This window comes from Sediminibacillus albus (genome assembly GCF_900101125.1).
Lineage (GTDB): Bacteria > Bacillota > Bacilli > Bacillales > Amphibacillaceae > Sediminibacillus > Sediminibacillus albus.
In genome coordinates this window covers 1-57,671 of record NZ_FNFL01000010.1, presented here as the reverse complement: position 1 = coordinate 57,671, position 57,671 = coordinate 1, and the positions used below count along the sequence as shown (strand labels likewise).

The window sequence follows — 57,671 nt, the reverse complement described above, 5'->3', positions numbered from 1 at the left end:
TGTTGCCCAAGTGTCATGCCGTCTTCTAGCTTCCTCCACGGTTTCTGTAGACTGGACAGCATATGCTCTCACTGTCCCATTAAATGCAGTCGCTTTAATTAAATAGTCACTCATGATATATCATTCTCCTTTTAAAACGGTTTGTTCTCGTTCTTTTTGTAAATGAAATGAAGCCCTCTTAAGGTAAGATAAGGGTCTACATAATCAATAGTCGCTGATTCGGGACCTATTAATGAGGCTAGCCCGCCCGTTGCCACCACCTTTGCTGTTGCAGAGGATTGCTGCTGAAGACGCCTGACCACCTCGTCGACTTGCCCGATATATCCAAAATAAACCCCAGACTGCATTGCTTCGACTGTAGAAGAGCCGACAATGCTCTCTGGCCTTTTAATTTCTATTTTGGGCAGTTTGGCTGCATTGGCGTACAATGCTTCGAGAGAAATATTAATACCCGGAGCAATTGCTCCTCCTACATATTCTTTGTTTTCATTTATATAGCAATACGTCGTGGCTGTACCAAAATCAATAATGATTAACGGAGCTCCATAATATTCAATGGCACCCGCGGCATTCACCACTCTATCGGCTCCAATCTCTGCCGGGTTCGGATATTTCATTTGCACTAATGTGTCTACCTTGGCGTCGCCAATGATCATTGGGCGCTTCCCGAAATAACGGCGACACATCCGATCGAGCGCATCCATGATCGGCGGGACCACCGAAGAAATGATAACTCCCTCTATATTGGAAAGTATCAGTCCTTCGTGGTCAAATAAAGCCTTTATCACTACGGCAAACTCGTCCTCTGTTTTATATCTGTCTGTTTTAATTCGCCACTGGAACTTTAATTGATCTTCATGAAAAACACCTAATACGGTATTTGTATTCCCTACATCAAGTACAAAAATCATATTTTTAATTTCCTTTCGAGAACTTTTCCTGCGTTTAATACTATAATCGATTTTACACGGTTATACACGTGAATTGAATTTTTCGGCTTGTCTCCTTCACTATTATGTATTGCCAGGACCGTACATACGTAAAAAACGCCTCCCTTGAAACTCATCCAAGGAAGGCGTTTGTTCTTCACTAACTATTGTTTTTGTCTTGATCAGAATCGCTAGCATTATCTGCATCTGTTGGTTCAGCCGCAGTATTTTCCTCATCTGATTTGGATTGTATATTCACTTTGACATCATTATTGTCAGAAGTCTCCTCTTGCTTGCCTTCTTGCTCTGAAACGACTGGTTCAGGCATTTCACCCTTCTCGAATAGAGATTTTATCTGGCTGGCATCCAGCGTTTCAACCTCTAGCAATGTTTTAGCAACAAGTTCCAATCTCTCTTTATTCTCAGTTAATATCTCCTTAGCTCGGTTATAGCACTGATTAATAAAGTTTTGGATTTCCTGGTCAATTTCATATGCAATAGCGTCACTGTAAGTCGGCTCATTTTGCATATCTCTACCGAGGAACACTTGGCCGCCCGAGCTGCCAAACTGTAACGGACCTATTTTTTCGCTCATTCCGTATTCAGTTACCATTTTACGGGCAATACTCGTCGCTCTTTGGAAGTCATTATGGGCTCCGGTACTAACCTCGCCAAAAATGATTTCTTCGGAAACGCGGCCGCCGAGAAGACCGGTGATTTTGTCCAATAATTCGGGTTTCGTCATAAAGTAACGATCTTCTCTAGGCAGCATAACTGCATAGCCTCCAGCTTGCCCGCGGGGAACGATTGTAACTTTATGAACCATATCTGCATCATCCAGCACCATACCAATAATGGTATGACCACTTTCGTGATATGCGACAATATTTCTTTCCTTCTCGGAAATAACTCTGCTCTTCTTCGCAGGTCCGGCAATTACCCTATCAATAGCTTCATCAACAGAAAGCATATCGATTTTCTGTTTGTCGGTCCTAGCCGCAACAAGCGCTGCTTCATTTAGCAAGTTTTCCAAATCAGCTCCAGAGAAACCAGGTGTCCGCATTGCAATAGTTTTTAACTCTACGGAATCATCCAACGGCTTGTTTCTGGCATGGACTTTAAGCACTTCTTCTCTTCCTTTAAGGTCTGGGCGATCGACAGTGATCTGTCGGTCGAAACGTCCCGGACGTAATAAGGCTGGATCCAAAATGTCAGGACGGTTCGTTGCGGCGATAATGATAATTCCTTCATTTTCACCGAAACCATCCATTTCGACTAATAACTGGTTAAGCGTCTGCTCGCGTTCATCATGTCCGCCGCCGACACCAGCTCCACGCTGTCTTCCGACTGCGTCAATTTCATCAATAAATATAATACAAGGTGCATTCTTTTTGGCATTTTCGAACAAATCACGCACACGTGATGCACCCACACCAACAAACATCTCTACGAAGTCAGAACCACTAATGGAGAAAAACGGCACGCCCGCTTCTCCTGCCACTGCTTGTGCAAGCAATGTTTTACCTGTACCAGGAGGTCCCACTAAAAGGACACCTTTAGGAATCCTTGCTCCGATTACGGAGAACTTGCGTGGATCTTTTAGGAAGTCTACTACCTCTACAAGCTCCTGCTTTTCTTCGTCGGCACCTGCCACATCCTTAAATCTAACCTTCTTCTTCTCTTCACTATAAAGTTTTGCTTTGCTTTTACCAAAGTTCATCACTCGGCTTCCGCCGCCTTGTGCTTGGTTAAGCAAGAAGAAGAATAAAATAAATATGATAACAAACGGAATCATTGTAGTAAGGAATGTTACCCATCCGCTTGGCTGTTCCTCTTCTTCAACATATAAAACATCCTGTTCTGTTGCCTGGTTTGTAATACTGGAAACAATCTCAGGATTATCAGGCACATTAGTTATGAATGTTTCGTTATCACCGCCTGTTAATTCACCGGTAATACGATAAACACCATTGGATGGCTGCATTGTCATCTCAGAAATTTCACCATTATTTAATGCCTGCATAAACTCGTTTACATTATATTCTGTTTCTTGATTATTCTGTCCATTAAATACTCCGACAATCCCGATAACTACAAGGAATATCAGGAAATAAAAAATGACATTACGAAAAATTCGGTTCATTGCCTACCTCCTCCCAAGCGAGAAAACTATAGTAAATAGTACCATATTAAAAAGGACCAATACAACTAATTACCCTTTTAAGATATGTCAAAATTTTGACAGTCATACCTGCAAATCCAGCTGGGTTATTCACCGCCATATATTTTCGGTTTCAAAACACCTACATACGGAAGGTTACGATACTTCTCTTGATAATCCAATCCATAACCTACAACAAACTCGTTTGGCACCTTAAATCCAACGACATCTGCCTTAATATCTACCTTACGCCCTTCAGGCTTATCGAGCAGTGTGACGATCTTAATAGAATTTGCCTTTCTGTATTTAAACAAATCGACAAGATAGCTCAAGGTTAAGCCGCTGTCTATGATGTCTTCTATTATCAAAAGGTCTCTTCCCTCTACCTTTGTATCCAAATCCTTGACGATCTTAACTTCCCCGGATGATCTAGTTTCACCGCCGTAACTTGAAATATCCATAAAATCCATTTCTAAGTACGTTTCCGTAGCGCGCAGGATATCAGACATAAACGGCATGGCGCCCTTTAATACTCCGACTGCTAATGGGAATTTCCCCTCATATTCCTTTGTTAAACGTGAGCCTAACTCTTTACACTTTTCTTTGATTTCTTCTTCGGAAATTAGTATCTTCTCAATGTCATTATGCATCCTTGATCCTCCTAGATGGTACTCTTCTTGTCGTAATGCAATCTCAAAAACTTGACGGCTTTTTCACTATCATTGCCGACCCCTTTTTTCAAACCTGCCAGCCACAGGATGTTTCCTTCACCATCTTCAACAACCGGCCAACTCTCCCTTTGGCTAAGAGGTACTTTTTCATCAATAAATATATCTTTGATCTTTTTTGTCCCGTTCATTCCTCTGACACGCATCTTATCACCGTTTTTTCTGGAACGAACAGACAACGGCCAGCTTATCCGGGCCAAATCATATGTAATATCATAGCGGGAGTCTTCCGTTGGATCATTGGTAATAGAAGCAATCAACTCTGATCCGCCAGGCAATAAAACCCGGTCTGGACCGTCTAAAGTTATGTAAAAGCTTTTCTCCCTATCCTTTTCAAAGTAGAAATTGATGAAATGGTATGCTTTTACCATTTTCAATCCTCCAGGAAGATCGACAGCAGCATTAGCTTTGCTGTTCGAAAGAAGGTTAAAGAACTGTTCCTCGTGGACGTAAGAAAGGTCAGGCGGCATCGAACAATATAGATAATTTAATATTAGATGAAAGGCCCGTCTTTGTAAAGCAATGGGGAACTTGGCAAAGCTTTCTATTTTGAAATTTGCGCTTCTGCTGTGCTCCGGCAGTTCGACTTCCTTTTCAAATAACTTCTGTGCCTCTTGCCCTAAAAACAGCTCATCCTCTACAACAGATTCACTAAGCCGTTGAATATTATTTAAAAAATTCGGGTTTTTCTTCTTCAGCAAGGGGATGATGTGCAGCCTAAAGTAGTTCCGCGTATATGTGTCCTCCATGTTGGAGGGGTCTATTCTCGGCATGATATTATATTTTTGGCAGTAAGCTTCGATTTGTTTTTTTGTAGCGGCCAAAAACGGGCGGACAATCCAGCCGCCTGCGAAGGGGCGCTTTGCCGGGATCCCTTTTAACGCCGATAAGCTTGTTCCTCTCGTTACTCCCATTAACACTGTTTCTGCCTGGTCATCCCCGTGATGGCCCAATGCCAGATAATCTGCTCCAAACCTTTGCATTTGCTCCTCATAAAACTGGTAGCGCAGCTTACGAGCAGACACCTGCGTTCCTAAACCCCGATCCTTCTTATACGAGGGAACGTCCAAGAATGTTTCAACGAACTCAATATTCCATGATTCACAAATCGAACGTACATAATCTACATCCTGTCTCGACTCTTTTCCCCTTAAACCATGGTCTGCCGTCACTGCAATTAATCGAAGGTCCCACTCTTCTTGTAAAGATTGAAAAAAATGAAGCAGCGCCATTGAATCAGGGCCTCCAGAAACTCCGACCAAAATAACGGCATGCTTGTGCAGCAGTTTCTGTTTTTCAATAAATTTATTTACTTCCGTTTCCAACATCATTCGCCCACTCCATTTATAAATCCAGCTTTAGCGCCAGCCGATTCAGGCAGTCTGTTAACCATCCGTGAGTCCGTATTATTGAAAGGCACAGGCAGCATATCATTTTGATGATAATTCAAACACCTTTATCCTATCACTTCCATCTATCCTCTGCAAAAAACAATAATATAAACCATAACTGTTTTTGCATCCTATATGAAAACCATGTGAAACAGATAGAATACTACTGCTGTAACAAGAATTACTATGCTTTCCATAAAGGAATGCTGTGGTTTGACAGCAGCAGCCTTTCGTTGGCCAATCCTGGTAGGTTTTTGCGCTTTGGGAGAATGTTGCATAATCAAAGAGGCTATATCTCTTCTCATTTGCTCACTGGAAGTGTAAGTGCCATATAGTGCTTTTTTTATCGGAGTGTAATATTTCTTTAGCTGGGGCGTGGCAGATAACTTGGTCATCAACATCTTTTCTGGATGGTTACCTTTGTCAAAACGGGCCGGATAGTATATTTGCAGCATAACCATAGCCAGGGCAAACAAATCGTATGAAGGCTCTGCCTTGCGGGTCCCCATTTTCCAGTAGCCTCGATCATAAAATTCCGTGTATTCTTTGATTGATCTTCCAATTTGAGTAGTACCCCCCACATCAATCCAGCGGATTCTTGGTGGTGATGAAGCAACCAATAAGTTTTCCGTCTTTAAATCACCAAACACCCAGCCAGCTTGGTGAAGTTTTTGCAGATCCCCCAATAACTGCATCATGAGGATACCCAGCCACTCGTCGCCATGGCTTTGAATAAATCCACCTAAGTCTTTCCCATTGACATATTCCATCACATAAAAGGAACACCGAGTACCGCCAGGATGCTGCCAATCATCCACATCCAGCAAAGAAGGCCCAAGGCTGCCGTTTCCCTGGACCTTCTGTAAGGTTTTCAACACATTCACTTCCATTGTAATCGAAGAACCGCTGGTACTTATTTTTAATGCAGCTTGTTTCCCATTAAAGTTACAAAGGTAGACAGCCCCTATAGCGCCATAGCCGAGCCGCCGGGTAATGCGATAATTATTTTTATGCCATTTACCAATTATGGATGTGCCTGGCTGCAAGCTTAGTTCAAGCTTCTTCGACGTCTGATTCATGTTCATTTCTAAAGCTCCTTAACAAGCTTTTTTTGCCGAATTGATACATTGCTTCCTTCAAAGCAGGACCAGTTGGTGTGATACCTCCGCTAGTCAACTTAGGAAATACAGATGCTATCGAATCCAAACGCGGTGACCAATCTAGTATTTTATTGATGTTGGATTTCCTTCCCGGAAAAGCAAAAATGGAAAAACGGTTGCGCCCGATTCTTGCATTCAAGCTCACCGATAAGTCAAACAGTGCTTCCTGGACAGTAGGCAGCTTGTCATTCATGCTAGCACTAGTATCAACTAATACGAGCACTTCCAAGTCGCATGTTTCCCCTAAATCCTCTACTACTTCCATTACTTCTCCTCTTTGTTCAGGAGGCAGGTCTTCCAGGCTTTGGTTCGGACCTAATATTTGTTTTAATTCCTGGTTCACCACTCCCTGCAATGTCTGAGTCATCGCCTGCTTGGTAACCGCCTGTACTGTTTGAGATAATACTTGCTGGTAAACAAGCTGACTAACACCTCCGCCGGACAATGCAATATCTTCTACTTCCCGGAGTCCCCCATCACTTTCCCGTTGATTGTCTTCCATGATGCCGATAACATTTACGGTTATTCCTTGTTCAAAAGCTAACGCCGCTACTGCCGAGGGATTTTCTCCCCGATTAGAACACCCATCTGTGATTAACAAAATCTGCTTTAAAGTTCCTTTTTTCATTTATATATTCCTCCTCCGTTCTTCTCAATATTGCTGCATCGCTTTATTAGGTTGAATAGTTCAATAATTATCATCATCATCGACGTTTTGAAGGAACTTTATACCTGTTGGAGGAAGGATCCTGTCAAGCGTGCTGCTGATAAGCAGGAAAAGCAGCCCATTTAGGTTTGTTTATATCAATTCTTGCCACTAGCACCGTCATATCATCTTCAATCTCCCCAGCACGATTCCTTACTACCTCTTCCAAAATCAAATCGGCGATTTCTTGTGGATCATCCGTTTCCATTTCTGCGATTTTTCTTTTCAGCCACATATCGACGTTTTCAATATGTTTTGGCCCTTCAAATATGCCGTCACTCATCATGATTAACAAGTCCCCTGGTTTTAACTGATCACTGACAACGTCTACATCAAATTCCCGGATAATACCGATCGGCAAATTACTGGCTTCCACTTTATGCATATGCCTTCCACTTTTTATAAAGCTTGGTGTTGATCCTATTTTCAAAAAGCGGATAGCAGCATTATGTAAATCGATTACCGCTAAATCTAATGTAGAAAAGATTTCTTCGCTGGTCCTTAATGAAAGAATGGAGTTAATCGACTTGATGGCTATCTGTTCCTGAATCCCCGACTGCAGGATTTGCTGCAGCAGACGCAAGGTTTCTTTGCTTTCTTCATGGGCCCGTTCACCATTTCCCATTCCGTCACTTATCGCCATGGCATACTTCCCGGCTCCTAACTCTATCGTCGAAAAGCTGTCCCCCGATATTAAGCCACCTCCCTTAGCGGCATGGGATACACCAGTTTCTATTGCATACTTTTTGGCAGATCCAAAGGACAAAAAGCATTCTCCATTCGGAAATGGAGAGATGTCTTCCTCCTTAACAATCACTGTTTCTTCCAGAATATCGGAAAGCATGGGAGCTATCAGCTTGGCGCCTTCCCCATGATATTGCGGGAATGTAATATGCATTTCGATATCAATATTGCCTTTTTCCACACTATAAATATCCAACTTTTCTACTTCCATCCCAATTTGCTTTAAAGAAGCAGCTATTTCCTGTTCTTGCTGTTCATGATTCTGTCGTTCTTTCAAGATTTCTTTCGCAAAGTCATCCATAACTTCCGAAACGCCCAATAACTGATCCGCTACAAACCGCCTGCTCTCGCTTACCTGTTTTTTTAGCTTTTGATTTGCTTCATAAAAAGACAGTTCATGCTGCATCGTTTCCACAACCTTTTTAGACTTCACACAATGCCCTTCCAGGTTTTTTTGTAATACTCTATCAGGGCCATTGCCTGTTTCCAGACTACTCTTCAAATCTGTCAAAAGGCCGTAAGTCTTATCAAAGTTTTGAGCCCAGCATCGATCCTTTTTAAAACAGGATTGACAGGTTTTTTCGGTAACATTGCTCAAAAAATAGTCTGTTTCTTTTAGATATTCCTCTTCAACAGGGCTTTGCTGCTGCTGTACAAAGCTTCTTGATAAAGCTTCAAACACATGGGAAAACTGCTCGACGCGGTTGGCAGTCACATCCCGGACCTTCTGCAAGTACTGTTCCTGTTCCATCGAATGCTCCATCGTTCCCGGAATGTATCTTGAGAGTTTTTTCACCCAACTCTGGGGTGTACAAATAAATAAAATTACCGCCATGAAGGTTTCCAGTAAAGAAGGCAAGAGCGACTCGATTCCTTTTCCATAGACGCCAATCATCAGTGTCCCCACAATTAAGCCGATACTCACCCCGACCTTTTTTCCATCTTTCAATAGACCTCCGAGCAAACCAGAGAAAGCCAGTAAACTCATCTGATAAAGACTTGCTACATTGGCAAGGCTCAGAATCAACCCTGCCACTACACCGACAGTGGATCCAATATCTGCTCCTCCGACATACGCGAGCAGCAATACCAGGTATCTGGAGGTTATTTGCTCAATCGATGCCCCTTGGATTTCCCAGCCAATCGTACCTGTCAAAATCGAAGCCAATAGAATGATCATACAAACAATTTCTTCATTTTTAAGTGCTGGTTTGTATCTTTTTGGTGATAATAGCGGTACACTTTGCATAAATATAAGAACAAGCACAGCTCCCAAAATCCCCTCGACTGCAGCAAGCATCCACTCATATGCTGTTAGTTGATTCAGTAAGGAATAGCTGAACAACCGCGGCAATATGCTTGAGACTAGGACAAGGATGGGTAAAAGCTTCTGTTGCTGTTGGACCTTTTTTAATAATGCTGCACTAAAAATAAATATGGACATTGCTGCTAATACATATAGACCGTGCTGCCAATGATAACTAAAAGCACCTACTAGAATCGCAATCATCACCGGAAAAGACTTTTCCTTCCTTACCAACCATACGGAAGCGAGAAAAGAAAGGGCAAAAGGCGACATAGAGGAAAGAACGATAGCCCGTCCCAGTAAAAAGCCGACAAATAGCAGCAGCCAGCCTTTTTCTATGAAAAGCATTTTCACCTTTTCCCCCAACTTCCGCTTCGACTTCTCCAGGGCTTTCTTATTGAATACTGTTTTTGTTTGCTGTCCTGCAACTGTATCCATCATTAAACACCACTCCTTCATTTTTCTATTTAAGCACATCCTCCTTCTATTTTTTGTCAAAACAACAGAAGAGAAATAAAAAATTGTTCGACGGTATTCAAGAGATGCAATCCATTTTCAACATAAAAACCAGACAAGCTGATGATTCGTCTGTCGTTTCGTCCAAACATCACGGCAATTGTTGTCAAAAACCAAAGAACCGCTCTCTATTTAATTGTGATAAAGCGTTTTTTGTTTTTTTTATTGCATTTTTTGAGCAAATGTCTATAATGGTTCTTGTGCTAATTGTTCGCATAAGAACTATTGTTGGTTATATTCTCCTTACTCACTGGTTTGGAGGCAATCAATCTTTAAATAAAGGAGATATAAAAATTTGCAGGATATCGAGAAAATAGAAAAAATCATCTCTTCTTTTCGAGAAGTAAATAAAGTGTTCTACAAACAGGCGTGGCAGAATGCAAACGACCTTGGAGTCACCACTTTGCAGCTGCAAATCCTTAAACTGCTGGAAGAAAGACCTAGTCTAGGCCTGGTGGAAGTGGCAAGCAAACTAAATAATAGCAAAAGCACTATTAGTGGAACCGTGGAACGGCTAGTGAAGGCAGGTTATGTCCAGCGAAAAAGATCAGACCAGGACCGCCGGGCGCTTGTACTAACCCTTACTGATCTGGGATTAAGAAAGAAGCAAGAGGCGTACAGGCATTACTTGGAAAGGCTGGACGGATTGAAAACTATAGATGAACAGGATGCAGAAAAACTGATCGAGCTTCACGGCTTGGTGCTTAGTAAAATCAAATTAGATGGAGATGAATGAAATTGCGCGATAGAACAGCATATATAGATGCATCCCAGGTGGCAAAAGGACCAATAATTTTTATTTTGGTGCTCGGAGCATTTGTTGCTATTTTAAATCAGACATTAATGAATATTGCCCTTCCGGTAATGATGGTAGATTTAGACATAACAGAAAACACAGCCCAATGGCTGACAACTGTCTTCATGTTAGTGAACGGTATTCTTATACCAATTACTGCTTTTCTGATGGAACGATTCAGCACTCGTAAGTTGTTTCTGACAGCGATAAGTTTATTTGCAATCGGTACTTTTATTTGCGGCATATCGCCATCATTCTTTTTAATTATTATCGGCCGCATCGTCCAGGCAGCAGGTGCCGGTATTATGATGCCGCTGCTTACCAATGTTATTTTAAGCCTTTTCCCTCTGGAAAAACGGGGAGGAGCCATGGGGCTCATCGGTCTTGCAATGATGTTTGCCCCAGCGATCGGACCAACTCTTTCTGGTTGGATCGTCCAGAACTATTCATGGCGGCTGCTATTTTTTATTGTTTTACCAATAGCAGTTATTGATCTTATTTTGGCGTATTTCTTATTAAGAAATGTGACGAAGCTTAGCAATCCAAAAGTAGATATTCCTTCCATCATTCTTTCTACCTTCGCCTTTGGAGGACTGTTGTATGGCTTCAGTACAGCAGGAAACAGTGGATGGAGTGATACGGGAGTATTAATTTCCCTGGCGACAGGTACGATGGCTATGGCAATATTTATATTCCGTCAGCTTAAGCTTAGTAACCCAATGCTGGAGTTCCGGGTATTTAAATATAACATGTTCACTTTAACTACTATTATCAATGTAGTTGTTACGATGGCTATGTTTGCTTCCATGATTTTAGTTCCTTTGTACCTGCAAATCGTCCGTGGCTTCACACCGTTGGAATCAGGGCTTCTGCTGCTGCCAGGTGCGATTATTTCTGGAATCATGTCCCCGATTACCGGTAAATTATTCGATAAGATTGGCGCCCGTCCCCTTGCTTTAGTAGGTTTGGGGATTACAGCAGTTACTACTTTCTTTTTCACGGATTTGACCGACTCCACCACTTACATGCATATGATGGTTATTTACAGCGCACGAATGGTCGGTATTTCGATGATTATGATGCCAATAATGACAGCAGGTTTAAATCAGCTGCCAAGGCGTTTGTATTCCCATGGGACTGCCATGGCCAATACACTTCGACAAGTTTCCGGAGCAATTGGCACAGCATTTCTTGTCACCGTTATGAGCAATCGGCGAACCACCCATTTAAGCGAATTTATTCCAAATGAAGCCGCTAATCCCGAATTATATGCCTTTCAGCATGCAACCATAGAAGGAATCAATGACTCTTTCATGGTTGCTACTGCCTTTGCAGTACTGGGCTTTGCTCTTTCCTTCTTTTTGAAGAAGGTGACCCCCGCTGATGAAAATGAAACAGAACAAAAAGCTAGGCAGGAAACAGTACAACCAAACTTGGCTGCGAATCAGTCTGCTTCTCCACAAAAGTAAAAAGGAGGCATCTTTGATTAGATGCCTCTTTTTAATACATTTGTCTTACTACCTGCTGTATTTAGATAAGTGTTCTACTTGATTATAATTATGTATTTTCCACCCTTCTTTTACGAACTGGATATTACTAATACACGCATTGATTAACCTTGTTTTACCTGTGCCGATCTCGCCATTTGAGACAGTAGACAAGATAACATTGATGACTCCTCCATGAGCCACCAATAAAAGCTCTTCATCCAAGTATTTACTTGTAATTTCTTCAATTCCCTGCATTACTCTGTCCCGGAAAGAATCGATTGGCTCCTGTCCCGGGTAATTTCTGTCAGGGTACAATCTATTTCTTTCTTCCATAGACATTCCCTCTGCCAAACCAAATGACCTTTCACGGAAGGCTTCCATCACTTCCATTGGTTTATTCCAATTTTCATTAATAATTTCCGCCGTCTTTCGGGCTCTAACCAGAGGAGTGGTAATAATCCGATCAACTTCTACTTCTTTAAAATAGTCTCGACATTCTTCTGCCTGTTGAATACCCGTATCATTCAGAGGAATATCTGTTTCTCCTTGCAGTTTCCCCTGTAAGTTCCAATCTGTTTCCCCATGACGCACAAGACAAATCATAGTTGCCCCTCCGTTTCACAATAATCTACTGCAATTGCAGAACATACCCTCTCCACTAAGAAGGAAAAAATTAAACCGATACCTCATTTGCCAATTTCTCTTTTTCTATTGACAGTCTTTTCATGCTATTGTATTATATCACTTGTGCCTCAACAACTAAGGCACTATTTTTCACACCATATATTGGTTACTTGGCGGTGTAGCTCAGCTGGCTAGAGCGTACGGTTCATACCCGTGAGGTCGGGGGTTCGATCCCCTCCGCCGCTATCAAGTGTAAGGGTGGTCTCATAAGAGACCATCCTTTTTAATTAGTATCTATGCTTTCCGATAAAAAACTGGTGCCATACCTCGGAGTATGGCACCAGTTTTATTTATATATTAACAGAGTTCATCTCTTACAGCTCTCTCTTAATAGACAGCAAGTTTATCCTTTCTTAGCACCTCGACCTCCGCGTTTAGATTCTGTATTTTTTCTAATAGAAGCCAAGCGGTCCTCTGAATCTTTAAGGAAACGGTTCATTTTAGATTCAAAAGTTTCCGTGCGGTCGCGGTTATTACTTTTGGTAGTAGTATTGCTTTTGCGGCGCCCGGCATTAGGATTGTCTTTAGCTTTTTTAATCGACAAACCAATTTTGCCATCCTTCTCAACATTAATGACCTTAACGGTTACTTCATCTCCGACTGTTAAATGTTCATTAATGTCTTTAACATAGTTATCGGCAACTTCACTAATATGGACCAAACCAGTTGAACCCCCAGGCAGTTCAACAAAAGCTCCAAAATTAGTGATTCCTGTTACCTTACCCTGCAACTTGCTGCCTACTTCGATTGACATAAAAAAAATGCTCCTCCTTAGAATTTTAAAAGTATCCTACTTATATATTATATATAAGCGATAAAATGCGTGTCAATAAGATGGCTTTTCCTCAGGAAGTTTAAAAATTATCTCTCCCTTGTTGGAAAAAAAGTAATTGGTTCTTGCTATTTCCATTACGTATTCTTCATCTTGCAATAATTGCACTTCCTGTTTTAGATCTTTTTCTTCTTCCTTTAGAGAAGTCATTTTCTCTTCCAATTGCTGATACTGCTCTTGCTTTTCAGCATGGAGTGTCCGCTGATTAATGTGGTAAACAGTCAAACCTCCCAGCATTAAAACGACAATCAAAGAGAATAGCATTAATCGGCGGTAAAGTCGCTTCTTCTTTTTCTTCTGCCTTTCCATATGAGCATCATATTGCTTCATATAGCTGGAATCAATTCGTGCTACAGCTTTTTCTTTTCTTGCCACCGGCCGGCTACCTCCTTTTATTATGAATAGAACGCCACCATTTCCTTAATGTATTCTTTATTTTACTATAAAATCCTGCAACTTTGTAAAAGTATTTTTTAAGATATTGCGGCATGAGTGCCCAAACCATCTTAATTAATAGCTGAAATGGAAATATCAGCACTTTTACTATAACCGCTAGCAGCCACAATAAAACTATCCAGAACCCGGTTAAAGCAAGAAAAATCAGCCGAAACAACCCTGTAATCGGCTTAATCACGAGCAGTTTAAACAACCTGGAAAAAAACCGATAAATTAATCTTGTTAAGTCAATCAGCTTTTCCAGCAGTTTTCTGTACATTTGCTCAAACAACGCCTTATATGCAGCGAAGCCACACAAAATAGCTAGGAAAATGTATAAGCGTAATTCACCCTGATTGACGCGGTAGAGGAGGTAAAACAAGATTAGCGTTTGCAAAAGCCAGAAACAGATCTCTAAACTATAGGAAAAAAACAAACGGTGCTTCCAGCCTTTTTCAAATCTGCGGAATGTATCGATAGCTGCTCCCACATACACTCCGCCCGCTATCATGGTTAAAATGGCGGCAAATTGAACCGTGAGTGTCATTTGAACAGCTTGCTAAAGAATCCTTTAGCTTTCTCTCCGTGATGTTCGTCTAAATAAGAAAGCTCCAAAATTTTTCCTTTGATTGATACATTCCCTTCACCGACATCCAGGTTTTTCATCTGTAAATTTTCTCCCCGGACAATCAGGTAGCCCATCACTGTTTGCAAAAGAAATTCCTCATTATCAAAACTATCGACTTCTTTAACACCGGAAATTTCTAAGTTTCTTCTATTATTCATCTTAATATGATGCTCTGCCTGGGCACGAACAGAAGGATCCTTTTCATAATAATTCATTGTACAGCCCTCCCTTTATCGTTATATATGTATGAAGGAAGGGACAGGCTTAGAACATTAGGGACACAATTAATTTATTGAACAAAGCAAGCATCCCACTGGATGCTTGCTTTGTTTGCGCCTACCATGTCCCTTTATATAATTCCTCTACCTGGATCCTTGTCGCGCGGTGGGCTCCATATTTTTCTTTAAGGTCTAGGAACTTTGCTTCCCGTTGTAACTTACGATAGCTTTTATATCTCTCCGATGAAAGTTCGCCGCCATCGATTGCTTCTTTGATTGCACAGCCCGGCTCCTGGTCATGCCGACAATCACGAAACTTGCACCTTTCTGCCAGTGCTTCGATATCACGGAACGTTTGATTGGCAGCATCTTCTCCGGTCCACAGCTGTAATTCCCGCATTCCCGGTGTATCGATAATCACTCCTCCATCAGGAAGCAGGAACAGCTCCCGGTGTGTAGTTGTATGCCGGCCTTTTGCATCATCTTCCCGTATATCCTGCGTTTTTTGGACTTCTTTGCCCAGCAATCGATTAATCAATGTGGATTTCCCCACACCTGATGAACCCAGCAGGGAGATTGTTTTTCCGAGATCAAGAAATCGTTTGATCTGTTCCATTTCATCATTGTTAACGTGAAGTGCATCAACGGTGATAATCGGCACACCAAATGCTATCTCTTCCACTGCTTGGATTTTGTCCGCTACCTCCTGCTCTTCGCATAAATCTTTCTTGGTTAGGATAAATACAGGAGCTGCCCCGCTTTCATATACCTGTGTGAGATAGCGTTCCATTCTTCTAACGTTAAAGTCCTGATTCAAAGCATTTACCAGGAATACCGTATCTACATTCGCAGCCATCAGCTGCTCTTCTTGTTTTTCTCCTGCAGCATGGCGGGAGATCAGGCTTTTTCTGTTTAAAACTTTATGAATCACGCCTTTTAGTTCGTTACTTATCGGCTGGTACAAGACCCAGTCACCGACACAAGGGTAATCCCGCGCCTCTATGGCCATATGGTGAAATTTTCCTGACACTTGTGCCTGCAATTCTCCTTGGGGCGAAAAGATCTTATAAATCCCATTTGCAGCGGTCGCTATTCTTCCAGGCTGATAATCGGCAGATTCTACCTGATTTTCAAAAAACGATTGATATCCTAAAGTATTCAGTTCGTACAATTTTTTTCCTCCTATTCAGGAGAACATTGCTACTAGACAGCTACATCCTCCTTGTCTGTTTGGCTGCTATTCTGGACATTTCGAATGAATACTACGCTCATAAACATCACGCTCCTTTACATGTTGAGGAAAGTTTACCATAAAACGGGAGAAACAACATCCGGTTTTTTACCTGGACAGCCCTGTTTAAATAAAAAATTCATCTAAAATTCAACATCCCGCCTACCGCCGCACACGATAAAAAAGGGCAGACCCGATGTAAAGTCGAGGCCGCCCTTTTGCTATTCGAACATTTAATTAACGGCTTCTTCTTTTTTTACTGTATATAAAGATGCCGCTTCGTCCTTTTTCACTATTTCCCGTAGTGACTCAATTTGTATAGTTAATAACTTCTGTCCAAATTGAATCGTCAATTCATCTCCGACAGCTACATTAGATGAAGCCTTTGCCTGGTTACCGTTAATCGTGATTCGACCCTGGTCGGCAACCTCCTTTGCCAATGTTCTACGTTTGATCAATCTGGAAATTTTCAAGAATTTATCTAACCTCATATGGAAAATGTCACTTCCTTTTTATATTGTTATTCCATTCGTTTTGCTTCATTCCAATATTTATCTAATTCCTCCAATGGCATATCTGTCAGCTGCCTGTCCTGGGCATCGGCTTGTTGTTCAATGTATTGGAATCTCCTTTTAAACTTGCAATTCGTTCTGTGTAATGAAATTTCGGGGTTGATTTTATAATATCTGGCAAGGTTTACAATAGCAAATAAGACATCTCCAAATTCTTTTTCTGCTTCTTCGCTATTTGCCTGCCCGACAGCTTCTTGCCATTCCTTCAATTCCTCGTGCAGCTTTTCCCAGATTGGCTCTTCCTGTTCCCAATCAAAACCAGCTTTCGCCGCTTTTTTCTGCAGCGCTTCAGCTATCAAAAGCTGCGGAAGATCTGCGGGAATACCACTCAGTAAGGATGGGGGCACGTTTTCTTTCTCCCCGGCTTTGATTTGCTGCCAGCTTTCTGCCACCTGTTCTGCCGTTTCAGCAGTTGCTTCTGCAAATACATGAGGATGGCGGCGGATCATTTTAGCCGTTAATGTATTAATTACGTCATCAATACTAAAAAATCCTGCATCTTCTCCAATTTGGCTGTGAAGCATTACTTGTAAAAGGACATCGCCTATTTCCTCCACCATTCCTTCATCGTCCTGATTATTTACAGCTTCAATGAATTCAAACGCTTCTTCGATCAGGTACTGCCTTAATGACTCGTGGGTTTGTTCCTTGTCCCAAGGACAGCCTTCAGGTCCTCTTAATTGCGCAATTACCTCGCGCAATCGGTAAAATTGGTGGTTTAATTGTGTTTCCGCAACTGGTGGAATATAAACACTCGTCAGATTGCTAAGTTTCGCTGTCTGGTCAAGCTCTACCAGCGGAATTGTTTGAATCGTTTCTCCTGTACTGCCCACTGCCTCTACAATTTTTACAGGATGCTCAGGCGGCAGGTCTTCTAACAACGTTAACTTAACTTCGGAGGCAATAAACGCATCGTACACCTGGCAAAATACTAAATGTTGGCGATATTCCAGTTGATTTCGTTTGAATGAGGTGGCATCGACAAATTGAAATCCTTCGATTGGGTCTATTCTCAATGCTGAAAACAATGCATCTAAATAGCTTTGACCGCCAGTTATTTTTACATTAATTCTACTATCCTGCAGCAGTAGCTGCACCGTTTTTTCGGCAAGCATTGGATGACCTGGCACAGCATATACGACATCCTCCCCAGAAGCTGCTTCCACAAGCAAGTCGGTTATCTCCCGATATACAGCATCAAAGGCTTCATTCTTTTCATAAACAGTATCAAACGACGTAAAGGAAACCCCTTCCTTTTGCAAACTATCTATTACTGGATGATCAACTGTTCTTACATAAATGGATTGCTGATGGCTGATCAGCTTACGATAAATCCCTAATGGCAGCTGGTCGATATCACCAGCGCCCAGCCCGATAATTTCTATTGAATTCACCATACTAACTTCCTCCTTTGTTAAAGCGGACCAAAAGTTCTCCCAGCGGAAAAGACCTCAGTTCTTCATTAGTAAATCCATTTAATCTGACAAACAAAGCTGTATAAACTACTCCTCCGGCTAGACAAGCGAGCACGGTATAAGCCGCGTAGTCAGTTCTGGCATTCACCCTTAGTGTGCTTCCTAAGGTATTGTCCATAACCCCCAGCAATATTAGCATGCCGGCTAAAGAAAAAATCAATGATCGCCAATTAAATAACATCAACTTTAATTCGGGCAGCAGCCGTTTTAGCTGCCAAACATTTATTAATAAAATGATCAGTACACTAAAAACAGTAGCAGCGGCGCTGCCTGATATTCCCCATATAGGAACAAGCCATTCATTTAACAGCCACTTACACGCTAAGCCTAAAAGGACAATAACAGCTGTTACTCGAATATATCCCAACCCCTGTAAGATTGAGGCAACCGTCATAGCCAAGGATGCAAACAGGATGGTCAGGGCCAGGATTTGCAGACTAGCGGTTCCTGAACTGTTTTCAAATAATAAAACATTCGCATAAGGGAGAATCGCTATCAGCCCGGCAGCTGCACCTGATGAAAAAAACAAACTAAACTTCCAGGCGCTCTTGACATGTACTTTTAATTGATCACGGTTTTTATCCATTCTTTGTCTGGTAACCGTCGGAACTAAAGCTAGTGCCACGGACGAGCCGAGAACTGTTCCAAGTTGAACCAAGGGCTGTCCTCTATCGAAAACTCCCTTCCAAATTATTGCGTCCTGTTTAGTTACCCCAAACTCGACTAAATTTGGCATTAGTGTAAAAGCATCCGCAAATTGAACCAATAATAGCATCATGTAATTTAAACAAATAATAAACCCATAAAGGAAAATTGTTTCGAAGTAATACTTCCAACTGATAACGTACTTGTTTTGGTGCCAGGGTTTGCGTTTCACCCAGATAATTAACAAAATCAAAGAGGAAGCACTAATCCCAAGCAAAGATGCTAGTCCAGCTCCGGTTCCTATTTCATAAATATTACCGCCTTGCTCCACCAGGATAAATGCTGAAGCCAAAATGATACTTACTCTGACTAATTGTTCCACTATTTGCGAAACGGCAGTCGGCTTCATATCATTTAACCCTTGAAACAACCCGCGGAAAGCTGAGCTGAATGGTACTACTAAGAAGGTAAATGAGGCAGCATGCAGTGAGGCAGCCAGCCTTGCATCGCCCATCCACTCGGCAATTGTCCCTGCACTTAAATAAAGAATCAAAAACAAGATGACATTAATTATGATTAGCAAAATAAACACTGGTAAGTAAAAAGAGCCAATAGATAGTTTCTTTCCTTGTTTGCGTTCCTCTGCGACAAGCTTGGAAATCGCTGCTGGAAATCCATAGAGAGACAGCATTAGCGCTATACCCAGGAAGGGATAAATCTGCTGGTATATGTAAAAACCCGCATCGCCTGTTATATTTTGTAACGGAATACGATACCCTGCACTTAAGACTTTACTAATCAAGCCTGCCATCGTCAGCAGAAGAGCACCTTTAAACAATTGCTTTGTTTGTTGTTCTTCTTCCATTCTTAACGCCTTTCTATATCAATATCATCATTCGATTTTAAACGGAAATTCCTTGTTATTATAGCATAGTGCTTATAAAAAAAGCCCCGCCTGTTCTCAGGGAACAAAACGGAGCTTACAGTTATTCTCTTTATTGAATAGTAATGATATCTTTCTCGTTCGATTGGACTGTTCCAGAAGCTTTAACAGATACCTCCTGGCCTTCCTCCAGGTTGGTGAATACTATTGGGGTTACAGTTGAAGCAGCATTTTCAGCAATGTAATCAAAATCTGCTTCCATTAAGATCTGCCCTTGCTCCACAAGGTCACCCTCTTGTACTTTGGCATCAAAGCCTTCACCTTTTAATTTCACTGTATCAATGCCGATGTGGAGCAAAATTTCTGTCCCATTGTCTGCCTGCAGGCCGATTGCATGCTTTGTAGGAAAGACATTCAATACTTTACCATTGATAGGTGAAACGATTTTTCCGTCAGTTGGTTTAATCGCAAAGCCATCGCCCATCATCTTTTCGGAAAATACTTGATCAGGAACTTCCGTAATCGGTAGAATTTCACCGGATAACGGACTAGTGAATTCCAAATTGCCCAAATCCACTGGAGCTTCTTCCCCGTCTTTTGCCTTGTCGATAATTTGAGAAACGTCTTCCTTAGATCTAGGAGTTTTTCCGTCGATAATATCCTGCATTTGGCCGCGAAGACTGTCTGACACTGGTCCAAATATTGCTTGAATATTATTTCCTACCTCCATCACCCCAGAAGCGCCTAATTTTTTCAGGCGGTTTTTATCTACTTCATTTTTATCATCGACACTTACTCGTAATCGGGTGATACAAGCATCTAAATGAGTAATGTTTTCTTTTCCGCCCATCGCAGACAGGATTTCATAAGGAAGGTCGCCAATTTCTTCACCATTATCTTCGTCAGCGGCCTCATCTTCCCGTCCTGGAGTCGCCAGGTTGAACTTAAGAATCGCCCAGCGGAATCCAAAGTAATAAATGACTGCAAGAACTAGACCGACGATGATGACCCACCACCAGGCTGTCCGGTTCTGCATAACACCAAACAGCAGGAAGTCAATCAGCCCGCCTGAAAATGTCATACCAATCTTTACATCCAAAAGGTGCATGGTCATAAAGGACAAACCAGCAAAGATAGTATGGATACCGAATAACACGGGAGCTACGAATAAAAATGAGAACTCTAAAGGCTCTGTAATACCCGTCAGGAATGAAGTAAGTGCTGCCGATCCCATAATGCCGGCCACGACTTTTTTCCGTCCAGGCTTGGCTGTATGGTAAATTGCCAAAGCAGCTGCCGGAAGCCCGAACATCATGAACGGAAATTTACCTACCATGAACGTTCCTGCTGTAAACTCAACGCCATCCTTCAATTGGGCAAAGAAGATAGTCTGGTCACCACGGACAATTTCCCCCGCTGCATTTGTATACGAACCAAATTCAAACCAAAACGGAGAATAGAAAATATGGTGCAAACCGAATGGGATTAAGGCACGCTCAATCACTCCGAACACAAAAGTAGAAAGCGTTCGGTTTGTTTCCAACATAAAATGGGATAAAGCATTTAAACCATTTTGCGCATACGGCCAGATAAACAACATGATAATACCTAAAATTAACGCAGAAAATGCAGTGATAATCGGCACAAACCGCTTACCAGCGAAGAAACCTAAAAATTGCGGAAGCTGAATATCGAAAAATTTCCTATACATATAAGATGCTAGTAAGCCAACGATAATCCCGCCGAACACACCTGTTTGCAGCGTTGGATTTCCCAGCACCATGGCATATCCTGGATTATCCTCCGCCATCTGTGGCGTAACATTTCCAAATACACCCATCGTCACATTCATAATTAAGTAGCCAATAATTGCAGCTAGTCCAGCTACCCCATCCCCACCGGCTAGCCCGATGGCAACACCGACAGCAAAGAGCAATGGCAGGTTATCAAAAATAACCCCGCCCGCTTCGGCCATGACAGCTAAAATCTGTTGTACCCACGGAGTCCCGAAGAAAGGGAACTTTTGTACAAACGTATCCTGGGCAAAACTAGTACCGAATGCAAGTAATATACCAGCCGCCGGCAATAAGGCGACCGGAAGCATTAAAGCTTTACCGACTTTTTGTAAAGTACCAAAAGCATTTTTAAACATGTTCTTCCTCCTAAAATTAGTGATATGAAAGTTTGCTAATCTCCTTACACCATAAAACGTTTTCATCTTAACAATAAAAAAAGCATGAGCATTCAAGACTCAGGTCATAAAGGATACACTTATCCTTTATAGTAACCCGAATATCTTTTCATACTCATGCCTGATCGTATCAGTAACACGTATTAGTTAAGATGTGGTTAAACGTTGTAAATGAATCGTCAGATAGAGCACTTCCGACTCATCCACCGATTGATGTAATTGTTGTTGCATGACTTTGACTAACTTCCAAGCAAGATTATAGCACACCGGATATTCTTTTTTCAACATTTCAGCAAGTCTTTTTTCTTTGCCGAGCGTTTCCCCTTTATGGGCACGGTCGATAGCTCTGTGCAAGTGCTGAATGAGCCGGAAATAATTGACGTCCTGCTTGTGCAAACGAATCTTTAAATTTTCTTCGATCAATTCGATCATGGTAGCAATCAATTGATGGTATTGGTTAATATCACGAAGCGTTTTATCAGTGACTGCACTGTGAATATGCAATGCGACAAAACCTACTTCACCCGGAGGAAATGCTACACCCATTCTTTCCTCTACCTTGGTGATTACTTCTACGGCGACTTGGTATTCCTTTGGATAAAGAGCCTCTATTTCAAACAGGAACGGGTTGGAAAAATGCATATCTTTTTTAGCCCGGTTAATCGCAAAGGCTATATGGTCGGTCAATGCCACATGAATATGCTCGTTTAATTGTTTCCCCATTCTCTCCTCGATAAACAGAAGAATGTCATTTATAAATTCAAGGAGCTCCTTGTCAATATAAGGGAGCAGATTGACATACTGTTCCTTCTCCTTTTCATCCTTGAGCAAGAACGTCTTATCTGCTTTGTCGATTGATATTTTATCCCCTTGCTTTCTGTTAAAACCAATCCCTTTTCCGATTAAAACAACTTCTTTGTAGGTCTCGTGTTCTCCGATCACTACATTATTATTCAACACTTTATCAATGATAAGCTGTTCCATATATTCCTCTCCCTGGTATTCCCGCAATACGCTTCTCTTTTACCCATCGTAAAGCCCTGCCTGAGTTTTTACAAGCGAATGTTCCTGAACATGAGATAATCGATGGCTAAACAAAAGGACGACAAATAAAAAGGACTGGCGTTAAGAAGCATTTAAATGCTCTTTGGCCAAGTCCTTTTTCGATAAATTACCACCAAATCATCAATTACTCCATTTGCCTGGCAAGGAAGCTGGCGGCGGTCTCAACAGCTTTTTGCTCTACTGGACCCAATTCGTCATTGGTCTTAGATATAATCATTACACATCCAATAGGATCTCCATTAGCAATAATTGGGCTGAGTGCAAAGGAAGCAATTTTTTCTTCTCTTCCCTCTACTAATTCAATTGTGGCATCCTTATCTGTTACAAGAGTTCGTTCATCCATAGCTTTTTCCATTTGGGAACCGATGTTTTTTCCTAAATATTCCTTTTTCGACTCTCCAGAAATAGCTATGAATTCGTCACGATCACATATAAGTACAGGGGACCCCAGAGAATCAAACAAGGCATCTGCATATTCCTTAGCAAAGTCACCTAACTCACTTATCGGGGAGTATTTTTTCAAAATGACTTCTCCATCTCTATCCACAAAAATTTCTAGTGGATCCCCTTCTCTAATCCTTAATGTTCTTCTAATTTCTTTAGGAATCACCACTCTGCCTAAATCATCAATTCGACGCACAATTCCTGTTGCTTTCATTCTGTGTAGCCTCACTTTCTTTGATGATCATTCTGGCTGTATTTCCACCATCCTTATCTTTAAGCAGAAATAACCAGTTGTGGCTTTAGTATGATTCACGTTGGTAGAACTATACATAAATAAGCTAAATTTAGCTGAATAAAAGGAATCAAAAGACAAGTAAACAAGTAAGCATAAATGTGGTGGAGACGCCGCTACCGCTCTCGCCTTTCCAAAGAACGCAGCGAAATTAGGGTGCCTTTCTTTACTCGGCCGTACCGCTTTTCTTAGTCCCTTTTTGTGTGTTTTAGTCCTTGAATTAGTTCTTCCACGATTTCGTAGCGGCGCAGTTTATTTTGTTTATCCCATTGCAGTACCATTTTCAGGTTCCGGTTTTCTGTACCGAGCTGTACCATCCGGCCGTAACTGGACGCAAACTCAAACAGCTTGGCGCCATCAATGTGCTGACTGGTATCTTCTTCTACTAAAATTTCAATTTTATTTCTTTTTTCACTGACTGCTTCGACACGTTGTTGCCTGGCATTAATTTTTATGCCGGCTACATGGAAGAGATTTTCAACCTCAATCGGATAATCACCGAAACGATCGATTATTTCTTCTTTCAAGTCATAGATATCCTCTTGGGAGCTAATTGCCTGAAACCGTTTATACATATCAATTTTTTGTTTTTCATCGTTGATATAACTGTCAGGGATGTACGCGTCCAAATCTAAATCAAGCTCTACTTCAAATGGTTTCGCTTCTTCGATCGTTTTTCCTGCTTTTTTGGCATCTATCGCCTCTTTAAGCATTTGGGAATACATATCAAAACCGACGGAATCAATGAAGCCGTGCTGCTGGGACCCGAGCAGGTTGCCTGCTCCCCGGATCGATAGGTCACGCATTGCTATTTTAAAGCCAGAACCAAGTTCCGTAAATTCCTTAATTGCCTGTAGTCGTTTTTCAGCTACTTCTGTCAACACTTTATCCGGCTGGTAAGTGAAATAGGAATAAGCGACACGATTGGATCTTCCTACTCGTCCGCGCAGCTGGTATAGCTGGCTTAAGCCCATCTTATCTGCATCATAGACAATTAACGTGTTGACATTCGGAATATCTACCCCTGTTTCGATAATGGTCGTACTTACTAATACGTCAAACTCTCCTTCGAGAAAAGAAAACATAACATTTTCAAGCTCCGACTCATTCATCTGGCCATGGGCGAATGCAACCCGGGCATCATCTACTAAGGCCGAAATTTCTTCTGCCATCCGCTCGATATTTTCCACCCGGTTATACAAGAAAAACACTTGTCCGCCACGGGACATTTCCCGCTCGATGGCTTCTCTTAAAAAGACTGGATTATATTCCAATACATAGGTTTGAATGGGGAATCTATTTTCAGGCGGTGTTTCTATTACAGATAAATCCCGCACTCCGAGCATCGACATATGCAGTGTTCGAGGTATTGGGGTCGCCGTCAACGTCAAAACATCCACATTCGTCTTCAATTGTTTTATCTTCTCCTTATGCTTGACTCCAAACCTTTGTTCTTCGTCTACAATAAGCAGGCCAATACTTTTATACTCTACATCCTTGGATAACAGACGATGCGTTCCAATCACTATATCAACCAAGCCTTTTTTCAATCCATCGAGTGTTTCCTTTTGCTGTTTTCTGGTGCGGAATCGGCTAAGCAGTCCAATATTGACTGCATGGCCTTGGAACCGTTCCATAATTGTTTCATAATGCTGCTGCGCGAGGATGGTAGTCGGCACTAAAATGGCTACTTGCTTCCCTTCTGCAATCGCCTTAAATGCGGCTCTTATCGCTACTTCTGTCTTGCCGTAGCCAACATCGCCGCAAAGCAGCCGATCCATCGGCTGTGGCCTCTCCATATCCTTTTTAATTTCATCAATGCACCGTAATTGATCCTCTGTCTCCTGATAGGGAAACGCGTCTTCAAACTCCCGCTGCATCAATGTATCTTCTGAAAAAGCATGTCCCTTAGTCGCTTCTCTTTCTGCATACAATTTAATCAAATCATCAGCAATATCCTCCACAGAAGATTGAACCTTGCTCTTCACTTTCTTCCATTCACTTCCGCCGAGCTTATAGAGCTTTGGTTCTTTCCCTTCAGACCCAACATATTTCTGTACCAAATCTATCTGATCGATGGGAACAAAGAGCTTGTCATCCCCCATATATTTAAGCAGCATAAAATCTTTATGCAAGCCGTTTACTTCAAGTGTTTCAATACCTAAGTATCTGCCAATCCCGTGGTTGGCATGAACAACATAGTCGCCCACTTTCAACTCTTGATAGTTTTTAATTCTTTCTGCATTCGAGATTTTTTGTTTTCTTTTAGGTCTGCTTGTTCGTTTTTTAAATAGTTCACTTTCTGTTAAGATGGCAACTTTATGGATCGGCAATTCAAACCCGCCGCTAATATTATCGATAATGATTGTCGGTTTTGCTACCGGGAGTTCTATGTTGCTAGGACCCCTGTTAGCTTCCATATCATAATCTGCGAGCACCGCTTGAATTTTTTCAGCCCGCTGTTCATTGGGGGCAAAAATGATAATTGAAAAATCATTTTTTTGCCAACGGGTGATTTCATTTTTTAACAAGTTCATTTGTCCATGAAATTGCTGCATGGCACGACAGGACATATTAACAAGATTTTGCGGATTCGTGTTTGGTATATGCCGAAGGAATACGGACATATATAAGCGTGGCTGTTTCATTTTCGCCCATATCTGATGCCAATCAAAGGAAATAGAAATGTTCCTGACTATTTGGCTGCCTTCAAGCAGGCTATGATGCCAGTCAGCTTCCTCTTCATCCAAGCGATTGGCTGTCTCCTGGATACGACTCATCTCATCTAAAATAACCAATCCATGCTCCGGAAGATAATCTAACAAACTACCAGGCTCCTGGTAAAAGTAGCCGATATATTTATTCATTTCCTGAAAGCGTTCTTGCTGCCTTAACCGGTCTAAATCATGATTGACAACAGCAGCCAGCTTCTCTTTATCTTCTGTTTTTTTTAATTTTTGCAAGGAATTCGCAAGTTCCTCTTCCAATATCCGGGCGCCTGATGTTATATCTGACGGTGTTAATAACAGCTCTGTCGCAGGACCAATCGTCACGTTATCAATTTTTTCCAGAGAACGCTGGGATTCTGCATCAAAATAGCGGATAGAATCTACTTCATCATCAAATAATTCTACCCGTATTGGGTTTGCTTCTGTTAAAGGATATAAATCGATAATTCCGCCACGAAGGCTGATCTCACCCGGTGTTGAGACCATATCCACCCGTTCATAACCCATTTCAATCAAAGCAGATAAATACTTGTCTATATCAATTTCTTTTTCTAATCGAAATTCGAGCTGGTATTTTGTCCAATAAGATGCTGGCGGCAAAATCCGCTTTAATGCGGCTACTGGCGCTATCAGAATTCCTGAATCTTTCGCCATCCACTTATTCAGCGCATCTATACGCTGACTCTTTAACTCTGGGCTGGCAATTGCAATTTCAGAAGCAATTAATTCATTTACCGGGTATAAATGAACGTTATCTTTGTCCGATATTTCCATAAGATCTTCATACAGCTGCTGTGCCTGCATTAGTTGGTGAGTCACCAATAGAATTGGTTTGTTTACAGACTCGCTAATCAATGAAGCGAGTAAGCTTCTTGCCGAACCTGTCAACCCGGAAACCAACTGTTCTTTCAATCCTGCTTCTACCCCGGAAAGAATTGATTTTATATCATCCTGTGATTTTAAATAATGTTTTATTCCTTGCATGGTGCCTCCCCCTAGGATTCTTTCCTTTAAAGCTATACTTTTATAAATTATTGGTATAAGTACAAAAATGCCTTGGCTGCCAACCAAAGCTTTTCCTTCTTTACTATTTCCTTAAAGAGAATAAAGGTCTATTCTATTGAATGAAAAAATCGAGTTCATGGTAATGCGGATGCTGTTCTAAAGAATCCTGACAGTTTTCACAAATCGTCTTCACATGGACATCCCCATTGGCTTGGTGTTGGATCATTTCCGATTTTTCTTCATTATTAAGCGTGTCAAAACCTAATTTTTCTGCTTCAATCATCTGTTGGTCAAGCTCGCCTACGATATTTCTACAATGCTTGCAATGATAAACAATAGACATACGAAAAACCTCCTTAGAAAAACATAAAGATATGTGTTGCCCACACACTTTAAGTTTGTCCTTATGGAAGGTTTCTATACATATGTACCTTCAGTCTATGACCTAACGGTTGAATTCATTCATCACTTCTAAAAAAGGCTTTTGCATCCAAGCCTCGCAGGCATCAGCAGCTTTTTGGATAACTGCATTTGCTTCTTGTTGTTCCTCTTTATTAAAAGTCCCTAACACATAGTCTGGTACTGGTTGAGGAATAGAGGGACGTCCAATCCCTACACGAATCCGTTTAAATTCTTTTGTCCCTAAATGATCGATGATCGATCGAATCCCATTATGGCCTCCATGGCCGCCCTTCTCACGCAAGCGGATTTTTCCAAGCGGAAGATCCAGCTCATCATAGATGACGACTGTATCGCTAATATCTATCCCATAATAGTCAATGAGCGGGCGCAACGACTCACCGGAAAGATTCATATACGTCTGTGGCTCTAAAAGCAGAACCTTTTCCCCATAAATAGTTTCCATCGCATAAAGCCCGTTGAATTTTTTCTTTTTCAGCTTTAATTGATACCGAGCGGCCAACTCATCAATAATCATAAACCCTATATTATGGCGTGTTTGCTCAAATTTTTTCCCTGGGTTGCCCAGACCGACAATACATTTCATAGCATTCACGTCTTTCTTTATATATAGATTGTAACTAATACTTCTCTTATTGTACTTAGTTTCTTCCTAAAAATAAAGCAATACAAAAAACGGTACCAAAAAGACTATTATCAGCTTTCCGGTACCATAATGATTGCCGCTTTTCGTTAAACTCTGGCGAGCATCCTATCCAATGCCAACTTGGCCTTCTCAGCAGTTGCCTGATCAACTGTAATTTGATTCTTTACTGCTCCATGCTCCAAAGACTCTAATGCCCATAAGAGATGCGGCAAATCAATTCGATTCATCGTCAAACATGGGCACATCTGAGGATTAAGTGAAACAATTTCCTTATCTGGATGCTGGCGGATCAACCGTTTCACCAAATTCATCTCTGTCCCTATTGCCCACTTACTTCCAGCTGGCGCTTGATTAATCGTATCAATTATATACTTGGTTGATCCGGCAAAATCAGATAGAGCAACAACCTCTCTACTGCATTCTGGATGGACAATCACATTCATTTGCGAATCGTTCTTGCGAATTTCTTCTACATTATTAATGTGAAAATTTTCATGGACGGAGCAATGGCCTTTCCATAAGATTACTTTTACATCCTCCAGATCACCTTGATATTCAAAGGTGTTCAGGATTGGATTCCACACAGCCATTTGGTCTAATGGAATTCCCAGGTCATATGCCGTATTTCTGCCCAAATGCTGATCGGGGAGAAACAATATTCTTTCCTTTTCGGTAAATGCCCACTCCAGCATTTGTTTTGCATTAGAGGAGGTAACTGTCGCCCCTCCATTTTCGCCGACAAAAGCTTTGATGGCTGCTGTGGAATTCACATATGTCAATGGAAGTATGGTATCTCCGAGGGCTTCCTGCATCCTCTTCCAGCCGCGTTCCGTTTGATGTATATCTGCCATATCTGCCATCGAACATCCAGCCCGTAAATCCGGCAGTATCACTTTTTGATGGGGTTCCGTTAATATATCTGCTGTTTCGGCCATAAAATGAACACCACAAAACACAATAAACTCCGCCGGATTTTCCGCAGATAATTGCGCCAGTTGAAGGGAATCCCCTGCCGCATCAGCGAATTGGACGACTTCATCCTTTTGATAGTGATGTCCAGGGATAAACAGTCTATCACCGAAATGTTCCTTTATTTCCCTTACTCTTTTTTCCATCTCCCTGTCTGTCAAGTTCTTATAGCTTTCCGGCAGTATATTATTGTTTGGCTGTTGAAGCATATCCAGCATCTTCAATGAAATTTCCCCCTATCGATTGGTTATCTACCACCAGACTGATATCTAACGCAGCAGCAGAATGCGTTAGATAACCAAGTGAAATATAATCGACCCCTGTATTTTTGTAATTGGCTAATTGATGGATTGTTATCCCTCCAGAGGCCTCTGTTACGATACCAGCAGGTACATACTTAACAAATTCAGCAACTTCCTCTGAGGAGCGGTTATCAAACATAATGATATCGGCATTCGCGCGAACTGCTTCTAACACTTGCTCTTTTGTTTCTGTTTCTACTTCTATCTTCACCATATGGCCTGCATTGTTTCTGACAGCCTCAATCGCTTTAGTAATTGTGCCGCAAAATTCTATATGATTATCCTTAATCATTACTCCATCATATAAACCAAAACGGTGATTTCTGCCGCCGCCGCAAGTTACTGCATACTTTTCCAGCATACGCAGACCTGGGGTTGTTTTTCTTGTATCGCATATCCTTGTATGATTACTGTCTAATGCACGAACACTGTCGTAAGTTCTGGTGGCAATTCCACTCAGTCGCTGTATTAAATTTAAAATAACCCGCTCTCCTGAAAGTAAGTATGGAACAGGCCCTTCTACTTCTGCTATTTTTTCACCACTATATACTCGTTGGCCATCTTGCTTAAACAGCCTTACCTTAAAGGAGTGATCAAAAAGCCGATAGGCCTCTTCAATTATTTGCAGTCCAGCAATCACACCATCCTGTTTAGCAATGAATATACCGCTTCCCCTGTGAGTTACAGGGAAAATTGCCGTGCTGGTGATGTCTTGTTCTCCTAAGTCTTCTAAAAGAAAGTGTTCAAGCAGTTTGCGCAATTTTATCTTGTTCAATTTTTCTCCCCCTAAATGGTTACTGCAGCCTGTTCTTCCCACTGACGGATGATTCGTTTGCTGTTCCAGCTTTTGCGGGAAACTGGATAATCACTCCGATAATGAGCTCCCCGGCTTTCCTGCCTTGCCAGCGCTGAAGTGGCTATCAGCCAGGAGACTGTCATCATATTGATGATTTCTGCTTGGTTACGATCGGCAGCTTGGACGCTGGTATGTGGATGATAATAGTTTTCCAGCCACTCCTTCAAACCCAGTAAATCTCTTTCATTACGTTCTACACCTGCTAAAAGAGTCATGTTATTGCATATTTGCTGTTTATTTGGCAATGACAATAGCAATTTTTTGGGGATATAAGAAGAATCCGCCAGATGATCCGGCAAGTCAATCGTTTGTTTGGATAAGATTTTTTTTGCTGTTCGATTGCCAAAGACAATTCCTTCTAAAAGGGAGTTGCTGGCAATCCGATTTGCCCCATGTACTCCAGTGCCTGCCGCTTCTCCTACTGCGTATAAACCAGGAATTGAAGTTTCTCCTGAAGTGTTAGTCTTTATTCCGCCCATTAGAAAGTGAGATCCCGGCACGACTGGAAGCAGACCGCTGCCGATATCCAGCTGCTGGTCGCTACACAGCTTGTAAATGGTTGGAAAACGATGTTCGAAGCGATTGACCGGAGTGATATTCAGGTAAACTTGTCTATTTGCCATTATTTCTTTATAAATCTGCCTTGTTACCACATCACGGGGAGCCAGATCCTTAAGCGGATGGATGTCCGACATAATCCTTACTCCGAGATCATTAACCAAGAAAGCTCCCTCCCCGCGAACCGCTTCAGAAACAAGACCGAGAATCTTCCCTTGTTGATATAACATCGTCGGATGGAACTGGATAAATTCCATGTCAACCAGCTCAGCACCTGCCCGGTAAGCCATCGCGATTCCATCGCCAGTAATCGTAGGGTCGTTGGAAGTTAAAGAGTATACTGCTCCGCAGCCGCCAGAAGCTATAATTGTTGCTGATGCCTTATACTGACGGATATGATTGTCTTCATCTAAAGTCAGGACACCGGTACATATGCCATTTTCTATCATAAGGTCAATAACCATTTCCTGTTCGATTAACGTGATATTATCTATTACTTGTTCTAACATAAAGGAAGTCAATGCTTTGCCCGTTGAATCCCCTCCTGCATGGAGGATGCGCCGCCGCAGGTGAGCCCCTTCTTTTCCCAATTGAAAGCTTCCATCTCTGTTGCGGTCAAACTCCATTCCCTGCTCAATTATTTTTTTAAGATAATCAGGCCCTTCCCGGACGAGCGTCTTCACATGTTGAGCATCATTATAAAAACAACCTGCTGCCATTGTATCTTGATAATGATCAGCCCAATGATCCTGACTGCTTAAGGATGCTGCCACTCCCCCTTGCGCTAAAAAGGAATTGCTTGCGGTTCTGCTTCCTTTTGTGAAAATAATCACATTTTTTTCTTTGCTTAATCGATTGGCAGCAGTTAATGCAGCCAACCCACCGCCAATAATTATTACGTCATGTAAAGGCATCTGTACGCCTCCTATGCTTATCACCTGTGCCCGCACTGTTAGCTAAACAAGTATGGTCGGGCAATTGTGTATATCTATCTGTCTTGACACCTATATTTACATATTATTTAATGAATGACAAGAGCTTTGTTTGAATTATTTCACAGGAACTCAAAAAGGAGTGTTTGCATGATTTATTTAGACTATGCTGCCACGACACCAATGTCCGAGGAAGCAATAGAGGTATATACCCGTGTATCCAGGTCCGTCTTTGGCAATCCGAGCAGCTTGCATGATGCAGGTTCACACGCTTTTCATCTCTTAGAGCATTGCCGCGAGGAACTTGCCGAATTACTCCACGCGCATAAAACAGGGATTTATTTTACTGGAGGAGGCAGTGAGTCTAATATTCTAGCACTCCAATCATTAATTGAAGCAAGCACTATAGATAAGGGACATCTCATAACAACAAAGGTGGAGCATCCTTCGATACTGAATTTCTTTGCCCGTTTAGAAGGCCATGGGTATGATGTTACTTACCTATCCGTCGACAAGGAAGGACTTATCGATTTGCAGGAACTGTCTGCAGCCATTCAGGATAACACCATTTTAGCTTCCATACACCATGGCAATGGAGAAATTGGCACTCTCCAGAAAATGGAGGAAATTGGTGATATCCTGCATTCCCGCAATATCTTGTTTCATAGCGACTGTGTCCAGACATTTTGCAAAGTACCGATGAATGTAAATCTGCTCCCGGTTGATTCTCTCTCTTTTTCCAGCCACAAGGTTTACGGTCCGAAAGGAGTAGGAGCTGTCTATATAAGCCCGGAAACACCCTGGCAGCCATACCTGCCGAACACCACACACGAGAAAGGATTCCGCTCCGGGACTGTTAATGTACCAGGGATTGCAGCATTTGTAACCGCAGCCCAAAATCTCCATCAGGAAATGACCGAAGAACAAACACGCCTATCTGCCATCAGACATTTATTTATAAAAGAATTAGCCAGTCTTCCTTACCAAATAAAAATTGAGGGTGCTGTCCATCAGAAGTTGGCTCATATTCTCGGTATGCGCGCGGAAGGTGTACAGGGCCAATATCTCATGCTTGGATGTAACAGGCATGGAATAGCAATTTCTACAGGGTCAGCATGCAGTACTGGACAACAATCCCCGTCTAAGACTATGACGGCAATCGGCAGATCTGAGACAGAGGCACGCCAATTTGTCCGTCTCTCATTCGGTAAATCAACCACCGCCGATCATGTCTATCAAACAGTTAAGACACTTAATGCTTTACTAGAAGAATTCTTTGATACAAAATGATTAGAGAAGAAATTCTCTGCTCATGATGGAAGAAGTGAAGGAGCGAAACATATGAATAACGATCAGAAACTACCAGGAAACAAAAGAAGAGAGTTAATTCTCCAATGGCTAAAGGAGGCAGAGACACCGATAACTGGCAGCGATCTTGCTGAAAAGACAGATGTGAGCAGACAAGTTATCGTCCAGGATGTCTCCTTGTTGAAAGCGAAAAATGAACCAATCATGGCTACCAGCCAAGGATACCTGCTAGTTCGGGAGCATTCTGGCCAAGCTCTTCATCAACAAGTAGTTGCATGTTCACATTCCCCCCAGCAAACCCGAGAGGAACTTTATTTAATAGTCGATCATGGAGTAACAGTCAAAGACGTCCGGATCGAGCATCCTGTTTATGGTGATTTAACTGCATCTATTATGGTCAGCAACAGAAACGAAGTCGACCAGTTTGTTGCTAAAATTCAGCAGACAAACGCTGCCTACTTATCTCAATTAACCGACGGAACCCACCTGCACACATTAGAAGCAGACACCGAAGACAAGCTAACCGCTGCCTGCTCTGCACTCGGTAGAGCAGGAATCCTCATTGATATGTAACGATGGATAAAATAGGAGTAAACGTAAAAAAGTACAGCTTAAAAGCTGTACTTTTTTTATTACTCATATATTCATCTTACTCTTCGTTTGCTTCACCATTAACTAATTCTGGCTCTTTTTGCTCTTCATCAGTGTCTTCTTCCACAGTACCTGAATCTGGGGCAAGGATGGAAACGATAGTTGTTGATTCATCTTCAGTAATTTCATAATCTTTGCTTTCCGGTAAGTCGGAAACTGTAATACTGTCGCCTACTTCAAGCTTAGAAACATCTACTACAATCTCTTCTGGAATATTGCCCGGTTTTGCCCGGATAGCCAAATTATAAAGCGGCTGCTGAAGCACCCCTCCATCTTTAGATCCTTGAGCATCGCCATCTAAATGAATAGGTACCTCTACATCAATAACCTGGGACATATTGACTGCATAAAAATCAGCATGCAATAGCTCGTCCTTGATCGGTTCCACTTGATAATCATGTAGCATTACATCGACTGATTCGCCTGCGACGTTCAGGGAAATTATAGCATTTCGCCCTTCATCGCGCACAGTCTTAAGCAAGTCGATACTATTCACGGCTACAGTCTTTGGTTCTTTTCCTTTACCATATACAACTGCAGGAATTAGTCCTTGTTGTCTAATCGTTCTTGTATGTGATTTTTTTAAATCCTCGCGTTTTTCTGCATTAAGTTTTACTGCCAAGTTAATCACCCTCCATTGAAATTAAAAACAAGTTAATTGTAATTATTTCCCGCTAACCGGCACGCTTAAACATTTTACACGTTGTTAGAACAATTTGATCACTTTCTGGACACCTAATAATTGTCATTAGTTTTCCCTTACCTTAAGTATAACTTCCTTTTATGAAGTTGTGGTGAAGTCCCGGGATCCTCAATAATTTGTTTAGAGCTTTTTTTGCAGGATCTTTCAGTAAACCATCAATCGAACAGGATACTTACAGATTGCAACTCATGTACACGGATTATCGCTTCGCTGATTAACGGAGCTACCGATAATGGTGTGATTTTTTCAATTTGCTTTTCTTCTTTTAACGGAATCGTGTTAGTGACGATTAATTCTTTAATCTTCGATTGATCAATTCTTTCTATAGCGGGGCCAGAAAGAACTGGGTGTGTACAACAAGCATACACTTCTTTTGCTCCATTTTCAATTAATGCATTGGCGGCCAATGTAATTGTCCCTGCTGTATCGATGATATCATCGATCAATATGGCTGTTTTCCCTTCAATATTCCCTACAATATTCATTACTTCAGATACATTAGGACGAGGCCTTCTCTTATCGATGATGGCAATCGGCGCTTTCAAACGGTCAGCCATTTGGCGGGCTCTGGTCACACCGCCATGATCTGGAGATACAATAACCAAGTCTTCCAAGTTCTTTTCCTGAAAGTAATCAGATAGAATTGGCACTCCTACTAACTGATCAACTGGAATGTTGAAAAATCCTTGGATTTGCGGTGCGTGTAAATCCAAAGTTATTACACGAGAAGCACCAGCGGTTTGCAGTAGATCTGCAACTAACTTTGCTGTAATAGGTTCTCTTGCACGTGCCTTTCTATCTTGTCTGGCATAACCATAATAAGGCATTACGATATTAATCGTTTTTGCAGAAGCGCGTTTTAATGCATCAATCATAATCAGCAATTCCATCAGGTGCTGATTGACAGGTTCGCTTGTCGATTGAACGACATAAACATCACAGCCGCGAATGCTTTCCTCAATATTAATTTGCACCTCGCCATCACTAAATGTGGAGACCGAGCATTGGCCTAACTCTGTACCTATATTGGCCGCTATTGCTTCTGCCAGTTCCGGATTGGAATTCAGGGTGAACACCTTCAGTGATGAATCTTTATAACCAGTTGCCATCTGATAAGCCCTCCATTAATCTTTTTTCGGTTTTTTAAAGTTTTTTGCATAGTCATCTTTGTTCGTCTGTCTCGCCCTGGCGATGGAGAGTGCTTCCGCCGGTACATCTTTGTTAATCGTAGAGCCAGCAGCTACATATGCTCCTTTTCCTACAGTAACAGGGGCAATCAAGTTAGAATTACATCCGATAAAGGCGTCATCCTCGATTTTGGTCAAATGTTTCTTCTCACCATCATAATTAACGGTAATGGTGCCACATCCTATATTTACACCTTTGCCTACTTCAGCATCTCCTATATAACTTAAATGAGAAATTTTGCTGTTATCTGCAAGGGAAGCCTTCTTGACTTCAACAAAGTTGCCGACCTTTACTTGATCACCAATCTCGCTTTCCGGCCTTATATGTGCAAACGGGCCGATTTGTACTCGTTGACCTATGTCACTATCCTTAGCAACACTTTGGCGGATTACCGTTTCCTCACCTACCACACAGTTAGCAATTTCTGTATTGGGGCCGATCACTGCATCCTCTTTAATAACAGAATTACCGCTGATTATGCTGCCAGGATATATTACGACATCTTGTTCTATGATGACGTCTCGTTCTATATAAGTGTTTTCTGGATCCGTAATAGTTACTCCATTTTTCATATGCTTCTCATTGATACGCTTTTTCATTAACTTTTCTGCCTGAGAAAGCGCTACACGGTCATTTACCCCAATTGTTTCCTCAAAGGAGCCTGTTTGGAAGGCGCTGACTTTCTCTTCGCTTTGCTTGAGAATCTCTAGAACGTCCGGAAGATAATATTCACCTTGCGCATTATTATTAGAAACCTTTTTCAATGTTTTAAATAAGGCTTGATTATCAAAACAGTAAGTACCAGTATTGATTTCGCTGATGCCTAACTCATCAGGAGAAGCATCCTTATGTTCAACAACTTTTTCTACATCGCTTTGCTGATTGCGGACTACTCTTCCATAACCTGTAGGGTCGGGAGCATTCGCAGTCAGGATTGTCGCCGCCGCACCTTCTTTGTCATGATGGTTCATCAACGCCTCTAATGATTGCTGAGTCAATAAAGGGGTATCACCGCTGACCACAATGGTCGTCCCCTCTTTATCCTTTAGCAGGTCTTCAGCCTGGAGTACAGCATGCCCAGTACCCAGTTGTTCTTCCTGAATAACAAAGCTGGAAGTGCCGCCAATTTGATCTTGTACCTTTTCCGCCCCAAAACCTACCACTGTTATTAGCTTTTCCAACTCTAATTTATTTAACTGATCTACGACATGCTGTACCATCGGCCGGCCCATCACAGGGTGCAATACTTTATACAATTTTGATTTCATCCTAGTGCCCTGGCCTGCTGCCAATACAACTGCATACCTTTTGGTCATGTGGTTACCTCCATTTTTTATTGCTGAGTAAGCTGCGAAAAAAAACGGGCTTATCTTTATTAATTAACACTTTCTAATCACCGATTTACTTCGCTTAAAATATAAATTATCCAGTTATGAATATATCTTAAAATATGCGGTATTTCAACAATGAACCACTAGAGACAAAAGTCATTAAATTCCATCACATAACTGGGAAAGGAGGATAATGGCATATACGTTATTCGCCTTCGATCCCCGCCTCGTTTTCTAAACAATAAAAAGAAGCCTAATCTTAGAAGATTAGACCCCTGCTGCCTCTACGTCTTAAGAAGCGCCCGCTTCTTCATATTCAACTTCCACTTCACCTGCACGATGATACTCTTCTAATACAGCGTCTTGAATCTTTCCTCTGGTATTAGAATTAATCGGGTGTGCGATATCGCGAAATTCCCCATCAGGAGTACGTTTAGAAGGCATTGCAACAAATAACCCGTTGTTTCCATCAATTACTCGAATATCATGGACAACAAACTCCTGATCCAACGTAATAGAAGCAATTGCTCGCATTCTTCCCTCGGTATTAACGCGGCGTAATCTAACGTCTGTTACTTCCATTATGTCTCACCACCTTTTCCCTATTAGAACTTATTACCATACATTCAACAAAATAAGGATAAATCCTGCTTAATTTTAAAAAAAATTTTTAAAAACAGGATATTTTTTGCAGGCAGTCTGTTTGATGCTTCATTAAGCAGGGAGAACAGTTTTATATAGTGAGCAATCTACCTTCTAATTCAGCTCTCGGCGGAAGTAATTCCCTCTTCTCACTTCAATCTGTTTGTTCTTTACATCGACATTGTTTATTTGAATAAGAGAAGTATAGTCGGTTATGACCCTCTCTTCATCCTCATCCTCCGCTTCGGCCAATACTCCAATTGCTACAACTTCAGCCCTGAATTCTTCCATTAAGTTTTTCATACCGTTGACTGTTCCGCCAGCCTTCATGAAATCATCTATAATACATACTCTGGAGCCTTCCTGTAAGCTTCTTTTTGAAAGGACCATCGTCTGGATTTTTTTTGAAGAGCCTGATACATAATTTATACTCACCGTGGATCCTTCGGTTACTTTTGGATCCCTTCGGACGATTACTACCGGAACATTCAAAAAGGAAGCGACAGCATAAGCTAGAGGAATACCCTTCGTAGCGACTGTTACAACTACATCCACTTCCGACGTAGAGAAATAACTTGCAAACAGTCTGCCGATATTTCTGACCTTAGACGGCTCGCCAAGGATATCGCTCATGTATAAATAACCGCCAGGAAGCAGCCGGTCAGGATCCTCGAGTTGTTCACAAAGCTGGTCAATAAATTTTTCGCTATTCGTTCGCGAATAGCTTGGAATATATTTAACTCCGCCGGCAGCCCCCGAGATTGATTCTAAATAGCCAATTCCTTGCTGCTGAAGAATATTATTTACAATAGCCAAATCCTCGCTTATAGAAGATTTGGCCGAGTCAAATTCAGCGGAGAAAAAGGGTAAAGAAACAAGCTGGGAGGGATGTTCTATTAAATGGTTAGTCATTGCCACCAATCGGTCACTTCTTTTCATTTCTGCACCTCAAAAACCGAATATTTTCATCAAATATAACACTTATGTACGTGTTTAATCAAGTGGCTTATGGTATCCAAGCATTCTTACCACGTACACTTCATCACAAAAACCGCGCAAGCTGTTGTAAATCCGGTACGCACGACTTTCCTGGCGCACCAGAGAAAACACTGTCGGCCCGCTCCCGCTCATTAATACAGCGTCTGCACCTGCTAGTTCCATCTGGTTCTTTATCTGCCTGACTTCCGGATACATGGAGAGTGTAACAGATTCCAGCACATTGCCTACTTTATTGCACATGGAGCCAAAGTCTCCTTCTTCAAGGGCAGCTATCATTCCTTCGGTATCCGGATGTTCCACACCTTCTATTTTGAATTCTTGGTAAATCGACTGGGTTGATACGCCGATAGACGGTTTTGCCAATACTACCCAACATGACGGAGGTGCCGGAAGCTCTTTTATCTGTTCTCCTCTGCCTCTTGCCAGGGCAGTGGTATTATATACACAAAAGGATACATCAGATCCTATTTCCGCTCCTAAACCAGCCATTTCCTCCACAGACATGCCCAGATTCCAAAGCCGGTTCAACCCGCGGATTACGGCAGCAGCGTCACTGCTCCCCCCTGCGAGGCCAGCCGCAACCGGGATGTTTTTTTCGATGAATATCTTAACACCCTTATGTACCTTATATGTATCTTTCATCAATTTAGCTGCACGATATGCCAGGTTACGCTCATCGCTCGGCACAAATTGACTTTCAGATTCTATTTTTATAATATTGGACTTTAATCCAGTCAACTCAATGCGGTCTGCTAAGTCGATGGTTGTCATTACCATTTCAATCTCATGGTAATCGTCCGGCCGCTTATATAACACATCCAATGTTAAATTGATTTTCGCCGGTGCCTTCTCAAGTAAATGCATCCTTTCACCTACTTTTGTTTATATCTATAAATTGTATCATATTATATAAAGGCTGTGCCATCACGCAATGTTAATTGCTCTCCCTCTTCCAGTAAAATAAAAAAGGGGGACAAACCCCTGAAATCAGGATTTGTCCCTTTGCAGCTGCTGCTCGGCCATTTCAACTGCACGTTTTACCATATTACCCGCATCACGTGCCTTTATTCCTCCCCAGCCCTCTTGCTGAACGGTGTCGTAAAAACCCAATTCCTTTGCAATTTCCTCTTTCAACTGGTCTGACATAACCCCTCTACGTCTGCCCATGAAAGAAACAACCCCTTTCAAAGTAAGCTTTTTACGACATTTATAGTTTTACCGTGACTCTTAATGTTAGTCCTATTAGTTGTATGTAAATATGGGAATAATTGAGGTTCACTCCAATTAAAGATAGCTTGGCTTACCATTTTAAGGTTTGCACAGCTGTTCTTACGCTCCTAAAAAATAAAAAAGCAGTAAACGTATGTTTACTGCTCCCCAACAACCATTTTGCTCATATCATCGATGAAATTTAATTCTACTGTTTCTGTTAATACGTCCGCATAACTGTAGGAAACTCGCTCAAACGCATTCTCATCTTGATCTAGTTCTACAATAAATACCGAGGGATACGTTTCAGCCAGAGTTCCATACCGTTCGATGGTTTTTCTTCTCCCACCATTAGCTTTAAGCTTCAAGCGTTTACCAATCTGCACATCTAAACCTTGTTTAATTTCCACCAATGTTTTAGCCAATACACTCCACCTCACTATTCTTACTATACCACAAGCTTGTATTCCAGTCAAATAAAATCTTATATTATAACAGTATAACAAAATTACTGTCAATAACAAAAGACGCTTTTTTGCTTAATTACTGTTTATTTTATCTAATTACTGAAAAATTATGTGAAATAACTAAAAAAACAATACGGAATGGGCCAAAAAAACCTACCGTATCCATCCGCCAAAAATGGGGTGACTGAAAAGCTCATTTCCAAAATAAAAACACTTCTTCAGCAAAGCTGCGGAAGTGCTTATGTTATTTATAACTGTTCAGCCTCCTCTTCTTTTAAATATGGCATTCCAGTTCTTAGCAACCCTCTGGTTTCCACGCCCCCTAATCCTTTTTCGCCTGTCATCGTATTGCGCAGTGCTTCCCATACGCTGACTTTTTCCATAAACGGAGTATAAGCAACTTTTGCGGCAATATAGACTGGATCAAGCGCATGAATATTAATTCGTGACGGAGAACTGGCAAAATTGGCGCCAGCGCGTATTAAAGACTCAAAGTGTGACTGGCAGGCACCAGCAAAAATAACTAATTGGTCCAGATGCGGTATTACCTTCCGCGCTTCTCTTACTGTTTCAGCAAAGTATTTGGAATGGCGGTATGCTCGAATATCATTTTTCATCCCTTTGTTTCTGGAGTAGGCATCGTGCCCGGTAATTACAATAATATCCGGCTGGATTTTTTCCACAAGACCCGCAATTTCAAGTGGCATATCTTTTTCATTAAGATGGACTCCATGTACTTGCAAACCAATTTGCTGGTAAACATCTATACATTTTTTTAAATATAAGCGATCTCCATCCAAATGCAGGACACGGGCAGGGATTTGAAAGTAACTCGAGTCATGGTGATAACCCGCTGTCGATTCATAGTCTCTTTTTTCCTTCATCAATTGGTAATCCTGGCGAAAAAGCCGAAAAGAATAATCTTCTTTTTCCTTCACTTGTTTACGCCTTTTTTCTAAATCTCTTTCTTCGACTACTTGCAAATCATCCAGTGGAGCATCAGCAACAAGCCGGACATCCTCGCCATGCAGTAACGCATGAGAATCAGTAATATTATTAATCCGGAACAATATATCATTGTTATAAGATAAACGGGTAACTAACCCACCAGTTGCAGCTTTCATCTTTTCACCTCATCCATCTTGACTGGCGGATATATAGATTGCACCAATCAAAACACTAGTTACTAACTAGCCTATGTCAGGAGTATAAAGATGTGCGCCGCAAAAAGCCTGACGTACGGGTCACCGATTTTCCAAAGCTGAAAAAAAGACGTTCGCTAATTGGGCAAATTCCGTCATATCCAAGGACTCTCCCCTTCTTGTTCCATCAATTCCAGCTTGCTGCAATAATTCTTCTATTATTGTCTTACTTAAACGATCCGCAAAGTGCCTGGCCAAGTTATTTCTTAAAGTTTTTCTTCTTTGGCCAAAACAAGCTTGTACTAAATCAAAGAAAAATGCTTCATCTTCCACATCAACAGGAGGATTCTCCCTAACATGTAAGTGGAGTACAGCAGAGTCTACGTTCGGCTGGGGCATAAAGACTGTTTTAGGTACCGACATAGCGATCTTAGCTTCGGTGTAATACTGGACTGCTATCGTTAATGAACCGTAGCTTTTAGTATTAGGACTGGCAGCCATTCGATCCGCAACTTCCTTTTGGATCATGACCGTAAAGCTCTCTACCGGAAGTTTGTCCATTAATAACTTCATTAAAATCGGTGTCGTAATGTAATATGGTAAATTTGCTGCCACTTTTATTTTTTGACCTTTACGGAAGTTGTCTTTGATGACCTGGTTAATATCTGCCTGTAATATATCCTGGTTAATAATTGTGACATTTTTATAGGCATCTAACGTTTCATTTAAAACCGGAACGAGCCGCTGGTCGATTTCAAAAGCAACGACTTGGTCAGAGTGAATAGCCAATTGCTCCGTCAACGCGCCCATTCCCGGCCCTACTTCTATTGTCCCGGTTTTACTGTCTATTTCAGCATAATCAATAATTTTTTTTAAAATATTTACGTCGATAAGGAAGTTTTGCCCTAAGCTTTTTTTAAACGAAAAACCATATTTAGCCAGTATCTCTTTTGTTTTTAAAGGAGTTGCAATCGCCCTTTCATTATTCATCATTCTCCTCCTTCAGGATTTTTTCCATGGTGTTTATAAAGGTTTCCCGGGAAATCTGAAACATAGTCAATCGCTTCAGAAGTTGTTTTCCATTCGTATAACCAATTTGCAGGATTGCACCTAGTTTCTGACGGCGGACCTTTGCTTGCGGTCCGCCTAGCAATCCATACGTGAATAAATCTTCCCTGGTTAGCTCGCTATCGTATGTAGCTGCTAACTCGTAAACATTCGCCAATGCTTTTTGGAGCGCTTCCTTGGATGCATGCTCTATACCTATTCCCTTATTATGTTTAGCTTTTGCATCTTCACGCGTTAAGAAAGCGTGTTTACAACCAGGAACAGCATTGGCGACAATATGCCTGATTCTTTCTCCAGGATAATCGGGATCCGTAAAGATAATAACCCCCCGTTTTTCCTGGGCGTGCTTTATTTGTTCAATAATTTCACTGTTAACTGCCGAACCGTTGGTTTCGATCGTATCTGCATCCACGGTTTGTTTTATTTTTGCCGTATCATCTTTTCCTTCTACTACGATTATTTCTTTTACTTTTCGTTTATTCATTTAGTTCCTCCGCTAATCCTACGGTATTTATATAAACACTTTATATTGTTACTTTTTAAGGATAAAGCAAAATCTGAATGAATACTATTCCTATTCTGCTTCTTTTCATAAAAAGAACCTTTCTCCTTAACGGAGAAAGGTTCTGCGACTTAATTAATCAAGCACTTTTACTTGGACCTTTTTGCTGCCAAACCTGCTGGCTTCGCTAGGCGAGGATACATGGAGATCGATACGATTTCCTTGGATAGAACCGCCTGTATCACCGGCTATTGCTGTTCCATAGCCTTCTACCCACACCTTGCTTCCCAATGGAATCACCTTCGGGTCCACGGCAATAACTTTAGCATTCGGATTCGCATGTAAATCGATTCCTGTTGCAGTCACACCGGAACACCCGCTGCAATTAGCGGAGTAAGCAGTTGCATGCATATAGTAGGACTTAGCTGACGCTTCGCCGCTTCCCCTGGATACCGTTGTCTGCTTGGCGGCTGAAGCAGTTGTCGCAGAAGGCTGGTTTACTTTAGTTCCGACGGCTACGATTCGTTGTTCACTTTTCTTTGCTACTTCTTCTTTTATTAACGTACGGTCTACTTCTTTGCCGTTTTCCAAAGTTACTTCGAAATGCTTAGCGACTACTCCTTCCTCACCGGGAGCAACTACCTTCTCTTTTCCTTTTTCCAGAGAGGAGTCCTGCTTTGTCACCACAGAGTAATCTGTCTTCTCTTCGACGATATCGGTCACTTTTTCTACACGGGTGACTTCAATAGTTGAATCCTTACTCAACTCTTCATCCTTTTTGACATTTAACCGATCTAATTTTCCCAGTTTAATGTTTTCCCTGTCCAGTAATTCTTCCACTGTCCCGCCGGTCGTCCAGAATTTTTCTTTTTCCCCAGCGTCGTTGATGGTAACTTGGTAGGCTTTCTCAATGCTAACTTTTAGACCATCTGTTAACGCTGCTGATTCTTTATGGGACACTTGATCGTGCTCTGAAATACGGATGTCATTTTCCTTAAATAAATCTTCGATCGTTTCTGAAGTTGTATAGTATGTTTGATTTTGGCCATCGGTAGAAACGGTTACCTTGATGGCTTTTGTATAGTTGATTTTCATGCCTGATGTAAGACTTTCTTCTGGGTTATGAGAGATCTTATCATGTTCCCCCAACTTGATATTCAGGTCTTTTAGAACATCCCCTACAGTCTTTGCGTGTGTGCGCACGGTGATTACTTCACCTTCTGTTTCTACTGAAACTTGGGCTTTTGTCACATGATACGTAAAAATGCCTACAAGAGTAAATACCGCCGCTATACTAGCAATGTAAATGACTAGTTTCGTTCTAAAAGCGGACAATAGCTTTGAATTTAACTTCATGCTCACTTGCCTCCTTTATACCCGTTGTATTATATAAACAACATTTTTACCTGTCAATCTGCCAATACAAGCTATCTAGGTCCTTTAACCCCTGTCATTACTGGAACAAAAGTAGGATTGCAGCCTTATATTTCAAAAATATTAAAATTAAGTTACAAAGGCTGAAGCTGCTTACAAAAGTAGATGTAATATAGTATAGTACAAGGTCTTTTTCCTGTTTATGCTATCCCCCTAGCTGAAGAAAAACTCAGCTCTTACCGAGTTTTTTACTACACGCCCTGCTTTTTTATGTATTAAAAAAAAGAGAGCCAGACAAGTACCGGCTCTCTCATTATGAACGTTGCTGCATCCTATTTAAACTCAAAAATAGTGACATTACAATACAAACAAACCGAATAACTGTCAATCTTTCTTACCCTTTAACAGCTCACTCTTTAATTTGGAAGAATTTTAAGGCGTTATTTGTTGTAGCTTCACTAACTTCCTCGAACGAAATATCTCTCAACTCTGCTATTTTTTCTGCGACTAGTTTGACAAAAGCTGGTTCATTACGCTTTCCTCTGTTAGGGTGGGGAGCTAAAAAAGGACAGTCAGTCTCTATTAATAACCGGTTTAAGGGAACAAGTTTAGCTATCTCTTTTGGATCTTTTGCATTCTTAAACGTAACCGGACCGCCTAAAGATATATAAAAATTCATATCCAGGCACTCCTGTACATACTCAGCCGAGTCGTTGTAACAGTGCATGATACCCCCTACTTCTCCTGCGCCTTCTGCTTTCAGGATTTCAATGATATCTTCTGTAGCTTCTCTGTTATGGATGACGATCGGAAGTTGTACCCTTTTGGCCAGCTGGATTTGTTTGCGGAGCACTTCCTTTTGGATTTCTTTTGGCGATTTGTCCCAATGATAATCCAACCCCATTTCACCGATAGCAACTACTTTTGGGTGGGAAGCAAGCTCTTCAATCCACTCCAAGTCCTTCTCTTCCATATCTATTGCATCAACTGGATGCCAGCCTACAGCAGCATAGATATTCGTATGAGCCTCTGCCAACTCGAGCGCTTTGGGAATTGTTTGCCTGTCAAACCCTACCACTACCATATATTCTACTCCTGCCTCTTTGGCCCTTTGCATTACTTCCTGTCTGTCTTCGTCGAATTGTGTAATATTCAAATGGACGTGCGTATCAAAAAGCATAATTAGTCAACCTCCCAGCATATCAGTTTTACCACTGTCTATTTTTTTAATAGAAAAACGCCTATCCTTCATACATGATAAGCGTTTTTTCTGTATTATTAAAAGATTCAGCCTTTACTTTACTTTTGATCCATTCGGAAGTGAGTCGGCTACTGTAGCCAGAGAAAGCTTTCCGGATTCATCTTCCCCTGACAAGATCATTCCCTGCGACAGCTCACCTCTTAGTTTTACTGGTTTTAAATTGGTAACACAAATTACCTTCCTGCCAATTAATTCTTCTGCCTGGTAATGTTCAGCAATACCAGAAACCACTTGTCTGCGCTCATTGCCTAAATCAATCTGCAGCTTTAACAGCTTATCAGCTTTTTTCATTTTTTCCGCACGTACTACCTCTGCCACCCGCAGGTCCAACTTCATGAAATCATCAAACGTTATTTCTTCTTTCGCTTCCTCCTGCTTTGACTCTTGCTTTTCGGGTTCAGGCTTTTTCATCATTTCTTTAATTACTTGGACCTCTTTTTCAGCGTCCAGACGAGGAAAAATAGGGTCTTTCTTATGAACCTTGGTACCAGCGGCTATTAACCCTTCTTGATGGAGGCTTTCCCATTCTTTCAAAGCTTCTTCCTCCACCCCAAGTTGTTCAAAAATGCTGTAAGGCGTTTCAGTCAAGAATGGCCTTAATAGTACAGCTGCTTTTCGCAAAGCCTCTGCTAAATGAGCCATTACATTTCCAAGCCTCTCCTTATGAGCTTCCTCTTTTGCCAGCACCCACGGCTGGGTTTCATCGATATATTTATTCGTTCTGCTGATATATTGCCAAATCGTTGATAATGCTACAGAAAACTCCATTTTTTCCATTGATTCTTCTACTTTTGCAACTGTTTCCTCGGCCAATTTTTCCAATTGAACATCGAATGTTTCTTCTCCGGCTTTATAGTCAGGAATGACTCCATTAAAGTACTTATCTATCATAGCCACCGTTCTGTTTAGCAGGTTGCCTAAATCATTAGCCAAGTCATAATTGGTCCTCTCCACAAATCCTTCCGGCGTAAATACCCCGTCAGATCCAAATGGCACCTCTCTCAGCAAATAATAACGAAGAGCATCCAAGCCATAACGGTCTGTCAATTGAATAGGGTCTACCACATTTCCTTTTGATTTAGACATCTTGCCATCCTTCATTAATATCCAGCCATGGGCGAATACCTTTTTCGGAAGCGGTAAATCAAGAGCCATCAACATGATTGGCCAATAAATTGTATGGAAGCGGACAATTTCTTTACTCATCAAATGGACGTCTGCAGGCCAGTATTTTTGATAGCGCTCATCATTATCACTGCCGTACCCTAAAGCTGTAATATAATTGGAAAGAGCATCTATCCATACGTAAATTACATGTTTAGGATCGCCGGGTACTTTAACCCCCCAATCAAACGTAGTCCTGGAAACAGCCAAGTCTTCCAAACCGGGCTTAATAAAATTATTGATCATTTCATTCTTACGGCTGGCAGGCTGAATAAAATCAGGGTTTTGTTCGTAATATTCGAGAAGCCTGTCCACGTACTTACTCATTTTAAAGAAATAAGATTCTTCTTTAACTTTCTCTACTGGTCCGCCACAATCTGGGCAGTGACCATTATCTAATTGTCTCTCTGTAAAAAAAGACTCACAGGAAGTACAGTACCAGCCTTCATATTCATCTAAGTAGATATCACCCTGCTCTAGCAGCTGGGCAAAAATCTTTTCAACTGTTTGCTTATGGCGTTCTTCCGTTGTACGAATAAAATCGACGTAAGAAATGTCTAATCGTTTCCATAAATCTTTAATTCCGCTGACAATTTCGTCAACATACTTCTGCGGTGTTACACCCTTTTCATCTGCCTTCTTCTGGATTTTCTGCCCATGTTCATCTGTACCGGTTAAATACATGACATCATATCCACGCAGGCGTTTATACCTGGCCATCGCATCGCCGGCTACGGTTGTATAAGCATGGCCGATGTGTAAATTTCCACTAGGGTAATAAATGGGCGTAGTAATATAAAAAGTCTTCTTTTCCCTTGTCATCACGGAAACCTCCTCTTAACAGCTAACTAAATTATTTCACTAGTATCTTCACGAAGAAAGGAACAGCCTTGTCCTCCGAGATTACCAGGATTCATTCTTTAAATAAATTCAATATGATTACATTGTAGCTATTTTACAGTATTTTTTCCATTATAAACAATAGCGGCAACTATATATCCCAATTGTGAGAGGGAATATTGTGCTTCTGTACCCTGGCACCCGTTGATAGTGATAGAAAACATTCTTACCAAAATAATTATTTGTCGAACAAACCGCCACAAATTGTCGAAATGTGTCGAATTATATGAAGATACATTTATTTCGCTAGTGCCATATTTTGTTATTTAACAGAGGCTAAATACCTGTACTCTGACCACCTGAAAGGGGATAAGTTGAGTATTTAGGCAAAATAGTCATTTTCTTGAAAAAATTAATTGACACTTATGTAAAACACTGGTACGCTATTGCTAAATAGATGTCGAATTCTGACGAAATTAATTGATTGAGGGGAGAAAATTTTATGAAATCTACTGGAATAGTCCGTAAGGTGGATGAGTTAGGCCGGGTTGTAATCCCTATCGAGCTTCGCCGTACGCTAGGTATTAATGAAAAAGACGCGTTAGAGATTTATGTGGACGATGACCGAATTATCCTGAAAAAATATAAGCCTAATATGACTTGTCACATCACTGGTGAAATTTCAGATAATAACTTGTCATTGGCAAATGGTAAGCTTGTACTTAGCCATGAAGGTGCACAAGAACTGCTGAATGAAATTCAATCACGTTTAGACAAATAATTATTCCCGGCCTCTAACTAAGTGTAGAGGCCTTTTTTTCTTCCATTCAATATCCAGCCACTTCAGCCTTGTCCAGTTTCAATCATTTTCTTTTATATGGTACGCCTGGTAGACGTCCCGTTTGGGCACCTGTCTATCTACAGCTGTTTTTTTGATTGCTTCCTTGCTGTTCAAGCCACCGCTTATGTAATATCGCACATGGTCATCAACTGTAAAACTCTCCCACCACTTGTCCTCTTCGAGAGCTTGTCCTGTTCCGCCTTCCACTACAATACAAAATTCTCCCTTTATCTGATGGGCTTCTGTCCAGTCCAGTACTTCTTTTGTTGTGCCGCGGATATACTCTTCATAACGCTTGGTCAGCTCTCTTGCCAATGTTACTCTTTTATCACCTAACTGAGTTAGTATGGATTGCAACGTATCTTTTAAACGATGAGGAGATTCATAAAAAAGCAATGAGGCTCTTACACTTTTCAAGGAATGCAGCTCTTCTTCTCTGTCTTTTTTCTTTCTGGGCAGAAATCCATAGAAATAAAACTCTTTTGGTGAAATACCAGAACCTACCAAAGCACATAACGCAGCATTTGCCCCAGGAAGAACAACTACCGGAAGGCTTTCTGCAATGACAGCGTCAACTATTTCATAGCCGGGATCGGATATCGCTGGCATGCCCGCATCACTTACTAATGCAATGTCTTTCCCTTCGTGAAGAATATTTAAAAGCTTTGTTTCCCTCATTTGTTTATTATGCTCATGATAACTAACCATTGGTTTTTCAATCGAGAAGTGATTCATCAGCTTTTTAGTATTTCGGGTGTCTTCTGCTGCAATGTAATCAACAGTTTTTAATGTATTTAATGCCCGTAAAGTGATGTCTTCCAGATTGCCAATAGGCGTAGGAACGATGTATAATGTTCCCCCATCGAACGAACCCTGGAAACTGCTTTGCAAGTTCATCACTCATCATGCCCTTCTGTATAAGATTTAATCAACCGCTTTTTTTGTATTTTTGGAAGCTTTTTTATTCGGTATTCCTGTTGTAGTGCTTCCTGCTTTGTTGCAAAAGATCTGTAGTAAACCAACTGAAAAGGGCCTCTGCCCCTCGTGTATTTTGCACCTTTACCGCTTTCGTGCCTGGAAATCCTCTTTTCCAAGTCATTTGTATAACCTGTATATAAACTGCCATCTTTGCATTTCAATATATAGACATAATAGTTATTTTTCTTTTCCATACAATATTTCCTCAAGCTCTTTTGTGTAATTGTCTTGTTCATCGAAGGCATAAAGAGGGGGAAGAATTTTCAAATCCGGTTTTCCATCCCTGATTCCTTCAATCAACAAAATATTAGCTTCTTTATTTGCTTTAGGATAAACTAACCGCATTTTTTTAGGTTCGATTTTATACTTTCTGAACAAAGCAAGCAAGTCAACTAGACGGCCCGGTCGGTGCACCATTGCGACTTTTCCTCCTGGACGGACGAGCCTGCTGCACGACTTTACTACATCCTCTAGCGTACAATAGATTTCATGTCTGGCTATAGTCAGATATTCATTGATATTCTGCTCCTTTTTCTGGGGCGTTGTAAAGTATGGCGGATTACAGGTAACTAAATCGAATCCTCCATTTCCAAGCATCTCATGCATTTCCTTCAGATCCCCGTGGACCATATCTATTTGCTCTGACAGGCCATTAAGCTCCACATTTCTTACTGCCATATCATAAAGCCGCTCTTGTATCTCCACTCCCGTAATATGAGCATATGACCGCCTGCTGATCAATAAAGGAATGACTCCATTCCCCGTACAGAGGTCGAGAATCCTGCCCTTCTTTATTGGTACATAGGTGAAGTCAGCCAGAAGGACTGCATCCAGAGAAAAAGCGAATACCTCCGGGCTCTGAATGATCCTCATTTTTTCTTCGGCTAGTAAATAATCAAGCCGTTCTCCTTTTTGCAGTTCAACATCTTTCACTTTTCCAAATCCTTTCATGTAAAAAGAAAGACTGAACCAAAAGAAAATCATCTTCTTTGGATCAGTCCTTACAAAATGTTGGTTTTCGATATTCGTCCGCTCTGTTTGCTTCATAAGTAAGTTGGAACATAACTTATTTGCTCTTATTAAGAAACAATAAGCAAAACAAGCAATCTTCATCCTGGCGAGGACTGCCAAAATGGACATTACAAATATGAAAACCTTCCTCATATAATCGTGCCAAGTTATCGTAACCTTCTCCTACTGCTACCTCTTGGCTGTCATCGCTGCCAGACTTTTCTTTTGTTTGATGATTGTTACTGCTTTCCAAGCGGTTACGGAGGTGATGATTCTCGACGGTAAGCCTGTGGTTTTCTTCCAGCAGCTCACCGAGGTGGTTTTTTAAATCACCTAACTGCTGATAAAGCTGGCCGATTTTTTCTTCCATATCTGTCACTTGTTCAAACACTTCTTTTTTATTCACGCGACCTTCCACCCCATCATTCCGTGGCTTGCGTAGTAATAACTCCTTCATTGATAAGCTCATCTATTGTATATTCAATAACCCGTTCTTTTTCAGGGATTTCAATTTGGACTAACCGTTCAAGAATATTTAACCCGACAACTTTTCCTGAACCATAGTCTGTGTTAATTTCTTCTCCCAGGTCAGGCAATATTTTCTTAGCTGTTTCATAATCGTCATTTTCGTATTTCAAACAACACATTAACCTTCCACATAAACCAGAAATCTTGGCAGGATTTAATGAAAGGTTCTGATCTTTGGCCATTTTGATTGAAACTGGTTCAAAATCTCCAAGGAAGGTGGAACAGCACAACATTCTTCCGCACGGCCCTACACCACCGAGGAGTTTTGCTTCATCCCGTACTCCTATTTGTCTCAATTCAATGCGGGTTTTAAAAACAGACGCCAAATCTTTCACTAAATTTCTAAAATCCACACGTCCATCTGCTGTAAAATAGAATATCACTTTATTCCGGTCAAATGTGTACTCTACCTCTACTAAATTCATATCCAGTTTATGTTCTTTGATCTTTTGCTCACAAACCCGATGAGCTTCACGAGAACTCTCCTGGTTTTCTACGACTGTCAATTTATCCTTATCAGTCGCCAAGCGAATAACTTTCTTTAAAGGGAGAACAACGTCTTCTTCATCAACCTTTTTGTTAGGTATTACTACTTTCCCGAATTCAACCCCGCGGACCGTTTCCACAATCACATAATCATCATTGGAAATGGAATATTCCCCCGGATCGAAATAATATATTTTACCCGCTTTTTTAAAGCGGACGCCAATTACTTCTATCATTTCTTTCACCTCTTTATATGAAGTGTCAGCTGCTCCATTACTAAAGCAGGATGCACATTTTGTTCTAATTTTCGCTTTGCCTCCAATATATTGCGCAATGCATCTGCAGCCTGTTGTTTAGACCAATGCATGGAGGACTGTGTCAGCTTGTCTTGTTCGTTTACGAAAATAATGGCATCGTCGTTGTCTACATGGCTGTACACTATATCTTTAAACCATAATATCAATAAATCCAAACCTCTTTGCAGCTGCTGTCTCTCTTTAAAGTGTGGCAGCCAAAGGTTATTTAGGAATAACATCGCTTCTTCTGGTTTAGTTTGGAGTACTTCTATTAATTGTACCACTAATTTTCTAGCATTAGCAAACCAGTCATCACCACTGATTTCCAGGGCTTCGGAAATATTATTAGTAATCGCAGACATCAGTCTTGCATTAGATAGGGACAGGCCCTCCTCCTGAAGCTGCTTTTCTAAGTTAGATGCATTTAATGGCTTTAATGCCATAATTTGGCACCTGGAACGGATCGTTTGTAAAATGGATTGACTGTTTGATGTAAGTAGCATAGCGGTTGTCTGCTTACTTGGTTCTTCTAAAAATTTCAGCAGTCGATTGGAAGCATTGGCTGTCATTTTTTCGGCGTCTTCTATAATATAAACTTTTTGATTCGATTCTAAGCCTGTATATGTGAACTCCTTTTGCAAATGGAGAATTTGATCTTTTTTAATGGATTGCCCGTCAGGAATTACCCAATGGACATCGGGATGGTTCCCTGATTCAATCCGCTGGCATTCTTTGCAATGCTGGCAAGGCTCTTGACCGTCTTGATGCTGGCAAAATATACTTTTAGCCATTATCATACTGATTGCTTTTTTTCCTGTTCCTCTGTTTCCTTGAAACAAGTATGCATGGGAAACTCTTTGCTTAGCAAGGCTGTTTGTCAACATTTTGGCAGCCAGCGGTTGTATGGAAGCTATTTCTGACCATGTTTTCATATAATTCCATCCTTATAATGAACTTCCTTTTAAAACTTAGGTGTACAAATTCACCAATAATCCCTTGATCTCACCGATTACACCTAAGATGTTTATCGGTTTTTTCTCTTGCTCGATTACCGCTTCGGTCAATTCGACTAACTTTTGGTCAATTTCCTCTACCGTTGTTAACTTGCGGTTATTCCCATCCATATTCCAACTGTGAGAATGCTTTAGTTCCATTCCATATTGGACAGCTTCTTGAACAAAATTCTTAACCATCCGCTTATATTTGGCGAGATCCCGAAAAGAGCGGACGCGTCCTAACCTTTCTCCCTGCACAGTCAAATCTTTCATTAACTTTTGCAGTTCTGTTTCTTTAAGCTTTTGGCTTTGGGACTCGACAACATTCCCAAAGCTTTGCCCTCCCTTGACAGTCTGGGAGACGTTCTTAGGGGAAGCATCCAACTGTGAGCGTATATCTTGTGTGATTTTCATTCCTTTTTCCCCTTTTATTTAAAATTGAAAGAAAGATTCCACTGGAAGAACAAAAACGGTAGCTCCGCCTACTTCGACTTCTATCGGACGGGGGATATAAGAATCTGCATTTCCTCCCATTGGTGAAATAGGTGCCACCATTTGTTCCCTCTGGCTGCAGTTGTCACGAATGATATCAAGTGCCTCGTCGACGTGTTGGTCATCGCACCCTATCATTAGAGTTGTGTTTCCTTCTTTTAAGAAACCGCCGGTGGAAGATAACTTTGTTGTCTTATAGTTCCCCTCACCCAAAGCATCCGTAACACGATTCGTATCCTTATCCTGGACAACTGCTATAATCAGCTTCATTACTCTTCTCTCCTTTATTTTTAATATTCGCCAATTAGCGCGGGCTTTCTTTATAAAAAATAATATTCCTGTTTAATGCAAAAAAGAAACAATTTTTTCATATGCGGCATTTGCCACCATATCGATTGGTTGGTCTGCATTAATCGAATGAATGCGGCCCGGGAATTTATCTAATAGCAATTGGTAAGCCTCATAAACCTTTTCGTGGAATTTTACATTCTCTAAATCCAGGCGGTTTTTTTCCCTCTGTTTATTGGCAGCTATCCGCTTTAGACCTGTTTCTGGTTGAATGTCGAAAAATAAGGTTAAATCTGGCATACACTTGCTTATTGCAAATTTATTGATTTGAAAAACCTCTTCCATGCCAAGACCTCTAGCATAACCCTGATATGCAAGACTGCTATCAATAAAACGATCACATAAAACGATTTTTCCCTCTTGGAGCGCCGGAAGCACTTTTTCGACTAAGTGCTGGCGCCGGGCGGCTGCATAAAGTAAAGCTTCTGTCTTTCCATCCATTTCTGTATGGGAAGGATCCAAAATTATCTGTCTTATATTCTCGGCAATTTCTATTCCGCCTGGTTCCCTGGTAGCAACTACCTCATGCCCGTTTTCCAGTAACCGTTGCTCGACAGCCTTCAATACAGAAGTCTTACCGGCCCCCTCACCGCCTTCGAAGGTAATAAAATATCCTCGCACAATCATTCTCCTTTAGAGTTACTATCTATATAAAACAAATAATGCCTTGTTCAACTTGTTGATTTTGAAAATTTGTCCCTTGCTTTAGTAAGTATTTTATCACCTTTATATGGTTTCCTGTTATTCTCTCTCCCTTAAGGATGAGCGGTATACCCGGTGGATAGGGAACGACAGACTGAGCAGCTATGTTTCCTTCTGCGAGCTGCCAACTAAGAAATTGTTTGTTTCTCTTTTTCATTTGCTGATAAGTTATTTCCAATGACTGAACAGGCTTTTGATTTATCCGTACACTCCCTATTGTACCATGGTTGGGAAGGAATTTTAATTGCCCAGATATCTTTTTCATTGCTTCTTTAAACATTCTCCATTCCTGAAAAGGAGCCAGACCATGGATAAAGAGTACTTGATCATGAGTATATAGTTCTGGATAAATATTCTGTGCTTCAAATAATTTAGCCACATCACGGCCTGAACATCCGTTTGGAACCTCCAAGGTAACTTTCAAGGGATCGTCTATCCCTTGCTCCGGTTCAAGTATTTTCCAGGACATTTCCTTCGCTAATTCTTCCCTTAGGCTGTTAGCGCTATTTATTATTTCATCCACTAACCTTGCAGGCATATTCGCCAGGTAATGCCGGGCTAAATCAAGGCTTGCCATCAATGGGTATGAAGGGCTGCTAGACTGCATCATTTGCAAGTAATAAGCAACATCCTCCCTGTCTATAATCTTTGATTTGATATGAAGAAAAGAAGACATGGTCAACGCCGGGGCCATTTTATGAGCAGATTGGACAACGATATCTGCCCCTAACTCAAGTGCTGATAACGGGAAATATTTTGATAATGAAAAATGGACGCCATGAGCCTCGTCTACTAGTACTGCGATGTCTTTTTGGTGAGCAAAATCGATGATCTCTTTTAAAGCAAAGGTTCTGCCAAAATAATCAGGATAGGTAAGTACAATGGCACAAATAGTCGGATGTTCACTGACTGCCTCTTTGACAGTCTTTAAAGAAGGAGCGTGATAACGGTTCACATTGCTATCGTATTCCGGAGCAACAAAAACGGGCTCCACTCCACCAAGTTCCAATCCATTTAGTATTGATTTATGGGAATTACGCTGTACTAGCATTTTACTCCCATGTGAAGCAGCCGCTAATATCATTGCCAAATTCCCTGCTGTACTCCCTCCTACCAAGAAAAAAGTGGATTCTGCCGAAAACAAATCTGCAGCTAATCGTTGGGCCCTGCTAATCACGCCCTCAGCGGCATGGAGATCATCTAAGCCTGTTAGTTCGGTAACATCCATATTCAATAGGGATTCATAGTATCCCTTTCCCGACTCAGGGAAAATTCGGCCATTTTTATGGCCTGGAACATGAAAGGAAATTGGCTTGCTGCCAGAAAAATTTTTTAAAGCATTAAACAACGGAGTTTGACTTTGGTTATATTTCATTGATTACATCCTTTAATTTAGTAAGCTGGTTCATTAGCAGAATAAGGAGACTATTTGACTTTCTGCTCCTCTTTCTTACATTGTAAACCAAATCGCTATCCTGCCAAGAGATAAATCGAGATAATGAAAATAAAAGGGTCATACCCTTTATACAGTAAAAAAAGCTAGCCTGACTAGAAAAGGAAATTTTAATCGTATGTTAAAACCCTTATCATCCGGGCAGATGACAAGGGCTCTGAAAATCTATGAATATAGGGTTGTTTGTTTCATGTTTTTTAATTTATCGAGATAATGCTGGTACTCTGCTTCACATGGTTCTGTGTGGATCATTTTCTGTTCGCAGTCACAACAAATAAATAAAGTGTACAAATGGATTCCTTTTGGCTTCTCGCGATTACAAATTCCGCACATTTCACTTTTATAATTGTTCTCCAATTTCTCCACCTCCGTTAGCTTAGTCTTTCCTAATCTAACGAAACTATACAATAAACTTAAAAAATACTTATATTGCAGTCTATGAAAAAAGTAACGAAAGTTGTTTGTACAGCAGTAAAAATTTTTAATTACAAAGTAGGATGGTTTTTATTACCAATCAGATATATAATAATCAAAAGTTTGTTCTTTAATTTGGAGGTGGCAACATGGCCGTCGATTTTCATTCCAAAGAAACCCGGCTCTCGTACACTAACCGAGACGTTGATCCTCTTTGGGAAAACATCCTTCTGTCCCGCGTCAATATTGAAGGAAGTACCATATTAGACTTGGGCTGTGGCGGTGGAATATACACAAAAGCTTTGGCCCAGATGGGCGCGAAAAGAATTATAGGATTAGATTATTCAAAAGAAATGCTGCGCACTGCCCGAAAGTACTGTAAAAATGAATTAAATACGGAATTCATTTGGGGTGACGCCGCTAATACCGAGTTGAAAAATGAACAGTTTGACCTAATACTAAATCGGGCAGTCATCCATCACCTTACTGACCTTCCACTCCTGTTTAAAGAAATCCACCGCTTACTAAAGCCAGGCGGAATAGCTTTCATTCAAGATCGGACACTGGAAGATTGCTTATTGCCTGGGAATAAAAATCATATTCGCGGATATTTTTTTGAGGCTTTTCCCAATTTAATTACTTTTGAGCGAGAAAGACGACCTTTGGCAACAGAGGTTGAAAAGTTTCTACATAACTCAGGCTTCTCTCATATCAATACCCTCACATTTTGGGAAACCCGTAAGCATTATAATTCCTTCCGTTGTTTAGAACAGGACATCAAAGCACGGACAGGAAGATCAATCCTTCATGAGTTGAGTGATAAAGAGTTAAATATATTAGTTAATTATATTAAAAGACAGTTGAATTCCGGTAATGAAAGCATTCATGAAAAGGATAGATGGACCATCTGGACAACTTACAAAAATTACACAAGCTAGCAACTTCCGTTATTTTTATAATCCTAGTAAAAAACACCCTTCAAGAGAATCAACTCTTAAAGGGTGTTTTGTTTTTGCCTGGCGGCGTCCTACTCTCGCAGGGGCAAAGCCCCAACTACCATGGGCGCTGAAGAGCTTAACTGCTGTGTTCGGCATGGGAACAGGTGTGGCCTCTTCGCTATTGCCACCAGACCTACGGGACTTAGGTCGTTCTGTGTCGTTCATAGGAAGTGAACGGTTTTAACAGAACTTCCTAAATGGTAAATCAAAAGTTTGCACCTTCAAAACTAGATAAGAAGGAAAGACATCAACGAACACGATTTATTGCTTGTTTTAAGTTAAGTCCTCGATCGATTAGTATCCGTCAGCTGCACGTGTCACCACGCTTCCACCTCGGACCT

Annotated in this window: 58 protein-coding genes, 1 tRNA gene and 1 rRNA gene (1 of these 60 running past the window's edge); 7 read left to right on the top strand and 53 right to left on the bottom strand. The window is 41.2% G+C overall.

Features of this window, described 5'->3' with window-relative positions:
* The 9 genes from hslO to spoIIE all read right to left on the bottom strand — a co-directional run.
* Nucleotides 1–114 carry the beginning of an Hsp33 family molecular chaperone HslO gene (hslO, locus tag BLR93_RS17605; RefSeq protein ID WP_093217517.1) on the bottom strand. Its footprint begins 759 nt before the window's first position, so 114 of the gene's 873 nt are visible here — the first part of the coding sequence; the start codon lies at nt 112–114; the stop codon falls past the left edge of the window.
* Between the two features lie 17 nt (nt 115–131).
* On the bottom strand, nt 132–911 hold the full coding sequence (locus BLR93_RS17600) for a type III pantothenate kinase (protein WP_093217515.1): 780 nt from the start codon (nt 909–911) through the stop codon (nt 132–134).
* 178 nt (nt 912–1,089) lie between these two features.
* Nucleotides 1,090–3,072: an ATP-dependent zinc metalloprotease FtsH gene (ftsH, locus tag BLR93_RS17595; protein WP_093217512.1), complete on the bottom strand. Its 1,983-nt coding sequence runs from the start codon at nt 3,070–3,072 to the stop codon at nt 1,090–1,092.
* A gap of 125 nt (nt 3,073–3,197) precedes the next feature.
* A complete protein-coding gene (gene hpt, locus BLR93_RS17590) occupies nt 3,198–3,740 on the bottom strand; it encodes a hypoxanthine phosphoribosyltransferase (protein ID WP_093217510.1) in 543 nt (180 codons plus the stop codon).
* 11 nt (nt 3,741–3,751) lie between these two features.
* Nucleotides 3,752–5,149 (bottom strand): tRNA lysidine(34) synthetase TilS, encoded by a 1,398-nt coding sequence (tilS, locus tag BLR93_RS17585; protein ID WP_245690192.1) that lies wholly within the window; start codon nt 5,147–5,149, stop codon nt 3,752–3,754.
* Nucleotides 5,146–5,268 (bottom strand): hypothetical protein, encoded by a 123-nt coding sequence (locus BLR93_RS18430; RefSeq protein ID WP_281241727.1) that lies wholly within the window; start codon nt 5,266–5,268, stop codon nt 5,146–5,148. The genes tilS and BLR93_RS18430 overlap by 4 nt, the downstream gene beginning before the upstream one ends.
* Before the next feature lie 72 nt (nt 5,269–5,340).
* Nucleotides 5,341–6,294, bottom strand: coding sequence for a protein kinase domain-containing protein (locus BLR93_RS17580; protein ID WP_093217507.1), 954 nt, complete (start codon nt 6,292–6,294; stop codon nt 5,341–5,343).
* Nucleotides 6,263–6,997, bottom strand: coding sequence for a vWA domain-containing protein (locus BLR93_RS17575; RefSeq protein WP_093217505.1), 735 nt, complete (start codon nt 6,995–6,997; stop codon nt 6,263–6,265). The genes BLR93_RS17580 and BLR93_RS17575 overlap by 32 nt, the downstream gene beginning before the upstream one ends.
* Nucleotides 6,998–7,121: 124 nt before the next feature.
* Complete coding sequence (gene spoIIE / locus BLR93_RS17570) at nt 7,122–9,566, bottom strand: stage II sporulation protein E (RefSeq protein ID WP_093217502.1); 2,445 nt, start codon at nt 9,564–9,566, stop codon at nt 7,122–7,124.
* Between the two features lie 370 nt (nt 9,567–9,936).
* On the opposite strand from spoIIE, the gene BLR93_RS17560 reads away from it, so the two are divergent.
* On the top strand, nt 9,937–10,377 hold the full coding sequence (locus BLR93_RS17560) for a MarR family winged helix-turn-helix transcriptional regulator (RefSeq protein WP_093217496.1): 441 nt from the start codon (nt 9,937–9,939) through the stop codon (nt 10,375–10,377).
* Nucleotides 10,374–11,906, top strand: a complete 1,533-nt coding sequence (locus BLR93_RS17555; RefSeq protein WP_093217494.1) for a DHA2 family efflux MFS transporter permease subunit — start codon at nt 10,374–10,376, stop codon at nt 11,904–11,906. The genes BLR93_RS17560 and BLR93_RS17555 overlap by 4 nt, the downstream gene beginning before the upstream one ends.
* Nucleotides 11,907–11,954: 48 nt before the next feature.
* Here the strand turns inward: BLR93_RS17555 and BLR93_RS17550 are convergent, their stop codons facing one another.
* Nucleotides 11,955–12,530, bottom strand: coding sequence for a histidine phosphatase family protein (locus tag BLR93_RS17550; RefSeq protein ID WP_093217491.1), 576 nt, complete (start codon nt 12,528–12,530; stop codon nt 11,955–11,957).
* A 193-nt stretch (nt 12,531–12,723) separates the two neighbouring features.
* Here BLR93_RS17550 and BLR93_RS17545 point away from each other — a divergent pair.
* A tRNA-Met gene (locus tag BLR93_RS17545) sits at nt 12,724–12,797 on the top strand.
* Between the two features lie 157 nt (nt 12,798–12,954).
* Here the strand turns inward: BLR93_RS17545 and BLR93_RS17540 are convergent.
* The 17 genes from BLR93_RS17540 to nadB all read right to left on the bottom strand — a co-directional run bounded on the left by BLR93_RS17540 (nt 12,955) and on the right by nadB (nt 31,921).
* Nucleotides 12,955–13,365 carry a S1 domain-containing RNA-binding protein gene (locus tag BLR93_RS17540; protein ID WP_093217489.1) on the bottom strand — a complete coding sequence of 137 codons (411 nt, stop codon included), beginning with the start codon at nt 13,363–13,365 and terminating at the stop codon, nt 12,955–12,957.
* A 72-nt stretch (nt 13,366–13,437) separates the two neighbouring features.
* Nucleotides 13,438–13,818 (bottom strand): FtsB family cell division protein, encoded by a 381-nt coding sequence (locus BLR93_RS17535; protein WP_093217486.1) that lies wholly within the window; start codon nt 13,816–13,818, stop codon nt 13,438–13,440.
* A 7-nt stretch (nt 13,819–13,825) separates the two neighbouring features.
* Nucleotides 13,826–14,425, bottom strand: coding sequence for a spore cortex biosynthesis protein YabQ (gene yabQ, locus BLR93_RS17530; RefSeq protein ID WP_093217485.1), 600 nt, complete (start codon nt 14,423–14,425; stop codon nt 13,826–13,828).
* Nucleotides 14,422–14,721 carry a sporulation protein YabP gene (gene yabP, locus BLR93_RS17525; RefSeq protein WP_093217482.1) on the bottom strand — a complete coding sequence of 100 codons (300 nt, stop codon included), beginning with the start codon at nt 14,719–14,721 and terminating at the stop codon, nt 14,422–14,424. The genes yabQ and yabP overlap by 4 nt, the downstream gene beginning before the upstream one ends.
* Nucleotides 14,722–14,842: 121 nt before the next feature.
* On the bottom strand, nt 14,843–15,895 hold the full coding sequence (rsgA, locus tag BLR93_RS17520) for a ribosome small subunit-dependent GTPase A (RefSeq protein WP_245690190.1): 1,053 nt from the start codon (nt 15,893–15,895) through the stop codon (nt 14,843–14,845).
* A 293-nt stretch (nt 15,896–16,188) separates the two neighbouring features.
* Nucleotides 16,189–16,446: an RNA-binding S4 domain-containing protein gene (locus tag BLR93_RS17515; RefSeq protein ID WP_093217479.1), complete on the bottom strand. Its 258-nt coding sequence runs from the start codon at nt 16,444–16,446 to the stop codon at nt 16,189–16,191.
* A 29-nt stretch (nt 16,447–16,475) separates the two neighbouring features.
* A complete protein-coding gene (gene yabN / locus BLR93_RS17510; protein ID WP_342720781.1) occupies nt 16,476–17,924 on the bottom strand; it encodes a bifunctional methyltransferase/pyrophosphohydrolase YabN in 1,449 nt (482 codons plus the stop codon).
* Between the two features lies 1 nt (nt 17,925).
* Nucleotides 17,926–19,512: a putative polysaccharide biosynthesis protein gene (locus tag BLR93_RS17505; RefSeq protein ID WP_093217477.1), complete on the bottom strand. Its 1,587-nt coding sequence runs from the start codon at nt 19,510–19,512 to the stop codon at nt 17,926–17,928.
* Nucleotides 19,513–19,642: 130 nt separating this feature from the next.
* Nucleotides 19,643–21,682 carry a glucose-specific PTS transporter subunit IIBC gene (gene ptsG, locus BLR93_RS17500; RefSeq protein WP_093217474.1) on the bottom strand — a complete coding sequence of 680 codons (2,040 nt, stop codon included), beginning with the start codon at nt 21,680–21,682 and terminating at the stop codon, nt 19,643–19,645.
* A gap of 186 nt (nt 21,683–21,868) precedes the next feature.
* A complete protein-coding gene (gene glcT, locus BLR93_RS17495; RefSeq protein ID WP_093217472.1) occupies nt 21,869–22,705 on the bottom strand; it encodes a glucose PTS transporter transcription antiterminator GlcT in 837 nt (278 codons plus the stop codon).
* Between the two features lie 205 nt (nt 22,706–22,910).
* Nucleotides 22,911–23,444 (bottom strand): stage V sporulation protein T, encoded by a 534-nt coding sequence (gene spoVT / locus BLR93_RS17490; RefSeq protein ID WP_093217469.1) that lies wholly within the window; start codon nt 23,442–23,444, stop codon nt 22,911–22,913.
* 266 nt (nt 23,445–23,710) lie between these two features.
* A complete protein-coding gene (mfd, locus tag BLR93_RS17485) occupies nt 23,711–27,235 on the bottom strand; it encodes a transcription-repair coupling factor (protein ID WP_093217466.1) in 3,525 nt (1,174 codons plus the stop codon).
* A gap of 133 nt (nt 27,236–27,368) precedes the next feature.
* The gene (fin, locus tag BLR93_RS17480) at nt 27,369–27,599 is read right to left on the bottom strand and encodes an anti-sigma-F factor Fin (protein WP_093217463.1); all 231 of its coding nucleotides are present in this window, start codon (nt 27,597–27,599) and stop codon (nt 27,369–27,371) included.
* Nucleotides 27,600–27,701: 102 nt separating this feature from the next.
* The gene (gene pth / locus BLR93_RS17475) at nt 27,702–28,262 is read right to left on the bottom strand and encodes an aminoacyl-tRNA hydrolase (RefSeq protein WP_093217460.1); all 561 of its coding nucleotides are present in this window, start codon (nt 28,260–28,262) and stop codon (nt 27,702–27,704) included.
* A 146-nt stretch (nt 28,263–28,408) separates the two neighbouring features.
* Nucleotides 28,409–29,509, bottom strand: a complete 1,101-nt coding sequence (gene nadA, locus BLR93_RS17470; RefSeq protein ID WP_425440956.1) for a quinolinate synthase NadA — start codon at nt 29,507–29,509, stop codon at nt 28,409–28,411.
* Complete coding sequence (gene nadC / locus BLR93_RS17465) at nt 29,478–30,368, bottom strand: carboxylating nicotinate-nucleotide diphosphorylase (protein ID WP_093217454.1); 891 nt, start codon at nt 30,366–30,368, stop codon at nt 29,478–29,480. The genes nadA and nadC overlap by 32 nt, the downstream gene beginning before the upstream one ends.
* Before the next feature lie 11 nt (nt 30,369–30,379).
* Nucleotides 30,380–31,921 carry an L-aspartate oxidase gene (gene nadB, locus BLR93_RS17460; protein WP_093217451.1) on the bottom strand — a complete coding sequence of 514 codons (1,542 nt, stop codon included), beginning with the start codon at nt 31,919–31,921 and terminating at the stop codon, nt 30,380–30,382.
* A gap of 168 nt (nt 31,922–32,089) precedes the next feature.
* On the opposite strand from nadB, the gene BLR93_RS17455 reads away from it, so the two are divergent.
* Together BLR93_RS17455 and BLR93_RS17450 are read left to right on the top strand one after the other, a co-directional pair.
* Entirely contained in the window at nt 32,090–33,229 is a 1,140-nt protein-coding gene (locus BLR93_RS17455) for an IscS subfamily cysteine desulfurase (protein ID WP_093217449.1), read from the top strand.
* A 51-nt stretch (nt 33,230–33,280) separates the two neighbouring features.
* The gene (locus tag BLR93_RS17450; RefSeq protein ID WP_093217446.1) at nt 33,281–33,820 is read left to right on the top strand and encodes a transcription repressor NadR; all 540 of its coding nucleotides are present in this window, start codon (nt 33,281–33,283) and stop codon (nt 33,818–33,820) included.
* 76 nt (nt 33,821–33,896) lie between these two features.
* On the opposite strand, the gene BLR93_RS17445 is transcribed toward BLR93_RS17450, so the two are convergent.
* The 14 genes from BLR93_RS17445 to metG all read right to left on the bottom strand — a co-directional run bounded on the left by BLR93_RS17445 (nt 33,897) and on the right by metG (nt 47,770).
* Nucleotides 33,897–34,520 carry a 50S ribosomal protein L25/general stress protein Ctc gene (locus BLR93_RS17445; RefSeq protein ID WP_093217445.1) on the bottom strand — a complete coding sequence of 208 codons (624 nt, stop codon included), beginning with the start codon at nt 34,518–34,520 and terminating at the stop codon, nt 33,897–33,899.
* A 236-nt stretch (nt 34,521–34,756) separates the two neighbouring features.
* Nucleotides 34,757–35,710: a ribose-phosphate diphosphokinase gene (locus BLR93_RS17440; RefSeq protein WP_093217442.1), complete on the bottom strand. Its 954-nt coding sequence runs from the start codon at nt 35,708–35,710 to the stop codon at nt 34,757–34,759.
* A gap of 15 nt (nt 35,711–35,725) precedes the next feature.
* Nucleotides 35,726–37,105: a bifunctional UDP-N-acetylglucosamine diphosphorylase/glucosamine-1-phosphate N-acetyltransferase GlmU gene (glmU, locus tag BLR93_RS17435; RefSeq protein WP_093217440.1), complete on the bottom strand. Its 1,380-nt coding sequence runs from the start codon at nt 37,103–37,105 to the stop codon at nt 35,726–35,728.
* A gap of 306 nt (nt 37,106–37,411) precedes the next feature.
* On the bottom strand, nt 37,412–37,702 hold the full coding sequence (gene spoVG / locus BLR93_RS17430; protein ID WP_026568978.1) for a septation regulator SpoVG: 291 nt from the start codon (nt 37,700–37,702) through the stop codon (nt 37,412–37,414).
* 174 nt (nt 37,703–37,876) lie between these two features.
* Nucleotides 37,877–38,701, bottom strand: coding sequence for a pur operon repressor (purR, locus tag BLR93_RS17425; RefSeq protein ID WP_093217437.1), 825 nt, complete (start codon nt 38,699–38,701; stop codon nt 37,877–37,879).
* Nucleotides 38,702–38,755: 54 nt separating this feature from the next.
* Entirely contained in the window at nt 38,756–39,625 is an 870-nt protein-coding gene (gene ispE, locus BLR93_RS17420; RefSeq protein ID WP_093217435.1) for a 4-(cytidine 5'-diphospho)-2-C-methyl-D-erythritol kinase, read from the bottom strand.
* 123 nt (nt 39,626–39,748) lie between these two features.
* Entirely contained in the window at nt 39,749–39,928 is a 180-nt protein-coding gene (locus BLR93_RS17415) for a small, acid-soluble spore protein, alpha/beta type (protein WP_093217433.1), read from the bottom strand.
* Nucleotides 39,929–40,128: 200 nt separating this feature from the next.
* Entirely contained in the window at nt 40,129–40,395 is a 267-nt protein-coding gene (gene veg / locus BLR93_RS17410) for a biofilm formation stimulator Veg (protein WP_093217431.1), read from the bottom strand.
* A gap of 290 nt (nt 40,396–40,685) precedes the next feature.
* Nucleotides 40,686–41,561, bottom strand: coding sequence for a sporulation peptidase YabG (gene yabG, locus BLR93_RS17405; protein WP_093217428.1), 876 nt, complete (start codon nt 41,559–41,561; stop codon nt 40,686–40,688).
* A 120-nt stretch (nt 41,562–41,681) separates the two neighbouring features.
* The gene (rsmA, locus tag BLR93_RS17400; RefSeq protein ID WP_093217426.1) at nt 41,682–42,569 is read right to left on the bottom strand and encodes a 16S rRNA (adenine(1518)-N(6)/adenine(1519)-N(6))-dimethyltransferase RsmA; all 888 of its coding nucleotides are present in this window, start codon (nt 42,567–42,569) and stop codon (nt 41,682–41,684) included.
* Nucleotides 42,562–43,131, bottom strand: a complete 570-nt coding sequence (rnmV, locus tag BLR93_RS17395; protein ID WP_093217422.1) for a ribonuclease M5 — start codon at nt 43,129–43,131, stop codon at nt 42,562–42,564. Before rnmV ends, rsmA begins: the two co-directional genes overlap by 8 nt.
* A gap of 153 nt (nt 43,132–43,284) precedes the next feature.
* Complete coding sequence (locus BLR93_RS17390) at nt 43,285–44,505, bottom strand: resuscitation-promoting factor (protein WP_093217418.1); 1,221 nt, start codon at nt 44,503–44,505, stop codon at nt 43,285–43,287.
* Between the two features lie 427 nt (nt 44,506–44,932).
* Complete coding sequence (locus BLR93_RS17385) at nt 44,933–45,703, bottom strand: TatD family hydrolase (RefSeq protein WP_093217415.1); 771 nt, start codon at nt 45,701–45,703, stop codon at nt 44,933–44,935.
* 114 nt (nt 45,704–45,817) lie between these two features.
* The gene (gene metG, locus BLR93_RS17380) at nt 45,818–47,770 is read right to left on the bottom strand and encodes a methionine--tRNA ligase (RefSeq protein ID WP_093217413.1); all 1,953 of its coding nucleotides are present in this window, start codon (nt 47,768–47,770) and stop codon (nt 45,818–45,820) included.
* Nucleotides 47,771–48,290: 520 nt separating this feature from the next.
* On the opposite strand from metG, the gene BLR93_RS17375 reads away from it, so the two are divergent.
* Nucleotides 48,291–48,569 carry a transition state genes transcriptional regulator AbrB gene (locus BLR93_RS17375; RefSeq protein WP_093217410.1) on the top strand — a complete coding sequence of 93 codons (279 nt, stop codon included), beginning with the start codon at nt 48,291–48,293 and terminating at the stop codon, nt 48,567–48,569.
* A 78-nt stretch (nt 48,570–48,647) separates the two neighbouring features.
* Here BLR93_RS17375 and rsmI read toward each other — a convergent pair whose 3' ends face one another.
* The 11 genes from rsmI to BLR93_RS17320 all read right to left on the bottom strand — a co-directional run bounded on the left by rsmI (nt 48,648) and on the right by BLR93_RS17320 (nt 56,251).
* A complete protein-coding gene (gene rsmI, locus BLR93_RS17370) occupies nt 48,648–49,526 on the bottom strand; it encodes a 16S rRNA (cytidine(1402)-2'-O)-methyltransferase (RefSeq protein WP_093217408.1) in 879 nt (292 codons plus the stop codon).
* Nucleotides 49,526–49,801: a GIY-YIG nuclease family protein gene (locus tag BLR93_RS17365; RefSeq protein WP_093217405.1), complete on the bottom strand. Its 276-nt coding sequence runs from the start codon at nt 49,799–49,801 to the stop codon at nt 49,526–49,528. The genes rsmI and BLR93_RS17365 overlap by 1 nt, the downstream gene beginning before the upstream one ends.
* Nucleotides 49,785–50,480: a tRNA1(Val) (adenine(37)-N6)-methyltransferase gene (locus BLR93_RS17360; protein WP_245690193.1), complete on the bottom strand. Its 696-nt coding sequence runs from the start codon at nt 50,478–50,480 to the stop codon at nt 49,785–49,787. The genes BLR93_RS17365 and BLR93_RS17360 overlap by 17 nt, the downstream gene beginning before the upstream one ends.
* A 193-nt stretch (nt 50,481–50,673) precedes the next feature.
* The gene (gene yabA, locus BLR93_RS17355; protein WP_093217402.1) at nt 50,674–51,024 is read right to left on the bottom strand and encodes a DNA replication initiation control protein YabA; all 351 of its coding nucleotides are present in this window, start codon (nt 51,022–51,024) and stop codon (nt 50,674–50,676) included.
* Nucleotides 51,025–51,040: 16 nt separating this feature from the next.
* On the bottom strand, nt 51,041–51,868 hold the full coding sequence (locus tag BLR93_RS17350) for a PSP1 domain-containing protein (RefSeq protein WP_093217400.1): 828 nt from the start codon (nt 51,866–51,868) through the stop codon (nt 51,041–51,043).
* Between the two features lie 5 nt (nt 51,869–51,873).
* Nucleotides 51,874–52,860, bottom strand: coding sequence for a DNA polymerase III subunit delta' (gene holB / locus BLR93_RS17345; protein WP_093217397.1), 987 nt, complete (start codon nt 52,858–52,860; stop codon nt 51,874–51,876).
* Nucleotides 52,861–52,896: 36 nt separating this feature from the next.
* On the bottom strand, nt 52,897–53,337 hold the full coding sequence (locus tag BLR93_RS17340) for a YaaR family protein (RefSeq protein ID WP_093217395.1): 441 nt from the start codon (nt 53,335–53,337) through the stop codon (nt 52,897–52,899).
* 18 nt (nt 53,338–53,355) lie between these two features.
* On the bottom strand, nt 53,356–53,685 hold the full coding sequence (locus BLR93_RS17335) for a cyclic-di-AMP receptor (protein ID WP_093217392.1): 330 nt from the start codon (nt 53,683–53,685) through the stop codon (nt 53,356–53,358).
* 72 nt (nt 53,686–53,757) lie between these two features.
* Nucleotides 53,758–54,384: a dTMP kinase gene (tmk, locus tag BLR93_RS17330; RefSeq protein ID WP_093217389.1), complete on the bottom strand. Its 627-nt coding sequence runs from the start codon at nt 54,382–54,384 to the stop codon at nt 53,758–53,760.
* Nucleotides 54,385–54,409: 25 nt separating this feature from the next.
* Entirely contained in the window at nt 54,410–55,840 is a 1,431-nt protein-coding gene (locus BLR93_RS17325) for an aminotransferase class I/II-fold pyridoxal phosphate-dependent enzyme (RefSeq protein WP_093217387.1), read from the bottom strand.
* A 243-nt stretch (nt 55,841–56,083) separates the two neighbouring features.
* The gene (locus BLR93_RS17320) at nt 56,084–56,251 is read right to left on the bottom strand and encodes a sigma factor G inhibitor Gin (RefSeq protein ID WP_093217532.1); all 168 of its coding nucleotides are present in this window, start codon (nt 56,249–56,251) and stop codon (nt 56,084–56,086) included.
* A 230-nt stretch (nt 56,252–56,481) separates the two neighbouring features.
* On the opposite strand from BLR93_RS17320, the gene BLR93_RS17315 reads away from it, so the two are divergent.
* Entirely contained in the window at nt 56,482–57,270 is a 789-nt protein-coding gene (locus BLR93_RS17315) for a class I SAM-dependent methyltransferase (RefSeq protein WP_093217385.1), read from the top strand.
* A 76-nt stretch (nt 57,271–57,346) separates the two neighbouring features.
* Here the strand turns inward: BLR93_RS17315 and rrf are convergent.
* Nucleotides 57,347–57,462 (bottom strand): 5S ribosomal RNA (gene rrf / locus BLR93_RS17310).
* Between the last annotated feature and the right edge of the window lie 209 nt (nt 57,463–57,671).

What these genes read in the sequence shown, in the direction of transcription:
- BLR93_RS17505 (WP_093217477.1), bottom strand. Translation starts at nt 19,512, where the DNA reads ATGGAAGAAGAACAACAAACAAAGCAATTGTTTAAAGGTGCTCTTCTG.
- BLR93_RS17385 (WP_093217415.1), bottom strand. Translation starts at nt 45,703, where the DNA reads ATGCTTTTTGATACGCACGTCCATTTGAATATTACACAATTCGACGAA.
- purR (WP_093217437.1), bottom strand. Translation starts at nt 38,701, where the DNA reads ATGAAAAGAAGTGACCGATTGGTGGCAATGACTAACCATTTAATAGAA.
- rnmV (WP_093217422.1), bottom strand. Translation starts at nt 43,131, where the DNA reads ATGAATAAACGAAAAGTAAAAGAAATAATCGTAGTAGAAGGAAAAGAT.
- spoVG (WP_026568978.1), bottom strand. Translation starts at nt 37,702, where the DNA reads ATGGAAGTAACAGACGTTAGATTACGCCGCGTTAATACCGAGGGAAGA.
- BLR93_RS17555 (WP_093217494.1), top strand. Translation starts at nt 10,374, where the DNA reads ATGAAATTGCGCGATAGAACAGCATATATAGATGCATCCCAGGTGGCA.
- yabN (WP_342720781.1), bottom strand. Translation starts at nt 17,924, where the DNA reads ATGGTGAATTCAATAGAAATTATCGGGCTGGGCGCTGGTGATATCGAC.
- BLR93_RS17415 (WP_093217433.1), bottom strand. Translation starts at nt 39,928, where the DNA reads ATGGGCAGACGTAGAGGGGTTATGTCAGACCAGTTGAAAGAGGAAATT.
- BLR93_RS17450 (WP_093217446.1), top strand. Translation starts at nt 33,281, where the DNA reads ATGAATAACGATCAGAAACTACCAGGAAACAAAAGAAGAGAGTTAATT.
- yabP (WP_093217482.1), bottom strand. Translation starts at nt 14,721, where the DNA reads ATGAATTATTATGAAAAGGATCCTTCTGTTCGTGCCCAGGCAGAGCAT.
- yabQ (WP_093217485.1), bottom strand. Translation starts at nt 14,425, where the DNA reads ATGACACTCACGGTTCAATTTGCCGCCATTTTAACCATGATAGCGGGC.
- ptsG (WP_093217474.1), bottom strand. Translation starts at nt 21,682, where the DNA reads ATGTTTAAAAATGCTTTTGGTACTTTACAAAAAGTCGGTAAAGCTTTA.
- BLR93_RS17325 (WP_093217387.1), bottom strand. Translation starts at nt 55,840, where the DNA reads ATGAAATATAACCAAAGTCAAACTCCGTTGTTTAATGCTTTAAAAAAT.
- holB (WP_093217397.1), bottom strand. Translation starts at nt 52,860, where the DNA reads ATGAAAACATGGTCAGAAATAGCTTCCATACAACCGCTGGCTGCCAAA.
- BLR93_RS17575 (WP_093217505.1), bottom strand. Translation starts at nt 6,997, where the DNA reads ATGAAAAAAGGAACTTTAAAGCAGATTTTGTTAATCACAGATGGGTGT.
- BLR93_RS17440 (WP_093217442.1), bottom strand. Translation starts at nt 35,710, where the DNA reads ATGGCAACTGGTTATAAAGATTCATCACTGAAGGTGTTCACCCTGAAT.
- BLR93_RS17340 (WP_093217395.1), bottom strand. Translation starts at nt 53,337, where the DNA reads ATGAAAATCACACAAGATATACGCTCACAGTTGGATGCTTCCCCTAAG.
- BLR93_RS17350 (WP_093217400.1), bottom strand. Translation starts at nt 51,868, where the DNA reads ATGATAGAAGTAATTGGCGTCCGCTTTAAAAAAGCGGGTAAAATATAT.
- hpt (WP_093217510.1), bottom strand. Translation starts at nt 3,740, where the DNA reads ATGCATAATGACATTGAGAAGATACTAATTTCCGAAGAAGAAATCAAA.
- spoIIE (WP_093217502.1), bottom strand. Translation starts at nt 9,566, where the DNA reads ATGATGGATACAGTTGCAGGACAGCAAACAAAAACAGTATTCAATAAG.
- BLR93_RS17360 (WP_245690193.1), bottom strand. Translation starts at nt 50,480, where the DNA reads ATGAGGATCATTCAGAGCCCGGAGGTATTCGCTTTTTCTCTGGATGCA.
- BLR93_RS17550 (WP_093217491.1), bottom strand. Translation starts at nt 12,530, where the DNA reads ATGATTTGTCTTGTGCGTCATGGGGAAACAGATTGGAACTTACAGGGG.
- glmU (WP_093217440.1), bottom strand. Translation starts at nt 37,105, where the DNA reads ATGACCAAAAGGTATGCAGTTGTATTGGCAGCAGGCCAGGGCACTAGG.
- BLR93_RS17390 (WP_093217418.1), bottom strand. Translation starts at nt 44,505, where the DNA reads ATGAAGTTAAATTCAAAGCTATTGTCCGCTTTTAGAACGAAACTAGTC.
- yabG (WP_093217428.1), bottom strand. Translation starts at nt 41,561, where the DNA reads ATGAAAGCTGCAACTGGTGGGTTAGTTACCCGTTTATCTTATAACAAT.
- BLR93_RS17375 (WP_093217410.1), top strand. Translation starts at nt 48,291, where the DNA reads ATGAAATCTACTGGAATAGTCCGTAAGGTGGATGAGTTAGGCCGGGTT.
- BLR93_RS17455 (WP_093217449.1), top strand. Translation starts at nt 32,090, where the DNA reads ATGATTTATTTAGACTATGCTGCCACGACACCAATGTCCGAGGAAGCA.
- glcT (WP_093217472.1), bottom strand. Translation starts at nt 22,705, where the DNA reads ATGGAACAGCTTATCATTGATAAAGTGTTGAATAATAATGTAGTGATC.
- nadB (WP_093217451.1), bottom strand. Translation starts at nt 31,921, where the DNA reads ATGCCTTTACATGACGTAATAATTATTGGCGGTGGGTTGGCTGCATTA.
- metG (WP_093217413.1), bottom strand. Translation starts at nt 47,770, where the DNA reads ATGACAAGGGAAAAGAAGACTTTTTATATTACTACGCCCATTTATTAC.
- rsmA (WP_093217426.1), bottom strand. Translation starts at nt 42,569, where the DNA reads ATGAATAATGAAAGGGCGATTGCAACTCCTTTAAAAACAAAAGAGATA.
- nadA (WP_425440956.1), bottom strand. Translation starts at nt 29,509, where the DNA reads ATGCTGGATATGCTTCAACAGCCAAACAATAATATACTGCCGGAAAGC.
- fin (WP_093217463.1), bottom strand. Translation starts at nt 27,599, where the DNA reads ATGTCTATTGTTTATCATTGCAAGCATTGTAGAAATATCGTAGGCGAG.
- BLR93_RS17320 (WP_093217532.1), bottom strand. Translation starts at nt 56,251, where the DNA reads ATGTGCGGAATTTGTAATCGCGAGAAGCCAAAAGGAATCCATTTGTAC.
- mfd (WP_093217466.1), bottom strand. Translation starts at nt 27,235, where the DNA reads ATGCAAGGAATAAAACATTATTTAAAATCACAGGATGATATAAAATCA.
- BLR93_RS17580 (WP_093217507.1), bottom strand. Translation starts at nt 6,294, where the DNA reads ATGAACATGAATCAGACGTCGAAGAAGCTTGAACTAAGCTTGCAGCCA.
- rsmI (WP_093217408.1), bottom strand. Translation starts at nt 49,526, where the DNA reads ATGAACTTGCAAAGCAGTTTCCAGGGTTCGTTCGATGGGGGAACATTA.
- spoVT (WP_093217469.1), bottom strand. Translation starts at nt 23,444, where the DNA reads ATGAAAGCAACAGGAATTGTGCGTCGAATTGATGATTTAGGCAGAGTG.
- BLR93_RS17365 (WP_093217405.1), bottom strand. Translation starts at nt 49,801, where the DNA reads ATGGAAAAGAAAAATAACTATTATGTCTATATATTGAAATGCAAAGAT.
- ispE (WP_093217435.1), bottom strand. Translation starts at nt 39,625, where the DNA reads ATGCATTTACTTGAGAAGGCACCGGCGAAAATCAATTTAACATTGGAT.
- BLR93_RS17515 (WP_093217479.1), bottom strand. Translation starts at nt 16,446, where the DNA reads ATGAGGTTAGATAAATTCTTGAAAATTTCCAGATTGATCAAACGTAGA.
- BLR93_RS17600 (WP_093217515.1), bottom strand. Translation starts at nt 911, where the DNA reads ATGATTTTTGTACTTGATGTAGGGAATACAAATACCGTATTAGGTGTT.
- tilS (WP_245690192.1), bottom strand. Translation starts at nt 5,149, where the DNA reads ATGATGTTGGAAACGGAAGTAAATAAATTTATTGAAAAACAGAAACTG.
- BLR93_RS17335 (WP_093217392.1), bottom strand. Translation starts at nt 53,685, where the DNA reads ATGAAGCTGATTATAGCAGTTGTCCAGGATAAGGATACGAATCGTGTT.
- pth (WP_093217460.1), bottom strand. Translation starts at nt 28,262, where the DNA reads ATGAAATGTATTGTCGGTCTGGGCAACCCAGGGAAAAAATTTGAGCAA.
- ftsH (WP_093217512.1), bottom strand. Translation starts at nt 3,072, where the DNA reads ATGAACCGAATTTTTCGTAATGTCATTTTTTATTTCCTGATATTCCTT.
- BLR93_RS17540 (WP_093217489.1), bottom strand. Translation starts at nt 13,365, where the DNA reads ATGTCAATCGAAGTAGGCAGCAAGTTGCAGGGTAAGGTAACAGGAATC.
- BLR93_RS17315 (WP_093217385.1), top strand. Translation starts at nt 56,482, where the DNA reads ATGGCCGTCGATTTTCATTCCAAAGAAACCCGGCTCTCGTACACTAAC.